This is a genomic window from Kitasatospora sp. NPDC048722, from assembly GCF_040650235.1.
Classification (GTDB): Bacteria; Actinomycetota; Actinomycetes; order Streptomycetales; family Streptomycetaceae; genus Kitasatospora.
Genome location: NZ_JBEZGX010000039.1, coordinates 1 through 57671, shown reverse-complemented (window position 1 = coordinate 57671; position 57671 = coordinate 1). Strand labels below are relative to the sequence as shown.

The following is a 57671-nucleotide window of genomic DNA, read 5'->3' as shown; positions in this document are numbered from 1 at the left end:
AGGTGAGGTGCCGGACCGCGGCGACCCGCTCGGGGTTCTCGTCGGTGGTCTCGGCGACGTCGTATCCCGAGATGCCGCCGAGGCCGTGTTCCGCGTCGAACAGGGTGAGCAGCGACTTGGGGCCGGGGGAGAGGGTGTACGGGTCGGTGTGCCACTCGGGGCCGCGGACGGTCAGGTGGGTGGAGGCGTCCTTGTCACCGGCGACGACGAGCGCGGGTGTCGCCATCGTGGAGAAGTCGGTGGTCAGGAAGAACGGGGCGGTCCGGGCGAAGGACTCGGTGATCGCGTCGCCGCCGCGGCCGGGCGCGGCGAGCAGGACGCCCGCCGTGATCCGGGGGTCGGCGAGGTTCACCTCCTCCCCGGTGTCCGGATCGCTGAGCCGGGCGCCCAGCAGCAGGCTCGCGGTGTGCCCGCCCATGGAGTGACCGGCGACGGCGACCTTGGTGTGGTCCAGGCGCCCGGCGAGTTGCGGGACGACGGCCTCGATCGCGTCGAGTCGGTCGAGGATGTGCGACATGTCCTCGGCCCGGGACCGCCAGTGGAGCGGTGCTCCGGGGGTGTCGGGGCCGAGGGTGCCGCTGAGGGTTCGGGAGCTGAGGTGCGTCGGCTGGATGACGGCGAAGCCGTGGGCCGCCCAGTAGTCGGCGAGCGGGGCGTAGCCGTGCAGGGAGGAGAGGTGGTTCGAGGGGCCGTGGCCGTGCGAGATGAGGATGATCGGGAGGTCGGTGCCGGTCGTGGGTGCGGAGACGCGGATCTCCAGGTCGACGGCCCGGCCGGGAACCGGCAGCGTGACGGGGCTGACCGAGAGAACGGGAGTGGACGGTGAGCTCATGATGAGGTCCCTTCGATGGCCTCCCGCAGCCGGTCTCGTCGGGACGGCACGGCGCGAGGAAGCGGTCGGGAGCGTTCGGCTCCGCCCGGTGCCATGGCACTAGACTGAAAGCGGAACGCTGCTCCGATTAGAATGCGGAGCGCTGTTCCGTTTTGTCAACGGCCGCCGGGAGGAAGACGTGGAACCCATCGCAAGCCCGTCCGGGGAGCCGCCCGCCCGCGGCAGGCGCGCCGACGCGCTGCGCAACCGGCAGACGCTGCTCGACGCCGCCGCCGAGGTGTTCGTCGCATCCGGCGTCGACGCGCCGATCCGCGAGATCGCGGCCAGGGCGGGCGTCGGGATGGGGACGGTGTACCGCCACTTCCCGACCCGGGCGGACCTCGTCGTCGCCGTCTACCGCCACCAGGTGGAGGCCTGCGCCGAGGCCGGCCCGAGCCTGCTGGCCTCGGCCGGCTCGCCCTTCGCGGCGCTGCGCCGGTGGATCGACCTCTTCGTCGACTTCCTGGTCACGAAGCACGGGCTCGCGGGCGCGTTGCAGTCGGACAGCAGCGGTTTCGCGGCGCTGCACGAGTACTTCCTCGATCGCCTGCTGCCCGTCTGCACGCAGTTGCTCGAAGCCGCGGCCGACGCGGGGGAGATCCGGCCCGGCACGGAGGCCTACGAGCTGATGCGCGGTGTCGGGAACCTCTGCATCGGCCACGACGGCGACCCGCGCTACGACCCCCGCCGCCTGGTCGACCTGCTCCTCCGGGGATTGGCGCACCCGGCCTGATCCGGCGTCAGCTCGGACCGTCGTGCTGCGGGTGACCACCAGCGGGGCATCGACGGCACCGCCGCCTACACGCTGCCGGGCGCCGGTCAGGGCGGATTCACCTATCGCAGACCGGAGTTCAGCGCGAGCAACTACGCGGTCGGCACCGGTCGGCACCGGTCGGCACCGGTCAGGGCGTCAGGGCGTCAGGGCGTCAGGGTCACCGTGAACGACCAGGACCGGAACACCCGCACCAGCCCGCCCGGCACTGCTCTCGACGGCTACACCGGCACCGTCCCGGGCGGGGGCGACGACCCCACCGTCGGGGTCACGTACGAACGGGCGTGTGACCGGCGTCCGTGGGGCCGTCCCGAGGAGCGGTGTCGGTCCCCGCTGGTAGCGTGCCGTTCGGCAGTGAAGATCAACAGGAGGGGCGGCAGCGGTGCGGGAGATCACGCGTCACGCGGTCGACGGGCAGCGGGTTGCCGAAGCTCTGGACCGCATCGTCCAGCGGACCAACAACCGGCAGTACGAGATGTGGCGGGAGGGCCCGTCCCCGGAGCGGATGCTGGCGCTGCGGGACGAGCTCCTCGACCACGTCGCCGCCCGTACGGTCGCGCACCCGGTCCAGGAGGAGGCCCCTTCCGGCCTCGTGCTGCGGACGGCGGCGGAGATGGCCCTGGGGGCGCTGAGCGTCGGCTGCTTCCCGGACGGCGACCAGGAGATCCTCTTCCCGCTCATCGGCGAGAAGTTCACCAACGACGACGTTCCCTTCGGCGCCGTCGCCGAGCAGGCCCCCACGGCCCGGACGTGGCTCGACGCGTTCGAGATATGTCTGGTCAGCGGGCTGCTGTCTGAGCGGGAGCGAGCCATCGGACTGCTGCTGCGGTCCGACTACGCACCGGCGATCCGGGACGGCGTGCCGTACTCGCGACTGACGTCGGTGTCGGACCCGGCGGACCTCGCCGCCATGGACGCGCTGTGCCCCTACCTGGCCGAGGCGAGCGGGCACCTGCCCGCCGACTGGCCCGCGGTGACCCTGCGCAAGCCGGAGCCCGACGAGCTCGCCGAGGCGGCCGGGCGGCTCGACGCTGCCGCCTCCCTGACGGCGGACCAGCGCCTGCTGCGCGTCCTCCTCGACGACGACCGGCCCTCGTTCGAGCAGGCCCTGGCGGCGCGGCTCGTCGAGTACCGGGAGGGTCTGGACGCCGATCCGGCGCCGAGGACCCTGCTGCCGCTCGGCGTCCTGGCCCTGGCCGCTCTCGCGGTCCAGGTGCACGGGTGGGCGCTGGACGTGCGCTCCGACTACCTGTCGGCCGCTCTGCGGGGCTCGCCGCAGGCGCCCCGGCGCGAGTCCGACGGCAGGTCCGAGGACCCACTGGGCAGTGTGTACCTGCGGCTGGTCGCCGAGGAGTCGATCCCCGCCGAGGCACGGGAGCAGTTCGGCTACCTGCGCCCGCTGGCCGCGGACCTCCTGGCGGGCATCGCCCTGGACACCCCGGAGAGCATCCGCGTCCTCGACGACCGCGAGGTGGCCCTCGTCGACCGGCACGTCCTGGAGGCCGCCGCGCGCACCAATCTGCTCAACGCTCCGGTCGACTACAACACATACGACCTGCCCGACGGCGGGGTCCTCCACATCCTCGGCCACCCCGAGTCGGTGTTCGCCGCCAGCAAGCTGCTCGTCCTGGAGGAGGCGGTACGCGCCGCCGACGGCCCGGCGATCCCGGCCGAGGGCGTGCTGGTCGTCGTTCCGAACCGGCACAACCTGGTCTTCTACCCGCTCGCCGACGAGCACGTCGGCGAGGCCGTCAACTCCCTGGCCCAGTTCGCGCTGGGCGCCTACGAGGACGGCCCCGGGAGCCTCTCGCCCCGGGTGTTCTGGTGGCGGGCCGGGACCCTGACGTCCATCACCGTCTTCGACCCCGAGAGCCGGACGATGAGCATCTCCCCGCCCGACGAGCTCATGACCATCATGCGCCGCCTGGCCCGGGTGGCCGGCTGAGGACGGGAGGCCGCTGCGCCGCCGGGTCCGTCAGCACTGCTCGCACGCCGGGCAGGCCCTCCGCAGGCCCGCCCGGGTGAGCGGCCCGGCGTGGCGGCCGGGCCGCTCGTGGCCGCGCTGCGAGCCTGGTCGGCGGCCTGGCGTCGGACGAGCCGTACGCCGGCTCGCCGATCCCACCCGGTGAGCCCGAGGAACCCGAGGAGCCCCGCTGTGCCGCACCGGTTGTCCGTTCCCCGGCTGACGGCCCTCGTCGTGGCCCTGCTCCTCGGGCTCTGCGCCTGTTCCAGCTCCGGACCGGGCTCGCGTCCGGCCGATGCGCACGCGAGCTCCCCGCCCGCCGACGTCGTGGCCGCGGGCGGTCCGCTGGTCGGCCACCCCGCCCTCGTCCCCGGCGAGCAGTCCTGCGCGGCCGCGGAGGGCAACGCCCCGTGGTACCCGACCATCGCCGCTTTCGAGGTCCACGACTCCAACCGGACACACCTGTACGCGTGCGCGCACTTCGCGGGCGCCCCGTCGGACAACCAGGTCTACGCCTACGCTTCGCAGCAGGTCTACGCCACGCCGTACAACATCGTGGACCGCGGGCCCGACGAGCTCTACGTCTACGGCGGCGGCTACGGCGACAACCCGGCCGCGTCCGGCTCGTTCGTCTCGCGGGTCGAGCCGGGGACCTTCAACGAGGTCTGGCGGCGCGTGCTCATCAACACCAACGCCACCGACGAGTGGGACTACCCGGGCGTCCTGAACGTCCTGGCGGACGGCAGCCTGGTGGTGGTCTACGGCTACCACATCGCCCGGATCGACCCGGCGACCGGCGCGGTCCTCGCCCGCACGACGCTCCCCACCGGGGACTCCGCTCCGCGCGACACCGCGTACAACGGCTACGACGCGCTGCCCGACGGGACGATCGTCGCGAAGACCGTCAACCGGCAGCCCGGATGCACCGAGCAGGGCTTCAGCGCCTTCCTCAACTGCCCCGACCCGACGGCCGTGCCGCCCTCGATCATGGTGGCGATCGACCCGAAGAGCCTCCAGGTGCTCTCCCAGGTCACGCTGCCGGAGATGATGGGCGGCCGCATCACCACGTCGACGCTCAACGGCACGCAGGAGATCTACCTGCCGGGAGCGACCAAGCTCTACCGCTACGCGTACCTGAACAACGCCTTCGCCCCCGACCCCACGTGGGGACCGGTGAGCTACCTCAAGGACGGGCAGACCGCCGCGTCCGCGATGGCCGTCATCAACGACTACGTCGTCGCGATGACCAACGGCGGGAAGCCGACCCCGACGCCGATGAGCGTCGTGGCCGTCTCCCAGAGCGACTCGACCAAGGTGGCGAACGTCCAGCCGTTCGCGAACAGCGGCAGCAAGAACAGCTTCATCCCCTCGATGGTCTCGGTCGACCCCGGGAACAACCGCGTGTACGCCATGGACGCGGGGGCGGGCAAGCTGGCCGGAATCGACCTGTCGAACGGCACGCTGTCGGTGGCGTGGACACAGGACCAGACGACCCTCAGCTTCACGACCCTGCTCGGGCCCGAGGACCAGCGCGTCCTGATCGGGACGGACATCCCGGTGAAGTTCTTCCAGGGGCTCAAGAAGTACGACACCGAGCAGGTGGTGTGGCGCAGGGCCCAGGACGGCGCCGAACTCGCTCGGTCGAGCCAACTCCCCAAGATGACCCAGGGGATCCTGGTCACGCCCGGCTACGCCGGACTCCAGTACTTCCTCACCGCCGACGGCCACGTCACCGGCCTCCAGGTGGCCCCGAAGCCCGCCTCGCCGTCACCGTCACCGTCACCGTCCGCGCCGGGGAGCCCGGCGACGAAGCCGGCGAGCTGATCGCCCGTAAGCCGTGTGCGGGATCACCGCACGCACGAATGGAAAGGGGGGACGGAGGGATCGGGCCCGAACGGGCAACCGCGCCTCCAACTGCCGATGGACGAGGACACTTGGTGGGCCCTGATCGAGGAGGCCCGCGCCGCGGTGGGCTCCCGGGCGGACGACCGGGACCCGCCGGACGATCCGCTGCCCGGAGCGCTGACGGACGTGCTCGTCGGGTTGAGTAGGGGCTCGACAGCGCCCTCAACGACATCACCCACCCTGACGACCCCGTGGGCGAGCGACGGAAGTTCGATGACGACCAGGAGAAGCGGCGCCGACTGCCACGACTCGCGACGCTCTTTCTCGGCTGAGCCCGTCCATCGCTCCTGAAGGGCGTGAGCCCACGTTCGGCGGAAGGCCGGTGGCGCCGTCCTGTGTGGGACGGCGCCACCGGTGGTGGTGCGGGTTCAGTTGTTCACCACCGGGTCAGCTGTGCCTGCCCGGTCGGCGGTAGGCGATCAGGCACAGGGCGCCCCCGGCGAGGACGGCGAGGGCGCTGAGGCCCACGATGAGCGCGTTGGACGACGATCCGCCGGTGGGCGGAAGCGGGCCGGCGCTGGACGACGACCAGGTGGGGGTGCGGGTCGGGCTCTTCGTCGGCGTCGTGCCGGCGGACGTGGACGTGGACGTGGTGGGCGTCGGGCTCGGCGAGACAGTCGGCGTCGGCGAGGGCGTCGGCGTCGGGCTCGGCGAGACGGTGGGGGAAGGCGACGGAGACGGAGACGGGGAGGGCGAGGGCGAGGGCGAGGGCGACGGGGAGGGCGAGGGCGACGGGGAAGGCGACGGAGACGGGGAGGGCGAGGGCGACGGGGACGGAGATGGGGAGGGCGACGGGGAAGGCGACGGGTTGGGCAGGATCACGCCCATGTCGAGGTCGAGGTCGCGCTGGCCGCCCCGGAGGGTGACCGTCTGGGTGAGGCCGGTGGTGCGGTCGGCGTCCGAGTCCTTGGCCGGGTCCGTCCCGGCGCCGCGCCTGGTGACGGTGGCGCCCTTCGGAAGGGTGGTCAGGTCGAACTGGACGGCGTAGCTGCCGTCGGGCAGCTTGTCGAACAGGTAGTGGCCGGTGGCGTCGGTCACCGTGGTGACCGGCTTGCCGTCCTTGTCGCGCACGGGCTGGCCGTTGCCGTCCAGCAGGCGCACCGTGACGCCGGGGATGCCGGGTTCACCGGGCTTCTGGACGCCGGAGCCGTCCAGGTCCTGCCAGACGAAGTCGCCCAGCGCGTTGTCGGAGGGGGCCACTCGCGTGACGGCGACGCCGACCTTGGCGGGTTCGGCGGGCAGCAACTGTCGGCCGGCCGCGTCGGTGGCGGTGAAGGCGAAGCTGTTCCACGCGTAGTCGCCCGCGGCGGCGTCGTAGGACGCGACCATCGGCCAGGTCAGCATGAAGGACGCGCCGGAGGCGAGGGTTCCGGCGCGGTGGACGCGGAACCAGGTGGCCGTCCCGGGGGCGGGGAAGGTGGTGCTCCACACCGCCGCGCTGTTGCAGTCGTTCCGGGTGACGAGCGCGGTCTCGATACAGGGGTTGGGGTCGGTGGTGTACTCGATGACCACGGTCGGGTCGCTGCTGGTGATCGGCTGGCTGAGGGACGGGGTCCAGGCGCTGCCGCGGGCGGCGTCCTGGGTGAGGACGTAGTTGTCGCCGGGGGTGGGGAGGCGGTCGTAGGCGATGAAGTCGGTGACCGGGTCGGGGGAGTCGTTGCGGACGGTCATCCGGTAGGAGATCCGGCCGCCGGGGGTGGCGGTGCCGATGCTGACGTAGTCGGCGTCGAGGTCGCCCTTGACCTCCTTGTAGGAGCGCAGAACCGAGGGCGCGTCCACGCGGATCCTGGCGGAGGCGTGGCACATGAGCTCGGTGGTGTCGCCGTTGCCGTTGAGGTCCAGGACGTCCGGAGTGCTGCCGCTGTCGGAGCCGGAGAACATGCACGAGACGGGGGCGTCGGGCCGGTCGACGGTCACGTAGACGTCGTTGGTGAGCTCGCCGGCGCGGATGCTGCCGGCGACCTGGACGTCGAGGAGCATCCGGTAGGCCAGCGCGTCGTGGAGGTACGTCATGTCCGGTGCGCCGGCGGGCCACTGCATCCTGAGGATCTGGCGCCCGTCGGGGCCGGGAGTGACCGTGATCGACTCGGGGGCCTTGGCATCCGGGTAGTTCGGGTCGGGGCGGGCCGAGCCGTCGATGTAGACGACGCCGGCGGGCAGCACGTCGTAGAGCACGAGCGGGCGGCCGAGGTCGCGGGCGCTGCGGTTGTACGGGATGACCTGGAAGGTGGCCCTGCCGCCGGGGGCGGAGAGCTCGCCCGCGACGGTGGTCTTGGCCGCGCCGAGGTTGGTCGACTGGCTGATGGTGGTCGAGGCGCAGGCGTTGGCGGAGGCGTTGTCGGTGCCGTCGGTCGCGGTGGTGTCCACACAGTTGGTCAGGCTGTCGGGTGCGGGGCGCCCGTCGTGGCCGGGGGTGGCGACCTGGGTGACCAGCTGCACCGCGCTGCCGGGGCTCCAGCCGGTGGGGATGGGGCCGTTCCAGGTGAACCTGAGGCCGTCCAGCCACCGTCCGGCCGGGACGCCCAGCTCGTCGCGGGAGGGGTCGCCCGCGCCCTGGACGAAGGTGATCCGGCGGTTGGCGGAGCCGTCGAACGGGCTGGACGGTGAGAAGGTGAGCCAGGTGGGGTCGTCGTTGAGGCGGTACTGCAGGGTCAGCCTGATGCTGGTCGGGTTCCAGGGCTCCAGCTGGAGGGACTGCGGGAAGATCCAGTTGTAGAGGCCGCCGGTGGTGCCGGAGCCGGGGTCGGTGATGGTGAGGCTGGTGGCGGGACCCGAGGTGTTGGTGGCCGAGATGCTGAAGGAGTTGAGGTCACCGTTGGTCGTGGTGTCGCGCCAGACCTTGCTCGCCGTCACCACCACACCGGTGGCCGGCGGCCTGAACCGGCCCGTCGTGGTGGAAGCGGTGTCCAGCTTCCGTTCGCTCTCCGTCAGCGGGGCGCCGAGCAGGTCCACCGTGTTGTTCGAGGTGGTCCCGTTCGGGAAGTCGGCCTCGGGGTAGTGGACGACCAGCACGCCCGGCAGGCGGCAGCCGCCGCGTCCGTTGCCCGAGGTGAACGCCCCGATGTCGTAGCCCCACGTGTTCGGGCCCGGCGGCACCGAGGACCAGCCGGGCGAGCGGCCGGTGTCCACCACCGCGCCGGGCGGCAGGGTGTCCAGCAGGCGGCTGGTGTCCAGGTCGACGTTGGGCACGTTGTCGGTGGCGCAGGCGCTGAACTGGTAGGTGACGGTGCGTCCGTCGCTGCTGGAGGTCTGGATCCCCTTGGTCACCGTGTACTGCGGTTGCACGGCGGCCTTGGTGTCGGCCGTGGCGGTCTGCGAGGTCTCGCCGGTGGCGCTCATCGTGGCCGAGTTGGTGGAGGCGGCGCCGTTCGGGGTGGTGAAGTTGGGGTACTTCATCGTCACCGTGACGGTGGCGGTCGTGCCCGGACTCAGGTTCTTCAGCTTGATGTCCATCGTGCCGCCCATCGCGCCCGGGGCGGGCACGGTGGAGGCGGCCTCGTCCACGGAGGAGGGGTCGGGCGTCCAGCCGAGGAACTGCATGTTCGGCGGCAGGGTGTCGAGGATCCTCCCGCCCGTGCACTCGGTGATCGAACACGTGTAGCGGAGGGTGTAGGTGACGTTCTCCCCGGGGGAGGCGGTCGCCTTGTCCACGCTCTTGGTGAAGGAGATCGCGGCCTGGGCCGGTGGTGCCAGCACGCTGCTACTGAAAAGCGAGCCCGCCACCAGGGCCAGGACCGAGGCGATCCGCCCGGTCCGGAAAGGAATGTGCATACCGAGCAGTTCATCCGATCGTCCCATCGGTTGCTCCGGCGGCGCGAGGACGATCGGGCGCAATTCACCTGCTCAGCGGACGGGCAGGACCGGATCACGGCTCCGAGGGGGCCGAGCAGGGGCCTTTCGGCCGCGCCCTGGCGACGGTCCGTCCGAGCGGCGGCGCCCGCGCCCGTCACTCGATCGGCCGGTGGCCGTATCCGATGACCGGGCGGGCCTGTTGGTATGGCATCGATTGGTAGGCCGGTGCGCGACTGCTCTGGACACCACCCGGCGACGACAGCTGCAGAAGAAGGCGGAATGCTCCAAATCTCAGTCGAGGACTCCGAGATCGACCCGGGCGAGGCCCATCGGTGGCACCTGGTCTCCCTGACCGGTGACGGGGGGCCCGCCCCGCGCCGGATGACCGGCTACAACCAGGCGAAACATTTCACCGTGGCGCAGCACGCCCAGAGCATCGACGAACCGATCCGGTCCTACGTCGCGGCCAGCTTCGAGCTCCCCGGCCGGGTGGACCCGGACGCGCTGGAAGGAGCGTTTCTCCACCTGGTGCGGCGTCACGAGGTGCTCCGGGCGGTCTACCAGCCGCTGGGCGGGGATCTGGGCTGCGAGGTCCTCCCGCCCGACGAGGTGGCCCTCAAGCACGACTACGTCGGCCCGTTGGAGACTCCGGCGGAGGTCACCGGGCACCTCCAGGGCGCCTTCCAGGAGGTGGACACGCTCGCCTGGCCGCTGATCACGATGGGTGCGGTCGTCCGGCCGGAGTCGACCACCGTCTGGTTCTCGTGCGACCACCTGGTCACCGACGGGCTCTCCAGCGCGATCGCGGTCAACGACATCATCACGGCCTACCGGGACGCGGCCGCGGTCGAACCCGTTCCCCACGCGGTCCGACCGCCCGGCAGCTACCTGGAGTTCAGTCGCACCCAGCGCCGGGCCAACCGGGCGATGAACGCCGACGACGTGCGGCTGGACTACTGGCGGGCGTTCCGCGACCGCAACGGCGGCCTGTTCCCGCCCTTCCCGCTCGACCTCGGGGTCCGGCCCGGCCGTCTGTACGCGCCGGTGGCGAGCACCGAACGGCTGCTGACCGCCCGCCAGGTCGAGGAGTTCGGCGCCGCCTGCCGGGCCCGTGGCGGGCGGCTGTCGATGGGGCTGCTCGCGGGCGTCGCGATCGCCCTGCGGCAGCTGGGCGGGCCGGCGGAGTACTGCGGGCTGGTGCCGGTCAACGAACGCGGTCGGGGCGTCTACGCGGAGTCGATGGGGTGGTTCATCAACACCCTGCCGGTCGGGTTCCCGGTCGGGGAGCGGGCACAGTTCGGCGACGTGCTGGCAGCCGCCCAGGACGCCTACGGGCAGGCGCAGGCGCACGCCGGGGTGCACTTCGTGAAGGCGTGGCGGCTGCTCGCCCCGGCCGAGTACGCGCGACTGCACTACTGGCCGCACGCGGTGAACTTCTTCTCCTACATCGACTTCCGCCGACTGCCCGGCGCCGAACTGCACGCTGCCCGGCGGGCCCGGATGCACGTCTGGGTGTCCGGCTGCAACGGGCTCCTGCACTGGCTGCACCGCACCGACGAGGGCCTGTTCGTCAACACCATCCACGTCGACACCCCGCAGGCCCGGGCCACCAACCGGTCGCTGCTGGACGGGCTGACCGGCCTGCTGACCGACGTCGCCTGAGAATCGGGCCTAACGGTCCAGGACCGACAGCAGCACGTCCACCAGCCGCTCGGCCGCGTCCGGGCGGCCGTGCTCACGGGCCCGTCGCGCGATCTCGGCGCGGCGGGCCGGGTCGGTGAGCAGCGGGACGATCGCGTCCTGAAGGGCGTCGGAGGTGGCGTGGCCGATCAGCGCGACGGCCGCGCCGGCGTCGGCGAGGTGCCGGGCGTTGTGCTCCTGTTCGTTCCCGGCGCTGGTGGCCAGCGGGACGAACACGGCGGCCTTGCCGAGCGCGGTCAGCTCGGCGAGCGTCCCGGCACCGCTGCGGCAGACCACGACGTCGGCGAGCGCGAGGACGTCCGGCAGCTCCGGGCCGACGAAGCCGGTGACCAGGTACCGGCCGCGGATGTGCTCCGGCAGTGCGGCGACCCGCGCCCGCAGCCCGGCCTCGTGGGCGGGCCCGCACTGGTGGACGACGTTGGCGTGGCCGAGCAGCCACGGCAGGATGTCGCTGACCAACTGGTTGATCTGCTGCGAGCCTTGAGCGCCACCGGTGACGTACACGGTGGGCGCCTCGCGGTCGAAGCCCCACAGGCCGAGGGCCTGCACGGCCTTGTCGCCCCGGCCGGTCAGCACCTCGGGGCGCACGGGGTTGCCGGTGACCACGGCGTTGGGCCGGGCGGCGTCGGGGAGGAAGGGCAGCGTGGACCCGGAGGAGACCGCGACGCGGGTGGCCATGCGGGCCAGGGCCCGGTTGCCCAGGCCGAGCCGGACGGTCTGCTCGTGGACGACCAGCGGCCGGTGGCACATCCTGGCGGCCAGTCCGACCGGCACCGCGACGTAGCCGCCGGTGCCGAGCACCACGTCCGGGTCGAACTCGGCGACCGCGCTGCGGGCCTGGGCGACACCGAGGGGGACGCGGCCCATGTCCTTGACGTTGGCCGGCGAGACCAGCTTGAGGGGGTTGGTGCTGCGCCGGATCTTCCCGGTGGCGACGGTCCTGAACGGGATCCCCTCGGACCCGGCGACGCGGGCTTCGAGGCCGGCGGCGGTGCCGATCCACAGCACGTCCAGGGCACCGCCGGCCTCGGCGAGCCGCGAACGCAGGGTGCGGACTGCGGTGAGGGCGGGGTAGGTGTGCCCGCCGGTCCCGCCCCCCGTGACGATCAGCCGGAGGGGGCGGCCGAGGCGGGAGACGAGGGCAGCGGTGTCGGGGGTCACGGCTGGAACATACCAGCTCCCGCAGGGGCCTCCGTCGACGGAGGCCCCTGCGGCGACATCGCATCGGCCCGGCCCGACCTCATTCCTGACGATAAGTCAGTCCGGCTCCGGGGATGCGCCCCTGTCGCCACAGCGTGCACAGTGCCGCGTTCGCTGCCCGCTCCGCGTCGAGGTCGGGTGGCCGGGGCAGCCCGAGGCGCTCGTACAGGGCGAAGCGGTGCAGCTCGATGGCGGCTTCCAGGGCGGTCCCGTATGCGGCGGCGGACTCCACTGCTGCCAGGTAGGCGACCCTGGCCAGTCCGGCAGGGGCCAGCGCCAGCAGCAGCCACCAGCCGGCCCGGCCGAGCAGCGCAGCCGAGGCCAGTGCGGTGAGGGCGGCCGTGACGGCCAGTCGGGCGGCGCCGTCCAGGGCGTCCCGGTTGGTGTCCACGACGTCCTTGGTCGCGGTGTCCAGCAACGGGTACAACCGGGGCCACACCACCACCGCGTCGAGCTCGTACGTGGCTCCGGCGCGGTGCTCGACGGCGGCCAGGACGTTGCCGAGCCGGGTCGGGGCGGCCGGCAGGCCGTCGGGCGGGAACCGTGTGCTCAGCAGGGTGCCGGCGATGCCCGCGCGGTTCGCCGTCGCCTGGTCCGGAGGGTCGGCCGAGACGATGGTCCGCTGTCGCGCCAAGGTGGTGCGGCGGGCCTCCTGCCGTGCGACGGCACGGCGGCGCAGCCGGTCCGGCAGGCCGGGCCACTCGCCTTCCAGCAGCCGTACGAGCCGGAGTTGGAGGGGGTGCAGCGCCAGCGCGAGCAGGGTGACGGCGAGCCACAGGAGCAGGAGCTCGCCGACCCCGAGGCCGGCGGCCGTCGTCCACGCGCGGTGGAAGTCCGGCCGGCCGCCCGGTGCCCCGGCCCACGTCAGGACCAGCAGGAACGCCGAGCAGCCGACCGTGGGCAGGTACGACACCGTGAGGAACCGACTGCCGGCGATCCCGCCGACCGGGCCGAGGAGCGCGGAGAGGTTCACGGCTCCTCCGTGGTCGCCGCGTCGCACACCGGGCACCGCGGGGGTTCGGGCGCCGGGCTGTAGAGCGGTCGCGGGCAGGCGGCGCAGTGGTAGCGGAACAGCACGTACCGGGACGAGTGCCCCGGGAGGAGGGCGCGGTCGCCGTCCCGGTGCAGGACGGGTCCCTCCGGCGGCGGCCCGTCGGCCGGCTCCGGCCGGTACCACGTGGCGGTCGCCACCCCGATCGCCGTGCCCGCCACCCACACCGTCACGGCCTGCAGGTCCGGCTCGGCGGCGAACAGGGCCTCCAGCCTCCGGGCCACCTCACCGACCCTCGCCGCGTGCGACGCCGCGTCCGGTTCGGCGATCGTGAATCCGGGGTAGCGCTCGTCCGGGGGAGTCCCGGGGTCGACCAGCATCCGGTAGGCGTGCTGACGGTCGTTCGGCTCCGGCACGGTACGTACTCCATTCGGGAGGACGATGTCCGACGAGATGCTAGCCGCGCTCGAGCGCCGCGTCAGCGGCTTCGAGGAGACCGGGGACCGCGAGCTGCTGCGCGGTCCCGAGGTGCTGCGGGAGGCGGCCGAGGTGCTCCACGGCCTGCCCGCGCAGGAGCACGAGGAGCGCCTCGACCGGCTCGAAGTCCTGGGTCGGGTCTTCCGCGACCGCCAGGACCGCTCCGAGTTCTCGCTCTCCGACGTGGAACGCCCGGTGGCGGACCTGATCGCGGCCTTGCTGTGCGAGTACCGCGAACCCGAGGAGGACGCCCCGCCGCGCCTCGGGCCGCCCGTCGTGCCGCCGATCCACTGGTGCGCCGTCCTCTCCGGGCTGACCGCCCACCTGGCGCGTCGGCCGCTGCACTGGGACGTCGTCGTGCACACCGTCCAGACCGTCGCGGCCTGCACGGGATCCGCCGAACTGCGGCGCCGGGCCTTGGCGTTGACCGCTGCTCTGGCCTACGACCGGCATCGGGCGGCGAAGGACTCCCCGGCGTTGCTCCTGCACGCCGTGGCGGCCCTGCGCACCGCCACCGACCCGGAGCGGCACGGGCCCGACGACCCCGGCCCGGCCGCCGGGGACCTGGACTTCCGGGGCACCGTGGCGTACTTCTGCTACACGGTCACCGACGATCTGTCCTACCTGGAGGAGTCGGTGCGCTGCCACGCCGTGGCGTTCGTCGTCCTTCCGCGCGACAAGCTCGCCCTCGGCGCCGACAACCTGGCTGCGTCGCAGTGCGAACTGGCGCGGGTGCGGCGTGACGCGGACCTGCTCTGGGAGGCCTTCGGGAACTTCCTGCTCTCGGCCGAACTGTCCGGGGAGGGCCCGAACGGCCCGGCCGTGCACAAGGCGTGGAAGGTGCTCGAAACCGGGCCCGAGGTGTTCACCACGACGGCCGAGCTGGATCGCGCCGTCCGTGCCGGATACCGCCTGCTCGCCCGGAGCCGGCGGGCCGGTCCGGACCCCGAGGAGCACGAGCACCTGTCGGTGCTGGGCCAACTCGTCTTCGACCAGTGGTACGTCATGCGGCTGGGGCGGGACAGCGGGGTGCGGGTGGAGCGGGCCCGCCGCCGCGCGGTGCGACTGCTCCGGCGCGTCCGGGCCGGTACCGCGCCGGGGGACGAGCAGCAGCAGGCCGTGGACGGAGGGCTCGCCGAGCTGACGACCGGTCCGCGGCGGGTCATCCCCCGCGGACTCGGCCGGACCGAGCGGGAGTTCCGCGCGATCGGCGCACTCGCGGAGACCTTCCAGAGGCACGGGAACGCGCTTTTCCTGGAGCTCGCCCTCCGAAGGGGGACGGACCTGTTGCCGGAGCTCCCCGCCGGTGACCCGCGGCGCGCGCACCTGCTGCAGAACCTGGCGGAGATCCTCATCCACCGGGCCAACCGGACCGGTTCGACCGAACCCGTCGACCGGGCGCTCGGCCACCTGGCGGAAGCCCGGAGCATCCACGCGGACCGGCCCGGGGACCTGACGGCCGTCACGGTCGCGGAGCTGAACCTGTACCGGCTGCGACACGAGCTGAGCGGAGCCCCGGACGACCTGCACCGGGCGCTGGCCCTCGCCGCGCAGGTCGAGCTGCCGGGCCTGTCCGCCCAGGCCCGCAACCGCGTCGGCCTGGCACTGCGGCGCCTCTACGAGCTCGGCCACGACCTGTCGGTGCTGCGGTCGTCCGAGCGGTTCCTTCTGTCGGCGCTGGCGGACACCGAGGACGCCGACCTGGCCGACTCCATCCGCACCAACCTCGCCTCCACCCAGCTCCTCTTCCACTACCGGGGGTCCGACCCCGACCGGCTCCGGTCGGCGATCGGACACCTGCGCACGGCCGTGGACGGCATCGACGATCGGCACCCGTACCTCGGCGTCCGGCTGGAGGCGCTCGCCTCCGCGCTCTGCGAACTCCACGAGTTCCACGAGGAACCGGAGGTACTGGAGGAGGCCATCGGGTTCGCCCGGTGGGCCGTCTCGGCGGACCGTCCCGGGCACGCGGAACGGGCCCGGCGGCGCAATCAGCTCGCGATGCTCCTACTCGCCCGGTACGACACGGACCGGAGCCGGTCCGCCGACCTCGACCAGGCGCTCGCCGAGGCAACCGCCGCCGTCCACACCTGCCCGCCGAACCACGCCAACCGGGCGAGCCTCCTCGGTGGCCTCGCCCGGATCCACCTGCGCCGTGCGCAGCACCGGAACCGGGCCGACGACGTCCACGCCGCGCTGGCGGCCCTCGACCGGGGCCGCCGGCTCGTATCCTCGCTGCCGTCCGACCGCGCCGCCTGCGCCCGGCTCTGGGCCGCGGCGACGCTCCAGTGCGTCGGCGACCCGGCAGCCGCGGCGGCCGGGGCCGAGTACGCCTTCGACCTGCTGGAGTCCTACGACTGGCACGGGCTGGAGCTCACCGACCGGCTGCACCAGCTGCGCGGCTGGTCCTCCTTCACCCCGTTCGCGGCGGCCTGCGCCCTCGAACTCGACGACCCGGCCCGGGCCCTGACCCTCCTGGAACGTGGACGTGGACTCGTCCTATGGCAACTGACCGGCGGAGCCGCCGACTTGCTGCGCCTGGCGGAGGACTCCCCGGAGCTCGCGGCGAGGTTCCGCACGCTGCGGGAGGCGGCCCTGCGGCTCGCTCTGGAGAGCCGTCCGGAGAGCGACGCCGAAGGCGTGTCCCGGGGATCCGCCTTGGCCCGCCTCAACGCCGAGCACCGCCGGCTGGAGGCCGAGATCCGCACGCTGGACGGCTTCGACTCCTTCCTCCTGCCACCGGCCCCCGAGAGCTGGGCCGCCCGGCCCGCCGGGCGCGACGCGGTCGCGGTCCTGAACGTCGCGCCGCAGCGCACCGACGCGATCCTGGTCACCGGCGGTTCGACGGTCGTCGTGCGGCTTCCGGTCACGGCGGACGAGGTGGAAGCCCAGGTCCGCCGGTGGACGGGGGCCGTGGAAGCGGCCGCCGCGGCGCGCGCCGAACTCCCGGCGGGCCGGCGCGCCTCCCGGGCGGCGTGGATACAGCTGCGCACCGCGGAGGACGAACAGGAGGAGATCCTCGCCTGGGGCTGGGACGTCCTGACCGGACCGGTCCTGGAAACCCTGCGGATGATGGGCCGGTCGACCGGCGAGCCCCGGGTGCGTTGGTGCCCGACCGGTCCGCTGGCCGCGTTCCCCGTTGCGGCGACCGGCCATCACGACGGCTCCGGCCGGTCCGTACTGGACCGGGTGTGTTCCTCGGAGGCCCCCACGCTCCGCAGCCTGCGCGACCACGTCGCCGAACTCCCCGCCCCGGGCGCGCCGATGCTGCTGGCCGGGGTCGCCGCACCGTACGACGGGGAGAGCGAACTTCCGGGCGTGGCCGAGGAGGTGTCCGCCGTGCGGGAGGCGGTCAGCGGATCCGTGACCGTACTCACCGGTCCGGGGGCGACCCGCGAGCGGCTCCTGCACCTGCTCGCCCGGCATCCCCGCTTCCACTTCGCGGGCCACGGCACCGACCCCGCGCTCGGCTGCCCGGAAGCCTCGCTCAGCGCGGCGGACCGGCCGGTGACCCTGGCCGACCTGGTCAGGGCCACCGGCGGGGGCGAACTGGCGTACCTGTCCACCTGTCACGGCGCCAGCACCGACGCCGGCCACCCCGACGAGGCCCTCCACCTCGCCGCCGCCCTTCGCAGCACGGGGTTCCGGCACGTCGTGGCGGTCCGCCGGCAACTCGACGACCACGTGGCCGCGGAGGCCGCCGGGCACTTCTACCGACACCTCGACGACACCGGGGACCCGGCCCGCGCCCTGCACCTGACCCTCCGCCGCCTGCGCACCGACCTCGCCGCCCGATCGGAATCCGGCCTCCCGGTCAACCGGTGGGACTGGACCGGCTTCACCCACCTCGGTTAGGGAGCGTGCGGGCGGGGGCGGAGGCCCCGAGCCGGCCTGTGGAGAGGGCCGCCGGGGCCGGAAGGGCCCCTGTTAGCCTGATCGACATGATCATGAGGAGGTCCGGGCAGCGGGCGCAGGGCGTGTCGGGCTCCGGTCCGGAGAGGGCGCTGATCGCCGCCAGTTTCGTCAACAGGGTGGGCAACGGTCTCTTCAACACCGCCGCGGTCCTCTACTTCACGTTCGTGGTGCACCTGCCCGCCGCACAGGTGGGGGCCGGCCTGACGATCGCCGGCCTCTGCGGTCTGGTGGCCGGCGTACCGGCGGGGAACCTCGCCGACCGGTACGGGCCGCGCGCGATCTGGCTGGCGAGCCTCGCGCTGCAGGCCGCCACGATGGCGATGTTCGTCCTCATCGACAGTTGGCTCGCGTTCACGCTCGTCGCGACCCTGGACCGGCTGGCCGCCACGGCGGGCGGCGCCGCGGGCGGCGCGCTCGTCGCACGGGTCGGCGGTGAACGCCCGGCCGCCTTCCGGGCCAGACTCCGGACCTTCGTCAACCTGGGCGTCGTCGTCGGCACCCTGGGCGCGGCCGTCGCCATCCAGATCGACACGCGCCCCGCCTACACCGGTCTCATCCTCGCCAACGCCGCCAGCTTCGCCTGCGCCGGACTGATCGCCTTCCTGGGCGTCCCCAACTACCGGCCCCTGCCGCGGCCCGAGGAGCACCGCCAGTGGTCCGTCCTGACCGACCGGCCGTACGTGTCCTTCGTGGCGATCTACAGCGCCATGGGTCTTCAGTACCAGACCGTCTCCCTGCTCCTGCCGATCTGGCTCACCGCCCGCACCGACGCGCCGCGCTGGACCGTGGCCGCGGTCTACGCGATCAACAGCGGCGTCTGCGCGCTGTTCCAGAGCCGACTCGGCTCGACGGTGGAGACCCCGCGGCAGGGCGGCCGCGCCTTCCGGCTCGCCGGGCTCCTGTTCCTCGCGAGCTGTCCGCTGATGGCGCTGACGGCCGACGTCCCCGCCTGGGTGGCTCCGGTGCTCGCCGGGCTGGCCGTGTGCATCCACAGCATCGGAGAGGTGTGGGAGTCGTCCGGCGGCTACGCGCTCGGCTACGGCCTCGCGCCCGACCACGCCCAGGGGCAGTACCAGGGCCTCCTCGGCATCGGCTTCGACGCGGGCCAGGCGCTCGCCCCCGTGGTCCTGACCGGAGCCGTCCTCGCGCTCGGGCACACGGGATGGCTGCTCCTCGGCGTGTTCTTCGCGGCCCTGGGCGCGGCGGGACCGCCGGTGGCCGCGCGGGCGGAGCGAACCCGGCCCGGCGAGCCGGGCAAGGATGTTCCCGCGTGGCATCGGCAGGACGAATCCGCACGGGCAGAGGCGGACCGCTAGCGGTTCCCGCCCGATCGACCAGGAACCGAGAAGGTCTGAGCTCGTCGGACAGAGTCTGCTCGTACCCGTGCTGACCTTTTGCTGACCGCATCTGATGGACCATCAGCCGGTCGCTGCGGCCGAGACGGTCGGCGGGTCGAGGGCCCGCCCCCGTGACGGGGCGTGGACGGGGCCTGCTGAAGTGCTGCTCCAGGCAGTGCACCAGCTCGGCGAGAGGGGCGGCTTCCGGCTCGGAAGCACCGGGACCGGCAAGCAGGTTGACGGTGGGCGTGGAACGGAGGCGGTCACCCGTCGCACGACCCGCAGGGTGAAGACGTGCGGCCCGGCCCTCGGTGCCTGCGCAGCGAGGGCCGGGGCCAGGTCTTCGGGGCCGGAGGAAGCTACAGCAGGGCTTCCGAGCCGTGGAGTTCCACGAAGCCGACGACCTGTCGGAGACGGAGGAAACTCGTGACGTTGTTCCCGATCAGCCGCACGGAAGCCGGCTGACCCTGTTGCCAACTGTGCGCGGCCCGGGAGAGGGCCCCCCACTGGTTCTCCATCTCGGCGTAGTCCCGGCTCAGCTGGTAGTTGGTGAAGCCGTTGATGTTTCCGTAGACACGGTTGAGGATCGGGCCGAACCGGGCGGCTTCCGAGAGGATGGTGATGGCCATCAGCATGCCCCGGTCGATGCGCGTTTCGTCCCACTCTCCGACGTTGTGCAGATCCCACAGCGCGTTGAAGATGTTGGTGGAACCGAGGTACAGGTTCTCCCGGGTGCTTCCACCGTTGAGGCTGCCGTAGCTGCCGTTTCGCGGCATGAGGCGCACCGGCACGCCCAGGTCGTTCTGGAACTGCTGCTGGCGGCCGTCCTGGAAGGCCCAATGCCGGTTGGCTCCGGGGGAGTAGAACCCTGCGACGTACAGGTTGTCGGCCCACAGGTAGATGGAGACGAGGTCGCTCCCCTCGTTCCTCACTCGCACTTGGATCAGCCGGTTGGTGTTCTGGGTGGTCTGTTCGACGAGTCCGCCGCTCCCGGTGTTGGTGGCATTTCCGTAGCTGTTCTGGTGGATCGCGTTGATCAGCTCCCAGTAGCGATTGGCGTGCTCACCCTGCCCTGCGGTGATGTTCGTGATGTCCCAATCGATGATCGGCCAGTTCTGCAGCGTCGCCGTGCTGCTCGCTGGTGAGAGCTGAGCCCGGCTGGTTGCTGCCGGCCTTCCGTCGGAGGTGACTGCCGCGGAGGCCGTGCCGGCCAGGGGCACCAGGATCGCGGTGGCAGCTGCGATCGAAAGCAGCGGGGAGTAAGTCCTCTTGAACACGATTTCCTCTCAGGGGACCGGGCCAGGACGGGGTTCGATCGACCACGGTGCCTGGACGCGGAGCGCATGTGAGCAGTGCCCGAACGATGCGACGGTGACCGCCGGAAACGTCGAGGCGGGCGATCCTGACGTTTCGACCCAGCATGTAGGTGTTTCCAGTGCCGCCGTAGCCTGACAGTGCATGCCGTTTGACCTGTGTGCGCATGACGTCACGTGCGAGCCCGAGGCCGAGACGGACACTCCGGACCGCCTGAGGGTCCGGGCCGGCGGCCGGTGGGGCCGCCGGCCAACCCACGCGGCCGACGGCTCCGCAGGGCCTTCGCTGCGCACCGCCGCTCGCCCAGCCGCGCACGGCGAATGCGGCTGCCATCCGGCTGTGCCGTCGGTGCAGTGTCGGAACAGTCACGGGCGCGCACGGAACAGCCGCGTCCGGCCGACACGCACTAGCGTCGTCGCGTGTGGTGACCAACGACCGATCATTCGCGGAGACTCGATGAAGCGCAGTGCCACCACCCCATCCGGCGGGTCTGCCTGGAGCCCACTGCGGGAGAAGGTCTTCCGGACCCTCTGGCTGGCCCAGTTCGTCTCGAACGTGGGCGGCTGGATGCAGACCGTCGGGGCACAGTGGCTGCTGGTCGGCCACGGAGCGGCCATGGTCTCGCTGGTCCAGGTCGCAGCCGGGCTGCCGGTGCTGCTCCTCGCCCTGCCGGCCGGCGTCCTCGCGGATCTGGTCGACCGCCGCCGGCTGCTGATCGGGATGCAGGTGGCCATGGCGGCGGTCACCGTCGTGCTCGCCGTGCTCGCGCTGACGGGCGTCCTCGGACCGTGGTCGCTGCTGCTCCTCACCTTCCTGCTCGGCTGTCTGACCGCGCTGAACGGTCCGGCCTGGCAGGCGCTCCAGCCCGGCCTGGTGCCGCGCGAGCAACTGCGGCAGGCCTCGGCGCTCGGGGCGGTGAACATGAACGTGGCCCGTGCGCTCGGGCCCGCACTGGGCGGTGCCCTGGTCGCTGCCGCCGGTGTCGGTTGGACGTTCGCCGTCAACGCCGCGTCGTTCCTCGGCATCCTGCTGGTGCTGCTGCTCTGGCGCCCCGTCAGTCAGGCTCCGAGCCGGGGACAGGAGCGCGAGCAGGCGCTCGCGGCGCTGCGCGCCGGTGGGCGCTATGTGCGCAGTGCGCCGGGGGTGCGGCGGATCCTGCTGCGCAGCGCTCTGTTCGTCCCGGGGGCCGCCGCCTTGTGGGCGCTGCTCCCGGTAGCCGCTGCGCAGCGGCTGGGGCTGGGCTCGGCCGGGTACGGCGTGCTGCTCGGCGCGGTGGGGCTCGGCGCGGTCCTCGGCGCGGGCGCGCTGCCCCGGCTGGGTGCTCGCCTGGGGGCGACAGGCATGCTGGCGCTGGCCGGCACGCTGACGGCGGGCGCGCTCGTCGTCGTCGCCGTCACCTCGGAAGCCGTCCTGGCCGGTGCGGTCCTGGCGCTGGCGGGCGCGGCGTGGATCTGGGGCCTCTCCACCCTGAGCGCCGCCTTGCAGCTCGAACTCCCCAACTGGGTCAGGGCACGGGCGGTCGCCTTCTACCTGCTTGTCTTCCAGGGCGGCAACGCCCTCGGTGCGCTGGTGTGGGGGCAGTTGGCCCAGCACGCCGGACTCACCGCCGCCCTGACCGTGTCGGCCGGGCTGCTCGTGTCGGGTGTGTTCTCGCTCCGCCGGCTTCCGCTGCTGGACGGCCGGGTCGATCCGTCATTGTCCGACGCCTGGCCGGAACCGCGGCTGACCGTCGAGCCGGCCCCGCAGGACGGCCCGGTCCTGGTCACCGTCGACTACCGGGTGGCCGGCGCGGACGCCTCGGCCTTCGTTCGTGCGATGGCCGACGTCGAAGCCTCCCGGCGTCGGACCGGAGCCGTCAGTTGGGGCCTGTACCGGGACGCGGCGGAATCGGACCGGTTCATCGAGGTCCTCACGGTGGCCTCGTGGGCGGAGCACTGTGCTCAGCACCATGAGCGCTACACCGGGATCGACCGTGAATTCGAGCGTACGGCCCGGGAGTTCGTGTTGAGCGAGCCGGTCGTGACGCACGCCGTGACGGCCCGGGAGCGAGCCGTCGAACAGTCAGTGCACGTCGCGTCGAGCGGGACTGCCGGCGCATGACCATCAGAACGGTGCGAGGGGACGGGCAAGAGATGAGCGGAACCGACGAGTTCGACCTTGTGGTGCTGGGGGCCGGTCCGACCGGGGAGAACCTCGCCGATCGTGCGAGAGCCGGCGGGCTGAGCGTGGCGATCGTCGAACGGGAACTCGTGGGCGGCGAGTGCTCGTACTGGGCCTGCATGCCGAGCAAGGCGATGCTCCGGCCGGCGGCCGCGCTCCAGGAAGCGCGACGGCTGCCCGGCGCCCGTGCGGCGATCACCGGCGGACCGGACGCCGAGGCGGTGCTGCGGCGGCGCGACGTCTTCGCCTCGCAGTGGCAGGACGACGGCCAGGTGGCCTGGCTGGACTCCGCCGGGATCGTGCTGGTCCGCGGGCACGGCCGGCTGGACGGCGCGCGGCGGGTGGTGGTGGACTGCCCAGGTGCGACCCCACGCGTCCTGACGGCTCGTCACGCCGTGGCCGTCTGCACCGGCACCCGGGCCGCCCTGCCCGACCTGCCGGGGATCGAGCACGCGGGCGTGTGGACCAGCCGCGAGGCGACCAGCGCGGCGCACGTTCCCGACCGGCTGGCCGTCGTCGGCGGCGGAGCGGTCGCCGTGGAGATGGCCACGGCCTGGCAGGCGCTCGGCAGCCGCGTGACCCTGCTGGCCCGGGGACGGGGACTGCTGCCCCGGCTGGAGCCCTTCGCGGGCGACCTGGTCGCCGCCGCGTTGCGGGAGTCCGGGGTCGATCTGCGGTTCGAGGTGTCGGTGACCGGCCTGAGCCGGGACGGCGAGGCCGTGCTGGACCTCGGCGGGCACGGTGAACTGCGGGCCGACGAGGTGCTGTTCGCCACCGGCCGGCGGCCCGCGACCGGCGACCTGGGGCTGGAGACGGTCGGGCTCGAGCCCGGCGGCTGGATCGAGGTGGACGACACCGGGCTGGCGCTCGGCGCGGTCGGCGGCTGGCTCTACGCGGCCGGCGACGTCAACCACCGTGCGCTGCTGACCCATCAGGGCAAGTACCAGGGACGGGTGTTCGGTGCGGTGATCGCCGACCGGGCGGCCGGCCGCGAGCTCGACCTCGCTCCCTGGGGGCGCAGCGTCGCGACCGCCGACCGGGTCGCCGTGCCCCAGGCGGTCTTCACCGATCCGGAGGTCGCTTCGGTCGGGCTCACCTTCGCCGAGGCGGCCGCGGCAGGCCGGCGGGTGCGGGCCGTCGACTACCGGATCGGCGACGTGGCGGGGGCCGCGCTCCACGCCGACGGGTACCGCGGGCAGGCCAGGGCCGTCATCGACCTGGACCGGGAGACCGTGCTGGGTGTGACCTTCGTCGGATCCGGGGTCGCGGAACTGCTCCACTCGGCGACCGTAGCCGTCGTCGGGGAGGTACCGCTCAGCCGGCTCTGGCACGCCGTACCCGCCTACCCCACCATCAGCGAGGTCTGGCTGCGCCTGCTGGAGGCGTACCGCGGCTGAGGGCGGCAGCGAGGAGACGCCGGACTCCCTCGGCTGATCCGCTCGGTCCGTCGTGCGGTGCTCGGGTGGCCGGAAGGGGTCTTTCCGGCCACTCGAGCACGTTCCCGCAGCGGCGACGGGTGCGGGACGCGCTTGCTGTGCCGCAGCAGCGGTCACTGACTGCGGTTGAGCCGCCGGCGCGGGCCGGTGGCCCCGGCGGGGTGCTGCTCGGACATGATGATCACCTCTCGGAGTGGTTCGTCCTGCGGTGGTCATCAGGCTAGGAACGTGCGGGCGGATGGCTGTCCCGACGGCGCACGTCCTCCAGCCGCTCCGCGCACTCGTCACCCGCGCGGGCCATCCCTCGCCAGCGCCGCGTCGCGGGTTCCCGGCCTCACCAGGAACGGCGGTGCAGAGCCACGTGCACGGTGTCGACGGCCTGGATCAGGGCGGCTCGTGCGGTGCCGGTGGGAAAGAGCGCGTCCAGCAGGAGGAAGCCGTGCACGGCACCCTGGTAGCGAGTCGCCACCACCGGGACGCCCGCCGCGCGGAGCCCGGCCGCGTAGGCCTCGCCCTCGTCGCGCACCACGTCGGCCTCGGCGGTGACCACCAGCGCCGGGGGCAGCCCGGCGAGTTGGTCGGGGGTGGCTCGCAGCGGTGCGGCGGTCGCCTCCCGCCGCTGCCGGACGTCGGGCAGGTAGGCGTCCCAGAACCGGCGCATGTGGTCGCGGTGCAGGAAGTACCCGGTGGCGTAGCGCCGGTACGACGGGGTGTCGAAGTCCGCGTCGGTCACCGGGCACAGCAGCACCTGGTGCACCAGCCGCAGGTCCCCGCGCTGCCGGGCCATCAGTGTCAGGGCCGCCACGAGGTTGGCGCCCGCGGAGTCGCCCACAGCGGCCATCCGTCCGCCCTCCAGACCGATCCCCCGACCGTGCGCCTGGATCCAGCGGGCTGCCGCGTAGCACTGCTCGACGGCCAGCGGATAGCGGGCCGCGGGTGCCCGGGTGTAGTCCACGTACACCACGGCGGCGTCGGTGCCCAGGGCGAACTCCCGGATCAGCCGGCCGTAGGAGGCGGCGTCGCCCAGCGACCAGCCGAGGCCGGAGAGGAACAGCACCACGGGGCTCGGCCGGGCGGCGCCCACGGGCCTGGTCACCTGGACGTGCACCCGACCGGTCGGCCCGCAGGGCAGGGCGAGCCACTCCACCGCAGTGCCGTACGGGTCGTCAGGCTCCCGGTCGGCCGGCGCGGCGCCGTCCCACCCGTCGGCCGCGGCGGCGTCGCAGGCGTCGGCCGCGGTGAGGAGGGAGAGTTCCGGGAAGTCCGTCACCGCTTCGCCGGCCCGAGCGTCCAGGAACTCCTGGAGCGTCTGGTCCAGCACCGGTCGTCGGCCGTGCGAGGGGGTGGTGTCGGACAACTCTTGGCTCCTGGCGTGATCGGACGGGTACGACGACGCGCGGCGCGCACCGTGGCGGGCACCCGGTACCGCGCCACGCGCAGTGCCGGGTCGGAATGCCGGCGCGCCTCTCCGCCCCGTGCACACGCCGTCCGACCGTACTGCCCGGATGGAGGCCGTGGGTGGCCTGTCCGTGCACGGGTTCCGTCCACCCGGTGGGCGGCCGTCAGCCGGCGTCGGCGGTCCGGAGCGCACGCCACTCGCGCGGCGAGACGCCGTAGGCGGCCCGGAAGGCCCGGCTGAAATGGGCCGGGTTGACGAACCCCCACCGCTGGGCGACCGCCGAGACCGTCGGCGCGGTCCGGCCGCGGCGGCCCAACTCCCGGGCGCATGCGTCCAGTCGGCGCCGCTGGATGAGCCGGCTCACCGTCACCCCCTCGCTCTCGAAGAGTCGGTGCAGGTACCGCACGGAGATGTGGTGGGCCTGGGCGATCGTCTCGGGCGACAGTTCCGGATCGCCCAGGTGGTGGTCGATGTGCTCCCGCACCCGGCGGACCAGGTGGTCGTTCCGGGTGCACGCCCCGCCGGTCGTCCGCGCGGCGGTCAGCTGGGAGACGAACACGCTCAGCAGGTCGGCGACGCTGGCGGCCAGTCGGTCGCCGACCGGCGCGGAGTACGAGTGAGCGGACGCGGCGAGGCCGCTGAGAAAGGGGAGCAGCACGGATCCGCAGCCCTCGGCCGGGACGACGGCTGTTCCCGCGACCTGCCGCAGCTCGCGCTCCGGCACACCCAGCAACCGGCGCGGCAGGTGGAAGAGATGGGTGCGGAAGCGCTCCGGGTAGTCGACGGAGTACGGCCGCGCCGTGTCGTACAGGACCAGCCCGCCGGCCGGCACTTCCGCCCGGCGCCCGTTCTGCTCCAGCACGGCTCGACCCGACACCTGCACCCCGACCCCGACCTGGGGCTCGATCTCCGGGGTCCGCGCGATCAGCGCCGCCGTGCGGGACACGCGTGCCGCGTCCGCCTCCAGCGTCGAGATGCTGACGTACCCGAGCCGGTGCGACGCCAGGAGCCCCTCGAACGGCCGCCCGGCGAGCGGGTCCACCTCCACCCGCACCGGCGTCCGCGACATCGCGCCATCCCAGAACGCCGCCTTCGCGTCGTCCGTGACCGACGCGGTCGTCACCCGCAAGCCCACCTGACCGCCCTTTCGCCGAAACCTGCCACGTCAGCCTGGTCCGCAGGTCAGCGGGCCTGTTAGGTCATCTGACTGTCAGGCCACAACGGTTCGCCGGGGACAGCGGGACGGGCGGGCGCCCCGACTGGTCAGCCGGTGCCGAGGGCGCGGGCGGGCGCGGCCCGCAGACGAGCAGGATCCGCCCGGCGGGCCTGGGGGACTCGCGCAGGAAGGCGCCGGCCTGGACAGCCCGACCGCCTCCAACCGGTTCCGGCGGCGGACGTCGCCGGCAGTGCTCCTGTCGGCCGACGCGGTACTCCTGAGCCCGGGCAGGCCGGGCCACCATGGGCCGATGCCGCTGCCGCGGCCGGAGCGGAAGCCCCTGACGGGCGGTATTCTTGGGCGGCCCGGAGTGCGGACCGGCTGATCCAGAGGCGGCAGTGGTGGAAGACGGGCGGATCCTGGCCCACGTGCTGGTCGGGCGGAAGCGGGAGACGGAGCTGTTGACCGCGGCCCTGGTGCAGGCCGAGGACCGGGCGAGCGGTTCCACGGTGCTGCTGCGCGGTGACGCCGGCGTCGGCAAGAGCACCCTGCTGGGCTGGGTGGAGCGAACCGCGCGGGAGCGCGGATTCAGCGTCCTGCGGGCGGTAGGCGCCGAGGCGGAGACGGACTTCGCCTTCGGAGCCCTCCATCAGGCCCTCTGGTCGCCGCTCCAGCTCTCCAGAGCGCTGTCGCCGCATCAGCGGGACTCCCTGGACAGCGCGTTCGGCGTCCGCTCCGGTGCCCCGAGCGGATTCGCCGTCGGTGCCGCGGCCCTGGCGCTGCTGGCCGAGGCGGCGCGGACCGCCCCCGTGCTGCTGCTCCTGGACGACATGCACTGGATCGATTCGTCGAGCGCGACCGTCTTCGCGTTCCTCCAGCGGCGCTGTGCGGAGCTGCCGCTGGTGATCGTCGGGGCCAGCCGCACGGACGGTCCGGCCGCACAGACCTGGTCGGCCGAGGCCGTCGAGGTCCGTGCCCTCTCCCGGGCCGACGCGGCCCTCCTGCTGGCACGCTGCTACCCCGAGCTGGCCGCGACCACCAGGGACCGGGTCCTGGCGGAGGCGACCGGCAACCCGCTGGCGCTGGTCGAGCTGCCGCGGCAGCTGGCATCCGCCCAGCGGCGCGGGACCGCGCCGTTGCCGGAGCGGTTGCCCCTCGGCGACAAGCTGGAGCAGATATTCGCCGAGCGGCTCGATGCGATGACGCCGGAGGTCAGCCGCCTGCTCCTGCTCGGAGCCCTGGCCACCGGCTCGGACTTCAGCAGCGGGGTGTGGTTGCGGGCCGTGGCGCACGAGGGAGTCCAGAGGACCTCGGACCGGATCGAGGCGGACGGCCTGGCCCGGATCGACGAGACCGGACACCTGGTCTTCCGGCATCCGCTGGTCCGCACCGCGGTGGTCTCCGCGGCCTCCGACAGCGCACGCCGCGAGGCCCACCGGGCCCTGGCCCGAGCCCTCGCACCGGAGGACCCCCGGCGGCTGCTCCACGAGGCGGCGGCGGCACTGCTGCCGGACGAGGACCTGGCGCACCGCCTGCACGAGGTCGGCCGCGACCTCGCCCGCCGCGGCGGCGATGCGGAGGGCGCGCTGCTGCTCGAACGCGCGGCCGCTCTCAGCACCAGCTCCTGCGACCGGGTCCGCCGGCTCACCTGGGCCGCGGTGATGGCGGCCCGAGGCGGGCAGCTGCGCCACACCGCGGCCCTGGTGGAAGAGCTGAAGGCCGGCACGGTTCCGGAGGACGTCGCCCCGCTCTTCGCCTACGCGGTGGTCTACGCGGACCAGAGCCACCACGTCGACTTCCAGTCCTCCGCCGCGCTGCTGCCCGCCGTCCTGGACAGGTTGACGGCGCCGGGTGCCGACACCCTCGGCGGGCTGGTGGAGCAGGTCTACTTCAAGCTGCTGCTGGCCGCCGGCTACACGGACGACCCCTGGGCGTGGCGGGCGCTCGAGCGGCACCGGGGAAACGTGTCCGAGGCGGGCCGGCTCTGCCTGCGCGCGTGGACCGACCCGGGAGCACAGGCGGCCGACGCACTTCGGGCGCTGGCCGACGGCATGACGGAGGAGCAGGGAGCCGGTGCGGCCTGGCTGCTGCTGTGGACCGCCTCCGCGCTCGACTGCCCCGAGAGCGATCTGTGGCAGCGCTTCAGCGGACTGTACGGCTATGCCACCCAGGGCTCGGTGGCCAAGGCCAAGTGCTACCAGGACTTCCTGCTCGGCCACTGGGACCAGGCGGCCGTCTGCCTGCGCGAGGCCGAGATCGCGGACGAGCTCGGCTACCACTGCAACGCCCTGATGTTCCGCCTCTACTACGCCCACCACCTGGCCGGTCGGGGTGACGAGGCGGGCCTGCGCGAGATCGACCAGGCCGTCAGGCCGACCGCCACGCGGGCCCGGATGCGGTACGTCCTCGACCGCCTGACCCAGCTGCACGGCCTGGTCGCGCTCGCCCACCAGCGCTACGAGGAGGCGTACGCGCACTTCTGCGAGATCACCCCGCCCGGGCAACTACCCAGCGGTCCGCCCTGGCACCACGCGCTGGTCTTCGACCTGGTGACGGCCGCCGTGCACACCGGCCGACAGGCTCAGGCACGGTCGCACATCGAGGCGACGCGCGCGGCAGGCTCCGCGGAGGTCTCCGGCCGACACGCCTTCCTGCTCGCGGCGGCCGTCGCCGTGGCCGCCGGGGACGACGGTGCCGAGGCCGCCTACCAGGCCGCCTACGCCGTGCCGGGGGCCGAGCGGTGGGTGTTCGACCTGGCCCGGCTGCGGCTCGCCCACGGTTCCTGGCTGCGGCGGCGCCACCGGCCCGGGGCTCGGGAGGTGCTGCGCGTGGCGCACCACGTGTTCCGTCGGCTCCAGGCGGCCGTCTGGGCGCAGCGCTGCGAGGAGGAGCTGCGGGCCGCCGGCGACCCGGTGGCCCCGCCGCCGGCCGATCCGCAGTCCGCCTTGACCGGCCAGGAACTGCGCATCGCCCGGCTGGCCGCGACCGGCCTGACCAACAAGGAGATCGGCCGGCGGCTCCAGCTGTCGCCCCGCACCGTCGCCGCCCACCTCTACAAGGTCTTCCCCAAGCTCGGCATCACCTCGCGGGCCGCGCTCGCCCGCGCCCTCGACGCTCGCTGACCTGCCGGAACGCATGGACCGCCTGGTATCCCGGGCACCGGTCCGGTGCCCTGGCGCACCGCCGCCGCCTCCGGTGAGGCCGGACGGGCGGCACCGGCGGGCGAAGTTCCTCCTGTTGTTCTTCCTGGTTCCCGGCGGCGGCTGACGGTGTGATGGAGCGGGCGGCAGGCGCGGGGTTCGCGCCGGCCCGACAAGCCGCGACGCCGGACCGTGAGTCCGGCGCGCCCGCAACCGTCCGAGGAGCGCTGATGTCCGTCGTTCTCGACACCGCCGCGATACCGCCCGCCGACCGCGCCGAGTACTGGCACGAGGCGGTCTCCCGCACCTTCATCCCGCTGGACGTTTCGCTGCTCGAAGGCTCGCCGACCCCGGCGCGCATCAGCAGTCACCGGCTGGGCGACCTCCAGGTCTCCCGGGTGCGGTCGGGACCGCAGCGGGTCGTGCGCAGCGCGGGTCTGATCGCGCGCGGCGGCGAGGACCACCTCACGTTGGCGCTCCAGCACCGCGGTACCGCCCGGCTGGTCCAGGACGACTGCCAGGTGCTTCTGCGACCGGGTGCTTTCGCGATCTCCGACGCCGGGCGGCCGTTCGCCAAGGAGTTGCAGGAGTCGTTCGACTTCACGGCGTTCCACTGGCCGCGGTCGGCGGTGGGGATCTCGGAGGAGGACCTGCGGGTGCTCACCGCGAGGCCGTTCGACGCCGGCGAAGGCACCGCGCGGTTGGTGACGACCTATCTGGGGCGCCTGTCGCGGGCGGCCGACGCGCTGGAGCCGGACGTCGCCGGCCGGCTCGCCACCACGGCGCTGGACCTGCTGGCCGCGCTGGCCTGCGAGCTCCGCGGGCGGTCGGTGCCGGAGCCGCCCGAGCCGTCCCTGGTCACCCTGGCGCGGGTGAAGGACCACATCCTGCGCCACCTGGGCGACCCGGGCCTGTCACCGGAGCGGATCGCGGCGGCCCACCACGTGTCGGTGCGGTACCTGCACAAGCTCTTCCGGTACGAGGACGCGACGGTCGCCCGCTGGATCCAGCGCCAGCGCCTGGACATGTGCCGGCGGGAGCTGGCCCGCCCGGCGGGCCGCGCGACCGTGGCGGCGGTCGCGGGCCGCTGGGGGTTCGTGAGCGCCAGTCACTTCAGCCGGGCGTTCCGTGCCGCCTACGGGGTCTCGCCGCGCGAGTGGCAGGCGGGTACCGGGAGCGGCTTGCCCGCGTCGCGGGCCGTGCGTCCTTCAGCTGGCGGCAGTGCGGCAGGGCACGCCTCGCGCCGTCCGGTGGTGCCGGACGCCGTGGAATGACGGAACGTCACTCCGCCGGGGTGTCGGTCCAGCTGTCCAACAGGCCGACGGCCTTCGCCTTCCGGGCGGTGTCGCCGGCGGTTTCGGCGAGCTCGATCGCCTCGCGGACGGCCGCGAGCGCCCGCTCCCGGTCCCCCAGGGCGTCCAGGGCTCGTGCCTGGCCGAGCGCGGCGTTGGCCTGCAGCATGGGCACCCCGAGCCGCGCGGCCAGCCCGCGCGCGTCGGAGTACGCGCGCTCGGCATCGCTCGGACGATCCAGGACGAGCAGTGACTTGCCCTTCTGGGAAAGGGCGTTGGCCATGGTGAAGTCGAGGATGTGGGCCGCGGCGGGTGCCGTGGCAGGGTCGCTGAGCAACCCGACGACGGTGTCCAGAGTGGCGACCGCAGCCGCAGCGTCGTCCTGGGAGTACTCGGCGCTGGCCAGCGCCAGCAGCGCCTGCGGGTGCCCCTCCCGGTCGCCGGCCGCGGCGAACAGCTCCGCCGAGCGCCGCGCCTGGGCGACCGCCACGCCGAGCTCCTGGAGCGGGATGGCGGCCCCCGCCGCGTAGAAGGCCGCCCAGGCCTCCTGGATGACGTCGCCGCCCAGGCGGGCCAACTCGATGGCCTGCTCGGCGATCGCGAGTGCCTCCTGGGGGCGGTTCAGACAGTAGAGGTGGGCCCAGGCGAGGTAGCTCGCGTGGGTCGCCTCCAGCGCGTGGTCGCCGAGCGCGTGCGCGGCTGCCCGGGACAGGCCGAACACCTCGTGCCAGTGGCCCCAGTACGTCCAGCGGTCGGAGAACCAGTGCATGGACTCGGCGATGCGCACCACCTCGGCGTGGCGACCGTCCTCGGCCGCCGTCCGCAGGGCGGCGAGCCAGTTGGCGCTCTCGGCCTTCAGCCACGCCTGGGCGGCCCGGGGCGTGTCGAACACGGGGTCGCTGCACGGGCCTTCCGGTTGGAAGCAGCAGCCGGCGGCCTCGGCGGTGTGGAGCAGCCAGGCGTGCATGGCGGTCTCGGCGGCTCGGCGGTCCTGCGGGGACTCCTCCTCGTCCAGGCGCTCCCGGGCGTAGAGGCGGATGAGGTCGTGGAACAGCATCCGGTCGGTGGCGGTGGTGCTGAGCAGGCCCAGTTCGAGGAGTTCGTCGAGCATCTCCTCGACGGGTCCGAGTGCGAGGCCGGTGAGGGCCGAGCCCAGCCCGGCGTCGAAGTCGGGGCCTGGGACGAGCGCGAGTCGGCGGAACAACCGCTGTGTGGGGAGAGCGAGTTGATCGTAGGAGAGCTGGAAGGCCGACCGGATGCGCAGGTCTCCGGCCGCGAGGCGCCCCAGGCGCAGTTCCTCGTCGCCGAGGCGGTCGGCGAGACTGCGCGCACTCCAGGCGGGACGGCTCAGCAGTCGGTTGCCCGCGATGCGCAGCGCCAGCGGCAGGTTCCCGCACAGGTCGGCGATCCGCGCCAGTGCCGACGGGTCGGCCGCGGCCGACCCGTCCTGCGGTTCGTCGTCGCGCAGCGTGAGGATCGCCCCGAGTAGGGTGGTGGCGGCCACGGCGGGCAGGGGCTTCAGGACCAGGCGCCGGGCGTGTTCGATCCCGGTGAGGGTGCGGCGGCTGGTGACCCAGACGGTGCCGTGCCCGGGGCCCGGCAGCAGTGTGCGCAACTGACCCTCGTGGGCCGCGTTGTCGAGGACGACGAGGACGTCCTGCTCCCTCAGCAGGCGGCGGTAGAGCGCCTGCCGTTCGTCGGTCTCGGTGGGGAGATCGCGTTCGCGCACGCCCAGGGCCCGGAGCAGGCGCCCGAGGGCGTCGTGGGGTGTGAGTGGTTCGGGATCCAGGCCGCGCAGGTCCAGGAACAGGCAGCCGTCGGCGAACCGTCCGGTCAGGCGGTCGCCGGCGTGCAGGACCAGTGCGGTCTTGCCCAGGCCGGGTGTTCCGGAGACGATCGACACCCGGGGCAGCCGTGGGTCGGTGGTGGCCCGGCCGAGCCAGTCGACCTCTGCCTCGCGCCCGGTGAAATCCGGCACAGGAGAGGGAAGTTCGCACGGGCGAGTGGCGATCGGACGCTGTCGGCGACGGCCCGAGCGGGCGGCGGCGAGCAGCGCCGCGGTGTCGTCGGCGGACAGGTCGAGGGCCGCGGCGAGGGCGGCGACCGTGCGGGGCTGCGGGCCCCGGCTGTGGCCGCGCTCCATGTCGCCGATCGCGCGCTCGCTGACGTCCGAGCGCTCCGACAGCTCCTCCAGGGTCAGATCGGCCGCGTGCCGGTGTGCGCGGAGCAACGGTCCGAGGGCTTGGGGTTCCTGCCGGTCCATCGTCCCCCCCTGGTAGTTGAAACATCATCGTACAAGGGGGGACGGGAGGTCAGCGGGCGGCTGTCACCGGTCGGCGTGGAGCTCCGCGATGTAGCCGCCCGGGAACTGCACCATCGCGCTGTCCCGGCCGCCCGCTGTGACCGGCCCCCACAGCACCGAGGCACCGGCGGCCTTGGCCTTGGTCAGGGTGGCGCGGAGGTCCGGCACGCCGTAGCCGGTCAGCTCCCGGCCGAACGGGTACGGCAGGTGGCCGTCCGTCACCGTGATCGTGGTGGTGCCGAAGCCCGAGGTGAGGCGCAGCAGCCGGTACGTGGTGCCGGGCAGGCCGATGGAGGCGCCGTCGGCCTTGCGGTCGTCGGAGACGATCCGGCCGCCGGTGAAGCGCAGGTAGCTGTGCAGGAAGTCGCCGACCGCGTCCGGCGACAGGTAGAGCCGGTTCTCCGGCACGCTGGTCAGGTCGGGGTAGGACGGCGCGGTGGTGTGCACGTAGAGCTGCGCGCTGATCCCGCCGGGGAACTGGACGACGGCGTCCCGGCCGATCGGGTCGGCGAACGGTGACACCGTCACGGCCGCGCCGTCGGCCTTGGCGGTCCGCACGGCCCGGTCGAGGTCGGTCACCAGCCAGCCGGTGCGCTCGGTGCCGAACGGATAGGGGACGGGCGTGGTGTAGTCGAAGAGCGACAGCGTGCCCACCGGGGACAGCACCAGCTCGGACATCGTCCGGCTGGGCGTCGGGGTCACCTGGGTGGCGACCGGCCCGATCGTGCGGCCGCCGAAGGTGGCCACCCAACTGGCCGCGAACGCCTGCTCGGTGCCCGGCGCGACGTACACATGGGTGGTGTCGTACTGGGGCCCGACGGCGAGCTGCCGGCGCGAGTCCGGCGTCGTGCCGCCCTGGGCCATGGAGGCGGTGGGGATTGCCGTCAGTGCCGCGATCGCCGCCACCAACGGGATCGCCCGTCGAGTGAAGCCTTGCATCATGGGGGACCTCCCGGTCGTCGTTCACGCCCGGTGTCCGTGGTAACCGGGCGGCGGGCGCGGGTCTGTTGCTGGTCGGAGGAGTCGATCGGCGGCGCGGGCGCCGGTGCGGAGCCGACGGGAGCCGCACTCGACCACCTGGCAGGACGTTAGGCGGCTCGGCGCTCCGCACTTGGCCGGCAGCGCACCGCCTCCGTTCCGCCGGCGCACCACGATCGGTGCGCCGTCAAGCGATGCGCTGCGGGGCCGGGCGCGGTGCATTGACGGACAACACACCCCGGCGGAAGCGCCCTACGGTCGGCGCATTCGATCCGCAGCGCGCTCCGCGAGCGCATGAGAAAGGACTCCCCGTGACGTCGAAGAGCCCTCCCACGGTCGTTCTGGTCCACGGCGCCTTCGCCGACGCCTCCAGTTGGGCCGGTGTCATCGCCGAACTGCAGAGCCAGGGTGTGCCCGTGGTGGCGCCGCCCAACCCGTTGCGCGGTCTGGCGAGCGATGCCGCGTACACCGCCTCCGTGGTCGCCGGGATCGAGGGGCCCGTCGTGCTGGTCGGCCACTCCTACGGCGGCGCGGTCATCACCGTCGCCGGCACGGCCGAGAACGTCGTCGGGCTGGTCTACATCGCCGCCTACGCACTGGAGGAGGGCGAGAGCCTCGGCGAGCTGCAGGGGCGCTTCCCCGACTCCCCGCTCGCGTCCAGCCTCCGGACCGCGACGTACCCGGTGGACGGGGGCGGCTCGGCGGTCGAGGTCTCGGTCGTGCCCGAGGCGTTCCCCTCGGTGTTCGCCGCCGACGTCCCCGAGGAGGTGACCAGGGTGCTGGCGGTGGCGCAGCGTCCGCTCGCCGCCGCGGCCTTCACCGAGCCGGCGGCGGTGGCCGCCTGGCGGAGCAGGCGTTCCTGGGCGCTGGTGGCCGGTGCCGACCGTGCCATCAATCCCGACGTGGAGCGGTTCGGCGCGCGGCGGGCGGGCGCGACCGTGGTCGAGGCCGACGGGGCCTCGCACGCCGTGGCGGTGTCCCGGCCCAAGGACGTCGCGGACCTGATCATCGAGGCCGTTCGCGCGGCCGGCTGACCCAGCCCAGCACATTCCCAGGAAAGGAGGAGGAACATGAGCACACGATCCACCGTGGGCGGCGGCCAGCCCTGGCTGCACCAGAAGGGCGAGCTCATCCAGGAGTTCGGGACGGTGAAGCTCTTCCCGCTCGGCTTGACTCATGACGCCCGCAGGTACTCCTGCCAGCGGCTCAACCGGGTGCTGGCGGACACCCAGATCCTGTACGGGCTCTACAAGAAGCACCATTGGCTGGTCCGCGGCGCGACCTTCTATCAGCTGCACCTGGTGCTGGACAAGCACGCCGGGGAGCAGCTGGCGCTCGTCGACGCCCTGGCGGAGCGGGTCCAGAGCCTGGGCGGAGTGGCGGTGGGCGACCCCCGCCACGTCGCCGAACTCACCTCCGTGAAGCGGCCGCCGGACGGTGTCGAGGAGGTCCCGGCGATGCTGTCGCGGCTGCTGGAGGCCCACGAGACGATCCTCGTCGAGGCCCACGACGCGGCCGCCCGGGTCGCCGAGCTGGGGGACGACGGGACCAACGACCTACTGGTCTCCCAGGTGATCCGCACGGGGGAGCAGCAGGCCTGGTTCCTGGCCGAGCACCTGGTGGACACGCCGCTGGTCCGCGCCTGACCGCCGCCGGACGGCGTGCAGCCCCCGGCCCTCGCATCCGACGGGATGCGAGGGCCGGGGGCTTTGTGCAGTACGGAGCCGTGCGTGGCCGCGGCGACGGTCGGTCGCCGCAGCCGGGCCGGGTCACTTCGCGAGGAAGGCCAGCAGCGCGGTGTTCACCTCCTCGGCGTGGGTCCACAGCAGGCCGTGCGGCGCGCCCTCGATCTCCACGTACTCGGCGGACGGCAGAGCGCGGTGGAACACCCGTCCGGTGTTCTCGACGGGCAGGATGCGGTCGCCCGTCCCGTGCAGGATCAGCGCCGGCACGTCGATGCGTGCGACATCGGCCCGGAAGTCGGTGTACCAGGTCGAGGGCGCGGCCGCGGCGGCGTGGAAGCCGCCGCCGGCCGCGACGTTCCAGCTGTTGCGGACGGCTTCCTCGCTGATCCGGCTGCCGAGGTTCTCGTCGAGGTTGTAGAAGTCCTGGAAGAAGCCGCGGTAGTAGGCGTAGCGGTCGGCCTTCACCGCCGCGACGATGCCGTCGAAGAACTCCTTGGGGGCGGCGCCGTCCGGGTTGTCGTCGGTCTTGAGCAGGCAGGGCTCCAGGGAGGCCAGGAAGGCGACCTTTTCGACCCGGGCGGAGCCGTGGGCGGACACGTAACGGGCGACCTCGCCGGTGCCCATGGAGAAGCCGACCAGCACGGCGTCCCGGACGTCGAGGGTCTCCAGCACGGTGTTGAGGTCGGCGGCGAAGGTGTCGTAGTCGTACCCGGTGGTCGGCTGCGAGGACTGGCCGAAGCCGCGGCGGTCGTAGGTGATCACCCGGTAGCCGGCGTCGAGCAGCGCGGCGCTCTGCCGCTCCCAGGAGTGCCCGTCGAGCGGGAACCCGTGGATGAGGACGACCGGCTGCCCGGAGCCGTGGTCCTCGTAGTAGAGGTCGATCGAGGTGGAGTTCTCCTGGCCGACGGTGATGAAGGGCATGGCTCTTCGCTTTCTTGAGGGGGTGTGCGGGGTGGTTGAGGCACACGCTGGGGCCGGCCACTCGCGGCGGGTTGCCGCTGGGAGCACCGCGTGTCATCCGGGGGTGCCGCCGGTCGGCGAACCCCGCGGAGCTCGGCGTGCGCCGAGGGCACTGACGAACGGTGAACCCGGCCGCTGGGCGGCAGGTGCCCAGGGCCCGGGCCCACCGGGGGTGCGGCGGGTCAGACCGCAGTGCGGGCAGTGCGGCTTGCCGATCAGGTCCGGTGCAGGGCGAGCCGCGTGGCCAGGCCGCCGCCCACACCGGCGACCACGGCCACCGGCAGCCACCACAGCGGCCAGTGCGCCAGGCCGAGGGCGCCGTCCAGCGACCACTGGCCGGGGCCGGTGGCGGCCAGCGCCGCGCCGACGACGATCAGGACGAGTGGGTACTCGTAGCCGTCGTGCTGCACCCACAGGCCGTGCGGCCACTTGACGGTGAGGGCGACGGTCATCACGCCCATCGCCCCCGCGCCGGCCAGCGGAGTGAGCAGGCCGAGCGCCAGCATCAGTCCGGCCCCGAGCTGGGTGCCGCCCGCGGCGAGCGCGGTGAGCGTGCCGCCGCGGAAGCCGTCGCCGCGGAACTCGGCGGTGCCGCCGGCCAGTCCGCTGCCGCCGAGGCGGAAGCTGACCTTCTGGACGCCGTGGCCCGCGATCAGCAGGCCGGCGACCACCCGCAGCAGGAGTAGACCCGTGTTCATGATGGACTCCGGTCGGGTTCGGTTCCGGCCCGTCAGCCGGCGGCGTGCGGGTTGATCATGGACTGGGCGTAGACGACGCCCATGCCGTAGGCGCCGCCGTGCTCCTTGACCAGGTCGGTCACCGGGACGTAGGTCGCGGTGCGGGCCCAGTCGCGCTGGAGCTCCAGCAGCACCTGGAGCCAGGTGACCGGCACGGCGCCGGCGGCGGTCATCCGCTGCAGGGCGTGCTCGTGCGCCCGCGGGCTGACGCCGCCGGAGGCGTCGGCGACCACGTACACCTCGTAGCCCTGCTGGAGAGCTGACAGCGCGGGCAGGACCAGGCAGACCTCGGTCCACAGGCCCGACAGGATGATCTTGCTGCGGCCGGTGGCCTTGACCGCCTCGACCAGCGCCTCGTCCTCCCAGGCGTTCATGCTGGTCCGGTCGACGATCTCGTGGTCGGGGAAGACCGCACGCAGCTGCGGCAGGATCGGTCCGGAGAAGGACTCCGCCGCCACGGTGGACAGCACCACCGGAACGTCGAAGATCTTCGCGGCCTTCGCCAGACCGACGGTCGAGTTGATGACGGAGGTGCGGTCACCGCTTCCGGTGCCGAAGAACATCTGCGGCTGGTGGTCGACGAACAGCATCATCGAGTTGTCCGGGGTCAGCAGGTCGGGGCTGGGGGCGGCCTGGACGGCGGCGAAGTCGACCATGGTTCTCCTCTTTCCTGAGGGAGTCGGCGAGTTGGTGGGAGTCGGGCGCTCGGCCGGGTCATCGGGGCGCCACGCCTTGACGACGCTAGTGCGCGGCCGCCCGGTGAAGCTGCTCGCAGCGTGCCCGGGACTGTTCCGACACTGCACAGGTGGCGCAGCTCCCGGCCGGCCGCAACCGCCGTGCACTGCGAGGCAAGTGGTGATGCACTGCGGCGGCATTCCGCATTCGTCCCGCGCCTAGCCTTGCCAGGGCAGCCCCCGATGGCCGGCGCACACCCCGTCCGCGCACGCGGATCCCTCAGCATCCACCGCCCGAAAGGGAACTTCCTTGCCCAGCATGCCCGTTGCCGGCATCCGCCCCGGCACCCCGGACCAGTCCGCCGACCTGGTCATCCGCAACGCCAAGGTGTACACCAACGACCCCCGCCGCCCCCGGGCGACCGCCCTGGCCATCCGGGACGGACTGATCAGCGCGGTCGGCGACGACGCGGACATCGTCCCGGTGGTCGGCCCCGCCACCCGGGTCGTGGACGCGCTCGGCCGCCGGGCCGTCCCCGGACTCAACGACGCCCACCTGCACGTCATCCGAGGCGGCCTCAACTACGTGCTGGAGCTGCGCTGGGACGGTGTCCCGACGCTGCGCCAGGCCCTCGCCATGCTCCGTGTCCAGGCGGAGGCCACCCCGCCCGGCCAGTGGGTGCGCGTGGTGGGCGGCTGGTCGGCCGACCAGTTCGCCGAACGGCGGCTGCCCACCCTGGACGAACTCGATGCGGCGGCGCCCGACACCCCCGTCTTCGTGCTGCACCTCTACCAGTCGGCGCTGCTCAACCGGGCGGCCCTGCGCGCCGCCGGCTTCACCCGGGACACCCCGGACCCGGTCGGCGGCCAGATCGTGCGCGGCCACGACGGCGAGCCGACCGGCCTGCTGATCGCCGCCCCGGGAGCGCTGCTGCTCTACTCCACCCTGGCCAAGGCGCCGACGCTGGACGAGGCCGACCGGACCGGCTCCACCCGGCACTTCCTGCGCGAGCTGAACCGCTTCGGCCTCACCTCCGCGATCGACGCCGCAGGCGGCTTCCAGAGCTTCCCCGAGAACTACGGCACCGTCATGGACCTCGCTCGCCGGGGCGAGTTGACGCTGCGGATCGCCTACCACCTCTTCCCGCAGACCGCGGGACAGGAACTGGACGACCTCAACCGCTGGGTCACCACCGTGCGCCCCGGCGACGGCGACGCGTGGCTGCGCCTCAACGGCGCCGGCGAGAACCTCACCTGGGCCGCGGCGGACTTCGAGAACTTCACCGAGCCCCGTCCACACCTCGGAGCATACGAGAGCGAGTTCGAGAAGGCCGTCCGGCTGCTGATGGAGCACGGCTGGGGGTTCAGGCTGCACGCCAGCTATGACGAGACCATCCGCCGCGACCTCGCCGTCTTCGAGAAGCTCGCCGCCGAAGGCCTCTTCCCGCACGGCAACCGCTGGCTCTTCGACCACGCGGAGACGGTGAGTCCGGACAGCCTCGACCGGATCGCGGCCCTGGGCGGCGCCGTCTCCGTGCAGAACCGACTGTCCTTCCAGGGCGAGGCGTTCGTCGCCCGCTACGGCGCACCGGCGGCGGCCGAGGCGCCGCCGGTGCGCGCCATGCTGAACCGGGGCCTCACCGTCGCGGGGGGCACCGACGCCACCCGGGTCTCCTCCTACAATCCGTGGGTCGCCCTGCACTGGCTGGTCTCCGGCCGCGCGGTCAGCGGCCGGCGGCTGGCGGCCGAGCACAACCGGCTCAGCCGCGCGGAGGCACTGGAGCTGTACACCCTGGGCGGCGCCCGGCTCACCGGCGAGGAGGAGGTCAAGGGGCGTCTGACGGTGGGGAGTTACGCGGACGTCGCGGTGCTCGGCGCCGACTACTTCACCGTGCCCGAAGCGGACATCCCGCACATCGAGTCCGTCCTCACCGTAGTCGGCGGACGGATCGTCCATGGCGCCCAGGAGCACCAGGGGCTGGCCCCCGAGCTGCCCGCGGTGACGCCGTCCTGGAGCCCGGTCTCACGGTTCGGCGGCTACCAGGCCACCTCTGCACCCAGCCTGACCGGCGTCCACCAGGCCGAGCGGGTGGCGGAGGCGGTGGCGGCCTCCGACGAGCAGCGCGCTTGGCGCCAAGCCCGTGGCCTCGCCCTCCCGGGCCAGGGCGGGGCGCCGCTGGACCCGTGCTTCTCCTGATGTGGCATCAACTCGCTTATAAGGCAGAAACGGTGACCAAACCAGTAGAAGATCCCGCCGCCGCCCGACCGCGGCCGCCGCTCGCCGGTCCACAGGTCCACGACCGCCACCCCCTGGCTCTGGCCCTGTTCGCCCTCACCGCGGTCAGCGGCCTTCTCGACGCCGTGAGCTACCTGGGCCTCGGCCACGTCTTCACGGCGAACATGACCGGCAACGTCGTCGTCATCGCCTTCGCCCTGGCCGGCGCACCCGGGTTCTCCGTCATGGGCTCGCTGACGTCCCTCGCCGCCTTCCTCGCCGGCGCGGTCCTGGCCGGCCGCCTCGCGGCGCGCCACGGCACCGAGCGGCGCGGCCGATGGCTGCGCACCGCCCTGGTCCTGGAGGTCGCACTGCACGCCGCGGCGGCCGTCGCCGTCTTCGCCTGGAGCGCGAACGGGCCCACGCGGTACGCCGTGATCGCCGTCCTCGCCGTGGCGATGGGCGTCCGCAACGGCACCGTGCGCGGTCTCGGCGTGCCGGACCTCACCACCACCGTGCTCACCCTCACCCTGACCGGCCTGGCCGCCGACTCCCGCCTGGCCGGCGGCGCCGCGCCACGCCAGCAGCGCAGGATCCTCGCGGTCGCCACCATGCTGGCCGGCGCCCTGCCGGGCGCGGTCCTGGTGCTGCACGGACAGCTGGCCTGGGCCCTGGTGGCCAGCGCGGTGCTGGCGGGCGCCACCGTGCTGCTCTACCGGGAGTGAGGTGACGCACCCCTCGCCCACCCGCCCGAGGCCGAGCGGCACCTCTGCAGCCAGGGCTACCTGCAGGACCTGCTCGCCGTCCAACTCGGCGGCCGGACCGCCGAACCGCTCGTCTTCGGCGAGGGCTCCGGCGGCCTTGCTCGTGAACCGCTAGGTGTGCCACCAGGCGTCGGTGGCGTCCAAGGCCGCCCGGTGCGTGCTGGCGGCGGCGGGGCGGCCCGTGGTGGACTCCTCGCTGCGCCGCGCCCACGGGGTACAGGTCGGCGAACAGGCCGCCCGCCTGGGCGCCATGGCTATTGGTGGTGGGCAGCCGTGGGCTCGGAGGCTTCGCGGAGGCCTTGCCGGGCTCCGTCGGACAGCACTGCGTTCAGCACGCTCCGTGCCCGGTCGTGAGCGTGCGCGTCCGCTGACGCCGAGCCGCCGCGCCAGGCCGGCACGGTCACTGCTCGGCGTCCCCTGCCGCCCCGTACGTCTTCGTCCAGGTCGCACCGCAGCGGCAGTGGTACTGCTCCACGAGTTCGCCGTCGGTGGTCGCACCGAGACCGCCGGACAGCCGCACATGGACGTGATCACTCATGGCCAACCAGCCTTTGCTTCGTACCTCAACGGAGTTTCCCCATCATCCATGAGCCGCAGGAGCCCCGGAAGGGCAGTGAGACGGACCCCACACGCGACGACCAGCCGCCCGCGCACGGGATGGAGCGTCCTCGTGAAGGTGACGTGCCCCTCCCGGGCTGGACCGTCTGCGTGCTGCGCCGGTGCCCGATCGCGGCCCGGCGGCGGACGCCGCACGATGAGAGGAGGGGTGTTCGAACGAGTGAGGAGGATCGGACATGGCCGGCGAGATGCTCCACAGGCGTGCGCACTGGTTGCCCCCGTTCGCGGAGTGGTTCGAGGACTTCCCGATGGAACTGCGCATGCCGATGGGCGAGCACATGATCCGGGTCGAGGAGTCCGAGGAGGACGGGGCCTACGTGGTCAGGGCCGAGTTGCCGGGCATCGACCCCGCCAAGGACGTGGAGATCACCGTCGCGGGTGGTGTGCTGACGGTTCACGCGGAACGCAGTGAGGAGAAGAAGGAGAAGCACCGCAGCGAGTTCCGCTACGGCTCCTTCACCCGCAGCATCCGGCTGCCCGAGGGCGTGAACGAGGAGGACATCAGCGCGACCTACGACAAGGGCGTGTTGACGGTGAAGGCGCCGATCGGCGCTGTCGAGAAGGCGGCCCGGAAGATCGAGATCACCGGCGGCTCCTAACCGGCGGGCAGTGAGGAGGGCAGCGTCGAGGTGCGGCTGCCCGCCGGTGCCCCTCGACCAGCCGGCCAGTGCTCCTCGGCCTGGCCGCAGCAGGCTTCGACCGTCCGCTCTGCGCCTCAGCCGCTGCTACCTGCCGCGGCCAGGCGGCGGCGGGCGGTCCGCTCGATGTCGTCCATGGTGACGATCCCGACCAGCCGGCCGGCGTCGAGAACGAGGATCGGCGGCGGGGTGGCGATCCGGTCGAGGACCTCGACGAGATCGTCGCCGGGGGCGGCGAGAGCACACCGGGCAAGGGGGGTGGCCACGTCCCGGACGCGGAGTTGCGGTCTGTCGGGCGGCGGGATCAGGGTGAGGCGGCGCAGGTCGACCAGCCCACTCGGGCGGCCCTCGAAATCCACCAGCGGAATCGCGGTGTGGTAGGTCCGCGCCGTGACGTCGGCGAAGAAGCGCGCCACGGTGGTCCAGTCGGGCCCGGTGACCACGGGTTCCGACATCACGTGGGACACCCGCAGACCCCGCAGCGCGCCCACCAGCGCGGCACGGCCGATCTCCGCCGCAGCCGCGGACCACATGAACAGGCCGATGAGGACGAGCCAGAACCCGGCAGCCGCCCCGTTCAGCAGCAGCTCCGCCGCTCCGACGGCCGACAGCAGCACGCCCACCACCTGGCCGCTGCGGCCCGCGATCCGCTCCGCGCTCTCGCGGTCCCTGCCCCGCCACCACACGATGGCTTGCAGGACGCGTCCGCCGTCCAGCGGCGCCGCGGGCAGCAGATTGAAGATACCCAGCACGAGGTTCGCCCAGCCGGTCCACAGCAGCACGGCCGCCGTCAGCGTCCAGTGCAGGGCATGGTGGGTGCCGAGACCGGCGGCGACGGCGAGTGCCGCCAGCGCCAGGCTGGTCAGCGGTCCGGCCAGGGTCACGGCGAGCTGACGCCTGGGGGTTGCCGGGCGTCCCATCCGTGTCACGCCACCGAGTGCGAACACCGTCACGTCGTCGACGCGCGTGCCCAAGCGGCGGGCAGTGACGGCGTGCGCCGCCTCGTGCAGCAGCAGGCTCACCATCAGCAGCAGCGCCCCGGCCGCACCGGCGAGGCCGTAGACGGCCGCGGACCGGCCCGGCACCCAGGCCGGAAGCGTCTGCTCGGCAAGGCCGAAGCCGAGGAACACGACCAGGAGCGGCGCACTCCAGTGGATCCGCAGCTGAATGCCGAAGATCCTGCCCACCGGTACGGATCCGTTCATCGCTGCCCGCCCGAATCCCTCAAGAGGTGCCTACCGCTCCTCGCCCACTCCAATCTCCGCTCGCCACCGCGGTTCGGCACAGGGCCGTTCGGTCCGCACCACGGGGTTGGTCGGGGGGTGCGCGGGAGGTTTGTCGGGAGCGAGTTCGCACGCGATGGTGACGCGCAGGCGTCCGGCGGGCGCGGGCCGCAGCGTCAGGGAGACGTCCCCGATGTCCTCACCGAGCCCGTCGAGGGCTTCCAACAGGGGCGTGACGTCCCAGCGGTCGTGGCGGCTGCGAAGGTACCGACCGAGGGCGCGGTCGAACTCCGCGCGCCGAGCAGCATCGCCGTGGCGGTATCGGGCGAAGAGGTGGTTGCCGCGTTCGTCGGCTGTCCCGGTCATGCGGTGCGGTCTCCCTCCTGGTCGGCAGACGGTCCGGGTGGAGCCTCGGTCAGGCGCGCATCAGGAGGGTGTCCAGCGGCTCCCCGCCGTGCAGCAGGGCGATGGCCTCGGCGAGGAGCGGCGCCACGGACCGCACGCGGTGGGGCAGCGTCCGGACGCGGCCCGGGGGGACGGTGTTGGTGACCAGCAGCAGGTTGATCGGCAGCCGCGCGAGCCGGTCGGGTGCCTGCTGCACGAGCAGGGGGTGGGTGGCGGCGACGGTGATGTCCTGCGTCGCGCCCTGGGCCAGCAGGACCTGGACGGCCGCCTCGATCGTGCCGCCGGTGCTGATCATGTCGTCGACGATCACTGCGGGCCGGTCGGCGACGTCGCCGATCAGTTCCTCGGCCTGCACGTCGCTCCCGGAGAGGCGGGTCTTGTGGACGACGGCGACCGGCCGTCCGAGCAACGCGCCGTAGCGCTCGGCGAGTTTGACGGCGCCGAGGTCGGGTGAGACCAGCACGGCGGCTTCGGGCGCGTGCTCGGCCAGCGTGTGGGCGAGTAGCGGGACGGCGGTCAGCGTCTCGACCGGGATGGTGCTCATCGCCTCCAGGGCCGGGTTGTGCGGGTCGACGACGACCAGCCGGTTGGCGCCGGCGGCCGTCAGCGCGTCGAGCGCGACCCTCGCGCCGACGGACTGCCCGGCCCGGGTGCGGCGGTCCTGCCGGGCGTAGCCGAAGTAGGGCACGACGGCGGTGATCCGGGCGGCGTCCGCGCGACGGCAGGCGTCCAGGAGCAGCAGGAGTTCGACCAGGTGCCCGTTGACCTTGGGGCCGGTGGGTTGGACCACGTAGACGTCCTCGCCCCGCACATGGCCGATGACGGGCTGCAACTCGCCGTCGGGGAAGCGTTCGACCTCGCATTCGACCGGCTCGGTGCCGAGTGCCTCCGAGACGGCGTCGCCGAGTGCGGGATGGGCGGTACCCGACAGGATCCGTGGGTTCGTCATCACTCACTCCCATGGCTCCGGACACGCGCCACGCCGATGGTGCCGATCTACGGATACGGCACGTGGAGCGGTCGGCGGGAGTCCTCGGCCTCGGCCAGCAGGGCAAGGGAGTCCTGATACTCGCGCTGTCCGATCAGGCCCGCGACGAGGGCGGCGGCGAGCAACTGTTCGGCTTCCTCCCAGGTGACCACGATCGGGCGGGCGGTGTTCTGTCGGCGGGCCTCGGCGGGCTCCTCAGCCTGGTGTGCGCGTCGCCGTCCGGTGGCCCTGGCCGCGCCTGCCGCGAACCGGCCCAGTCGCCTGATCAGTGATGCGATCACGACCGCCACCTCCCGGCGAGTCCTCTCCCCACCAGCCTGCCGGACTATGGGCACCGGCGCATCAGCTGAACGCCCCGGCCGCCGGGGCAGACCGGCCCGCATCAGGGTGGCTGAGAGCCGCCGGGCCCGGCCCATCCCTCCGTCCGAAGTGGAACAATGGAATTGAGGAGGACTCCGGGTTGAGACGCGGAGTAGCGGCAGGTTGGGGCCGCGCACCGCGCGATCGCGTTCCGCGAGATGCGGACAGAGTCCTTCCTCTGTTGCCGTATGAGCCCGGATGCCCGTTCGTCGGCCCTCTCGGTGTGCTGCGAAAGCGCCCGGGCGGGCCGCCTCCTGGTGGCCGACGCGGCTCGGGTGGACGATCGTTCGTCCTTCCGGGCTCCGCCCGGCGCGTTACCCGAGGCGGTTGAGAAGGCGGGCCCGGCACGCACGGGGGCGGGGGCGGGTGTGTCGGCGGCAGCCGGGGCGGGTTCGACGGTGCGGCGGGCGGGTTCGAGGTTGCGCAGGTGGTGCGCGATCACGCTCGTCCGCTGCCGGGGAGAACCGCTGGACCTGGGCGTGCCACGGTCCGGCTCGCGTGCAACCGCTGCTCGTCGGGTGGCGGACCGGGGTCGGATGCCGAGTCAGTCGTGGGGGATGACGGTGACGGGGCAGGCGGCGTGGTGGATGGCGGCGTGGGCGACGGGGCCGATCCGGGGGGCCAGGCCGGTGCGGTACCCGCCACGCCCGACCACGAGGAGCGTTGCCCCGACCGCGATGTCCACCACGGCGCGAGCTGCACTCTCATGGCTCACGTGCTCGACGACGTGGACGTCGGGGTAACTCTCGCGCCACGGCAGCAGTGCCGCGGCCAGGGCCTGTCGGTCCGCCTCCTGCGCGGTCTCCTCCGGCGGGTGCTCGCGCGTGATCACCGACGGGTGGCGGCCGGGGGCGTGGACGGCGAGCAGGGGTGTGGCCCGTCGGCTGGCGGCGTCGAAGGCGAACTCCAGGGCGCCGTCGTACCCCTCTCGGAGGCTGACACCGACGGCGATCGCGCCGGCCTGCGCGTCCGGGGTCTTCGTTCCGACCGGCTGCTCGTACGCGCGGACCAGGACCACGGGCCGCTCGGACTGGGCGACGGTGTGCAGGGCGAGCGAGCCGAGGAGGTAGCCGCGGACCGCGCCGAGCCCTTGCGAGCCGAGAACCAGTAGCTCCGCGTCGTGGGCTGCGGGGAGAAGGGCTGCGGGGGCGTCGGTGGGCAGGAGCTGGGTGCGGATGAGCACGTCGGGGTACTGGGCTCGCAGGTCGGTCTCCACGTCCTGCAGGAGGCGCTCGGCGGCGACGGCCTGCTCGTCCTCGCGGGGGATCCGCTGTGCGGTCATGGGAGGCAGGACCCACAGGTGCAGCAGTCGCAGCGGCAGGCCGCGCAGTTGTGCCTCGCGGGCGGCCCAGCGGGCGGCGGACAGGCTCTCGGGGGAACCGTCGAGGCCGACGGTGATTTCCTTGGGCATCGCGGTCGTCTTCCGTGTCGTCGGTTGCATGGGTCTGGTCGGTTCGGGAGCCGCTTGGACCAGCGGGGTTCGACCCGGTGCCGGTCCGCGTCCCACTGGGCGTTGCGGCGGCGGTCCACCACGGGGGCGGAGCCCTTCCACGCGGCCAGGTACGGGGCGGCCAGGTACAGGAGGAAGATGGAGCCGGCGGTCACGGCGGCGGCCGTCCAACCGACGGCGGTGGCCTGGCCGCGGGTGATGGGCGGGGAGGCGACGGCATCGTGGCTGTCCGCCCACACCTGGACGGGGGTGCCGGCTTTCTCCTCGGGCCCTGACCGTACCGTCGTGGCCCGGGTGGCGCCGTCCGACGCGGTCCGGACGGCGGTCACCGGGACCTTGCCCGTGCTCTGGTTCGAGGGCATCGCGTTCGAGGGCATCGCGGCGTCGGCGGTCAGCTGCGCGGTGACGGAGTGCCGGGTCGTGGACCGGACCTGGCCGGTGTGCAGCTGGGCGCGGTAGGACAGGACACCGGCGCTCGCCGGGGCCGCCGGCAGGCCCACGATCACGATGGCCGGCAGGACACGTCCGAGCCACCACCGGGCTCGATCGGAAGTCCGGCGAGGCGGAGTGTCCCGCCTGAACCTGTGGGCATGATGTCCGCCTCCTCGTCGTCGAGGCGTGGGGTGCGCTGCTTCCATCGTCGGGTTCAGGGACGTTTCCGGTCATGGTCCGATGGGCCTACTCCGGGTCGGCGATCGGCCCTGTGCGGACGCCGGTGGGCCCTGGCCGCCGACCGGGTCGGCGGGCGAACCTGGCTGTATGGCGACGACCGGAAGCAAGGACTACTACGCGGTTCTCGGGGTCCCGCGTGACGCCGACCAGAGGACGATCAAGCGGGTGTTCCGGGAACTGGCGCGCACGTACCATCCGGACCGCAGCACGGATCCCGACGCCCAGGAGCGCTTCAAGGAGATCGCCGAGGCGTACGCGGTGCTGTCGGATCCGGACAAGCGGTCCGACTACGACCGCCACGGCACCACTGACCTCGCGGGCGTGTCCGTCGAGGATCTGCTGGCCGGACTCGATCTCGGCGACCTGTTCGGCGGCACGGGAATGCCCGGTTTCGGCGCGGGCGGCGGCCTGTTCGGTGGTCTCTTCGGGGAACGGCGGAAACCGGGCCCCGTCCGCGGGGCGGACGTCGAGATCGGCCTGACCGTACCGCTGGCCACCGTCCTGACCGGAGGAACCGGGACCGTGGCCATCCGCAGACCCGGCCCCTGCACCGCCTGTGCCGGGTCCGGCGCCGCACCCGGCACCTGGCCGCACGACTGCGATCGGTGCCACGGGACCGGAGGCGTGGTGACCGAGCGGCGCCAGGGCAACGTCGTCATGCGGCAGGTCGCCACCTGCACCGCCTGCGGCGGAAACGGCATCGTCATCGAGCAGCCGTGCCGCACCTGCGCGGGACGCGGCGAGATCGAGCAGAGCGAGGCCGTCACCCTGAAGATCCCGCGCGGCATCGCCGAGGGAGCCGCGCTGCGCCTGCTCGGGAAGGGCATGCCCGCACCGGCTCCCGGCGGCGCCGACGGTGACGTGTTCGTCGTCGTCCGCACCGCTGCCGACCCTCGTTTCGTGCGGCGCGGCGCCGACCTGTGGCACGGCGAGGAGATCACCGTGCCGGACGCCGTCCTCGGCACCACGCTGACCGTGCCGGCACTCGACGGCGACGTGCCGCTGACCGTACCGCCCGGCAGCCAGTCCGGCACCGTGCTCCGCATCCCCGGCCGGGGACTGCCCCGCCGGGGCGTCACCGGGCGCGGCGACCTGCACGTGTCCGTGACCGTCCGAGTCCCCGACCACCCCGGGCATGGGGAACAGCGGCTGTACCGACAACTGCGGGAGCTGGCCGGGTCTGCCGCGCAACCGGTGGACGGGGACCCGCAGCAGCGGGAGCAGGAGGCCCGGGCGTCGGTCGGTCGCCGTGTGGGATGGTGGCGAAAGTGGCGCAGGCCACGTGCCTGACCCGGTCGGACCCGGTCCAGGAACGGCACGGAGAGCACGGCGGAGAACGCAGGGAGGTGAGACCGTGGCCGCGGTCCGACAGCCCGAGTGGCGGCGGCTGGCCGCCGAGGGCGCGGGGACGTTCTTCCTGGTGCTGGTCGCGGCTGGAGCCGGGGTGGTCGATGCCGTGACCGGAGGGGGGACCGGAGCGTCCGCTGCGGCCGTCGCACCAGGTGTGATGGTCCTCGCGCTGATCTACACGCTCGGCGAGACCTCGGGCGCCCACTTCAACCCGGCGGTCACGCTGGCCTTCGCGGCGCGCGGGAACTTCCCGTGGCGGCGCGTCCCCGCCTACCTGGCCGCACAGCTGGCGGGAGCCCTGGCGGCAGCGGGGCTGCTACGCGCACTGTTCGGTACCGCGGGAGGACTGGGGGTCACCCGGCCGGGGCCCGGGGTCGGCGTCGGCGCCGCCCTGGCGCTGGAGATCGTGCTCACCCTGGGCCTGGTGACGGTGATCCTCGCTACCGCGTCCGGTGCCCGCAACGTCGGCCACAACGCGGCGATCGCCGTCGGCGGCTACATCGCGCTCGCGGGCCTGTGGGCGGGCGCGGCGAGCGGTGCCTCGATGAACCCGGCCCGCAGTCTGGCCCCGGCTCTGGTGGGCGGCCAAGGCGGGCCGCTGTGGATCTATCTGGTCGGCCCGCTCGCGGGTGCCGCGCTCGCCGTACCGCTGGCCTGGGCCCTGCGCGGCCCGCCCAGCCCCAGGGCGAGCCTGACAGCACAGGGCACGGACGCCCGGAACGGCCGGGACGACCTGGACGGCGACCCCACGCCCGGCGCCGAGGGTGCTGACCGGTCCGCCGTAGCGCCGGGCCGGGACGGCGGATCAGGCGAACGGGCTGAACGGGCTGAACGGGATGAGGGTCCGGGCACGGAGGGACCGCAGCGAGGGACACGCGAGCCGCCCGCCGCACCGTGAGTCCCGACGCGGTGGTGAGGGCCCGCAGCGAACGGCCGGTCGCCGGGGGATGGGCACCGTGCTGTACGCCGTCACCGAGGACGAAGGCGTCCTGGTGGGGTGGGAGCACCTGGCACGGTGGCTGCCGCCACCTGCCGGTCGTACGCGCGGACGGCCGCTGCGCGGGACTGCTGGGCGGGCCGACCTGGCGGTCGCCTGCGCCGCACCCGCCAGGGCGTTGCCGGGCACGACGGTCAACGATCTGCCGCGGGCCGACGCCCCCCCGAAGGTGTCCGCCGCGGTGGAGCCGAGCACCCACGCCCGGCACACTCGGGCGAACTGCTGCTCCATGATGGACGACTCGATCTGCTCATACCTAGCACTAGCCAGGAGCCCCGGGCCAGCGGGTCGTCGAAGGGCACCTGGTCGAACCCCGGGGCCGCCTTGCCCGGAGCCGGGAGGGCTGGCACCTGATCGACTGGGACCGTCGATGCGCCAGGCGGCATACTGGCGGGATGAGCTTCGGGGTGGGGTCCGGCGAGAGTAACCGGGGTGGCGGGGTGCTCCAGGAGACGCTGGGGCATGTGGCGGAGGGCCTCGGGGTCGTCTTGCGTGAGCCTGACGGGCAGTGGAGCGGCATAGCGGTGTACGTCGACGCGGGGCTCGGCCGGCGGGTGTCGGTGCGTCCGGCCGACGAGCAGCGGCGTGGCTTCTGGGTGTATCTCCAGAGCAACGGCCGGCGCCTGGCCTGCGGGTGGACCGTCGATCCGGCCGAGGTGGTCAGGGCGGCGGTGGCCTGGACCGGCGGAGCGGGGCTCGAGGAGACCAAGGAGCAGGCTCCGTGCATCGAGTTCCGCCCTTGGGCCCTCGCGCACGAGCGGGAGCCGCTCGGTGTTGTCGAGTTGGCGTGGTGCCTCAAGCTCGACGGCATCCACATGCCGCCGATGAACCGGTTTCCGCGCGTGCATGCGCTGTTGGCGGCCGCGTACACCCAGCCGGTGCTCCGCCAACTGATGCCGGTGACCAGTCACTTCAACCTCTGGTTCTCCACCAGTACCACGGCGCGATGGAATACGACTCGGGTCGGGTACATGATCTGGCCGCACGACGAGGGGTTCTACGGGGTACGGAACCGTAGCGAGTTGCTCGCGCGCTTCGAGACGCCGGAGGAGGCCGTCGCCTTCGTGGTCGCCGTCCTGCCGGAGGGGATCGGGCCGGCGCGTTAAAGCGTTGTTCGAGCGGTAGCGGCAGCGATCGTGTTCGTCGCCACGTCCCGTACTCCATCGGATGGTCCTCGGTCGGCATCGCGAGGCGCTTGTCATGCGGGTCGTCGGAGGGCCCCTGGGCACCGCCCAGGACTTCAGCCCGACCGACACCATGCCGCTCACCACTCGCGCAAAGATCCTGATGAGCATCGCCGCGCTGATCACCTCACTCCTTGTGATCGCCCGAGCCGTCAGTGCTCTGCATTGAATCAGCGGCCCGCATCGACGGGTCGCCGGTGGCGACGGGTGTCTCGTCGACCGAGAGCACCCCGTCGGCGCCGGTGACCGCGAGCAGGCGGGAAAGCTGTGGTGGGAGGGCTGCCAGGCGCAGGTCGACGCCGGTCTCGACGGCGATCAGCCGCGCACGCAGAATGGCGTTGAGCCCGGAGGAGTCGCAGAAACGGACCTTGCTGCAATCGATCACGACGGTGTCGACCCCGTCCTGCTCGATCGTGTGGAGTAGCTGGAGACGCAGCGCAGGTGCGGTGTCGCGGTCGAGGTCACCGGCCGGGCGGACGATCCGCAGCCCTGGCGGGGGCGCTTCGATTCCGGTGTGCGGGTCCGAGTACGGCCGTGCGGGTTCTGGAGCGGAGTCTTGTGCGGGATCCATGATCGGATTCTGGGGCAGTGCCCCGCACTCCCGCGTTGGCACTTGCGCCGTCTGGTGTGACAACACGCCCTGTGTTCCCGGCCGGCGCGGTACTCGCGGCTACCGAGGAAGTCGAGGAAGTCGAGGACAGCCAGTTCGACGGCCCCACCGGTGCCCGGCAGGCCGCCGGGGTCGGCCGGGCACCGGTGAGGCCGGGCAGGGCGGCTGTGATGCTGTCGCCCTGGCAAACGGTCGGGGCCGTCGCCGTGGGCCACGGTCCGCCGCGCACACCGGTCACCGGGATCGGGCTGAGGAAGTCTCCTGTCTCTGTGCCGCCGATGGCCACGCGTGTGACATGCTCGGTGCATGACGGACCTCGAGGAACCCGCTGCGCCAGCCCCAGGCCCGGATCCGACAGGAAACGCCGCCCTCGCCACGGTGGCCCGGCAGGTCCTGGCGAGCCTTCCCGGCTCGGTGGCGCTCTTGCGTCCCGAGTACGGGCGAGGAGGCGAGGTGACGGACTTCCGCTTCACCGCAGCCTCGCCCGAGGCCGTCGACATCGTCGGCCACCGGGGACCTGAGCTCGTGGGGCTGAGCGTCCGTGAAACCTATCCGGGCGTCGTCGGCAGCCCCTTGTGGAAGGGATACCTTCAGGCACTGAAGACCGGCGCAGGGTGGGAGGGGGAGTTGAAGTACGAGGAAGGTGCCGCCGGTGTCCCGCGCCTGTCCCGCTACAGCGTGCGCGCCGTACCCTGCCAAGGCGGACTGGCCGTCTCCTGGAAGCGTCTGGACAGAGGTGAGCGCGAGCAGCGACGAGTGGCGCTCATGCAGCACCTCGGCCGGATGGGCTGGGTGGACCGGGACCTGGTCAGCGGCGAGATCACCTGGTCCGAGGAGGTGTACTCGATCTTCGGCCGAGACCACGCGCTGGGGCCGATGCCCCTGGAGGAACTGGCCGCTCACGCCGTGCCCGAGGACCGTTTCTGCCTGAACGACGCGGTCCGGCTCCTGCTGAAATCGGGCGAGCCGATCGACCGTGTCTTCCGTCTCCGGCTACCCCGCAGGCCGGTGCAGCACGTGCGGATAGTCGCAGAGACGGAGACGGACGCCAACGGCCACCCTGTCCGGGTCCACGGCTTCTTCCAAGACGTCACCGCTGCCGAGCACGCCGAACAGCAACTGCTGGCGCATGAGCAGAATGCGCGCGCGCAGCAGAGTCAGCTGGCCGCCGAACGCGAGCTCGCGCGCCGTCTCCAGGAGACCCTTCTTCCGGTGCCCGAGCAGGTGCTGCACCTGGACGATCTCACCGTCGACGTCGCCTACCAGCCCGTCCAGGAAGGACTCGATCTCGGCGGCGACTGGTACAGCGCCATCGAACTGCCCGACGGCAGCGCCCTGCTCGTTGTGGGCGATGTCGCCGGCCACGGACTGGACGCGGTGGCCACCATGGCGCTGCTGCGCTTCACAGCCAAAGGCATGGCCATCACTGGTATGCCCCTGGTCGCGGTGCTGCATCGGCTCAACGTGCTGCTTCTGCACGCAGCGGAGCGCAAGGGCAGCACCGCCACCATGATCATGGCCGTCTACCAGCCCGCCACCTCCGGCCTGACCTGGGTCCAGGCCGGACACCCGCCGCCCCTTCTGGTGCGTGACGGCGAGGCCCGGTTCCTGGCCGCCCCCGCAGGTGTGCTGCTGGGCGCCACCACTACGCCTGTCTACGAGCAGGCCGAGCTTCGATTGCTTCCGGGCGACCACCTGTATCTGTATACGGACGGCCTGGTCGAGAACCCCGCTGAGACCATTGACGACGGACTTGCCCGACTGGCCCGGGCCGCCGCGGCCCACGCCGCCACCGGTTCCCGCCTCGACCGGCTCGTTCAGGCGCTTACCGAGCCCAGAACACGCCGCGACGACATCTGCGTTCTGCACATCAGCCGCTGATCGCTGCTGTGGGCTCCTCCTGCGCCCGAATCCTCGCCGTCCCCGTCTGCTGTGTGCCCCGACCTGCGTCCCGGGCGGGGCCGTGGCGCGCGCGTCGGACTGCCTGCACGCCGCTCCGCTGGCCTGACCGCAAGAAGCGCCATGCGCGACGCCGGGACCTGCCGGGCTGGGGCAGCCAGGGGCATTGGTGACCAGCCCCGGCACACGCCAAGCACGTGAAGATCACCCGAACGAGGGGCCCCACCTCGATGCCAATCACGCGGGGCTGATCGGCGCGCGGCTGAGGCTTGTCCGCTTTCGGGTCGAAGTCCGTCCCATCCGTCGGAAAGCACCCTCCGAACAAGCGGGCGGTGGGAGCACGGCGAAGGCACTTCACCCGATCGGTGGCCGCCGCCGTCGCCTTTCACGGCGACGGGGACGACCGACCTCTGGGGCGTCAGGACCCCGTATGCCCCAGGCACACCTTGGCCCGCCCGCGTCGACGTCCAGCTGGCGGACGGCCTGAGCGAGGCGGACGTGCAGCGGTGGATGCCCTCCGCCTCGCTGCTGCACTCCAACGGCGACGCCATGGACATCGCGGTCCGCGACGGCCGGATCGTCGGGGTCCGAGGTTGGGCCGGCGACCGCGTTAACCACGGCCGCCTCGACATCAAGGACCTGTTCGGCTGGCAGGCCAACGCTTCGCCCGACCGGCTCACCACGCCGCAGATCCGCCAGGACGGGAGGCTGTCCGCGCCCGCATCGACGAGCTGGAAGGCGCCCTTGGCATCGGCGCTCACGCCGACGACAACGGTCACTGCCTCAGCTGAGGCGGCATCGGCGGCCCAGGTTCGTCGTGCCGTGTGTGGCGGGGCGGGTGGACTGCCCGCCACACACGGCGGACGCGATCTGGACGCATAGTCGGTGCGGGTGCGGTTACACGACCAGAGGTCTGGCGATCGTCGACATCGGAAAGGGGTCTGCCATGGCGGACATCTCGCGCCTGCCCGGAGCCTTCGCGCACCAGTGGGACTGGCAGCTTCGCGGCCTGTGCCGTGAAACCGACAATGCCCTGTTCTTCCACCCCTCGGGTGAGCGCGGCGCCGCTCACCAGGCCCGCGAGGCGGCGGCCAAGGCCGTCTGCGCCGGGTGCCCTGTCCGCATCGAGTGCCGCCGCTACGCGCTGCAGACGCGCGAACCCTACGGCGTGTGGGGTGGGCTTACCGAGGACGAGCGGCAGCGGCTCCTGGCTCGCCGCCGCCAGCGCGCCGCCTCGGCCGTCGCATGACGGGCCGACGGCACAGACGCCGGACCGGCCTCCACCGCGCGCGGGGCCGGGTCGCCGGCCTCAGGGCACCTGGGTGAGCTTGCGGCGGGCGGCACGACGGCGCAGCCACTGGGTGTCGGTGGTGCGCAGCGGGGCACCTCCAGCTGGACGGATTCCTGCACCATGCTCAGGGTCCACGCCTCCCCTGCGTTCGTCGGACTGCCGTGTCCATCGCCTGCCCCGGCGCCCGGCGGAGCTATCCCCCTTGTGGCAGTGGCGGGGCTCGTTCGGGCCGCCGCCGGCTCCGGGCGGCGCGACAGCACCGACCGGCCTGGAGTCCGATCTGATGTATTTCGCCCGGTTTGGCGGCTGTGCTGGTCGGGCAGCCGACCGGCGGCGGATCCTGCACAGCCTCCGCCTCCGTGACCGCCGCTGGAAGGAGCACACGGCATGACCGTCAATCCTGGACCGCCGGAAGAACGCACCCACGCGCCTCTGGTCACCGAGACCCCAGACCCGGGCACTCCCTCCCAGGGCGAGCGTGACGCCGAAGACGGGGCGCTGGACGCCGCCCGCGCCCCGAAGCCGGACGGGCCGCTCACCACCGACCAGGGCGTGCGCGTCGACGACACCGACAACTCCCTGACGGTGGGCGGGCGCGGCCCCACCCTGCTGGAGGACTTCCAGCTGAGGGAGAAGCTCACCCACTTCGACCACGAGCGGATCCCCGAGCGGGTGGTGCACGCCCGCGGGGCCGGCGCCTACGGCTTCTTCGAGCCGTACGAGTCGCTTGCCGAGTTCACCTGCGCCGACTTCCTGCAGGAGCCGGGGCGCCGCACCCCGGTGTTCGTGCGGTTCTCAACCGTCCAGGGCCCACGCGGCTCCGCCGACACGGTGCGTGACGTTCGGGGCTTCGCCACGAAGTTCTACACCCGACACGGAAACTATGACCTGGTCGGGAACAACATGCCGGTGTTCTTCATCCAGGACGCGATCAAGTTCCCCGACTTCGTGCACGCGGTGAAGATGGAGCCGCACAACGAGATCCCCACCGGGGGCTCCGCGCACGATACGTTCTGGGACTTCTGCTCGCTGCAGCCCGAATCCACCCACATGCTGATGTGGGCGATGTCGGACCGGGCGATCCCCCGCAGCTTCCGGATGATGCAGGGCTTCGGCGTGCACACCTTCCGCCTCGTGACCGCCGACGGGCGCGCCACCTTCGTCAAGTTCCACTGGAAGCCGAAGCTCGGCACCTACTCCCAGGTCTGGGACGAGGCGCAGATCACCGCCGGACGCGACCCCGACTTCCACCGCCGCGACCTGTGGGAGGCCATCGAGGCCGGCCACTTCCCGGAGTGGGAACTCGGCGTCCAGCTGATCCCCGAGGAGGACGAGTTCTCGTATCCGTTCGACCTGCTGGACCCGACGAAGCTGGTACCCGAGGAGCTGGTCCCGGTGCGGCCGGTCGGCCGGATGGTGCTCAACCGCAACCCCGAGAACTTCTTCGCTGAAACCGAGCAGGTCGCCTTCCACACTGCCAACATCGTGCCCGGCATCGACTTCACCAACGACCCACTGCTGCAGGGCCGCAACTTCTCCTACCTGGACACCCAGTTGATCCGCCTGGGCGGCCCCAACTTCTCCCAGCTGCCGGTCAACCGCCCGCTCGCCGAGGTGCGCACCAACCACCGCGACGGCTACGGTCAGCAGGCGATCCACTCCGGCACGAGCTACGAGCCGAACTCCGTCGGCGGCGGTTGCCCGATGTCCATGGGCGGGGGCCGGCTGGCCGAGGGGGTGTTCGAGCACTACCAGGAGCGCGTCGACGGGCAGGCGATCCGGCGGCGCAGCCCCAGTTTCGCCGACCACTTCAGCCAGGCCGGGCTGTTCTGGCGCAGCATGGCCGACTGGGAACGCGAGCACATCACCGCCGCGTTCTCCTTCGAGCTCGGCAAGGTCCAGGACCAGGCGGTGCGGCGCCGGATGGTCGCCAACCTGGTCCACGTCGATCCGGAGCTGGCTGTCGAGGTCGCCCGCCGCGTCGGCGAACCCGCACCCGAACCGGCGCCCGCAGACGGCGGCGGCGAGGCCGGGGTGCGGGTCTCGCCCGCACTGAGCCTGGACAACCAGCGCGGCACCGGCATCGGTACCCGCAAGGTCGCCGTCCTGGTCACGGACGGCGTGGACACCGACCAGGTACGGGCCGCACAGACCCGCCTGCGCATCGAGGGCGCCACGGTGCAAACCCTCGCCCCGCACGGCGGGAGCGTGCCGGGCCGAGACGCGCAGGGCGTGGCGGTCGACCGGGCGCTGGCGACCACCGCCTCCGTGCTGTACGACGCGGTCGTGGTGCCCGATGGCACCGACGCGCTCGCCACCGATCCCGATGCCGTGCGGTTCGTCGCCGAGGCCCTGCGGCACGGCAAGCCGTTGGCCGTCCTGGGGTCCGGCACGACCCTGTTCGAGGCCGGAGCCGGTGGCAGGCCGGAAGGGGTGGCCGGGGTCGCGGTGCGCGGCAGCGGCCACGACGCCGACGCCGCGTTCTGGGACGAATTCGTCGCCCTGGCCGAGCGGCACCGCTTCCCGGAACGCTGACGAACCACGAACCACGAACCACGAACCACGCACGCGGCCGCAGGGGTGCATTCTGCGGGCCGGGTATGAACGAGGGCACCGACATGCCGCGTGCCGGCACATCGGGTTCAGGCCCCCCGACCGCGGGTGGGTCGCCCAGCGCGCTGAGGGGGCATCCGATCTGGGGTGCAGGTGGGTTGTCCCGGGCGAGTGACCGAAGCGTCGGGGGGTCCTTGCAGGGCTCGTGACGAGGGTGCCGACCGCAGCGCAGGGCGGCTGGCAGCAACAGGCCCAGCAGCAGGCCCCGCAGCAGCCGTACGCGCAGCAGCAGCCCGG

At 72.9% G+C, this 57671-nt stretch carries 42 protein-coding genes and 4 pseudogenes (1 of these 46 running past the window's edge); 25 read left to right on the top strand and 21 right to left on the bottom strand.

Annotation, left to right across the window (positions count from 1 at the left end; all coding sequences use genetic code 11):
* A protein-coding gene (locus AB0C76_RS26440) for a chlorophyllase (RefSeq protein ID WP_359970251.1) crosses the window boundary here: on the bottom strand, positions 1–832 show its 5' portion. Its footprint begins 107 nt before the window's first position; only the first 832 of its 939 coding nucleotides appear in the window; the start codon lies at positions 830–832; its stop codon lies off the left edge, out of view.
* A 187-nt stretch (positions 833–1019) separates the two neighbouring features.
* On the opposite strand from AB0C76_RS26440, the gene AB0C76_RS26435 reads away from it, so the two are divergent.
* From AB0C76_RS26435 to AB0C76_RS26425, 3 genes are all read left to right on the top strand, one after another.
* Positions 1020–1604 carry a TetR/AcrR family transcriptional regulator gene (locus tag AB0C76_RS26435; protein WP_359970336.1) on the top strand — a complete coding sequence of 195 codons (585 nt, stop codon included), beginning with the start codon at positions 1020–1022 and terminating at the stop codon, positions 1602–1604.
* A gap of 421 nt (positions 1605–2025) precedes the next feature.
* Positions 2026–3588, top strand: coding sequence for an immunity 49 family protein (locus AB0C76_RS26430; RefSeq protein ID WP_359970249.1), 1563 nt, complete (start codon positions 2026–2028; stop codon positions 3586–3588).
* Between the two features lie 210 nt (positions 3589–3798).
* Positions 3799–5430, top strand: coding sequence for a hypothetical protein (locus tag AB0C76_RS26425; protein ID WP_359970246.1), 1632 nt, complete (start codon positions 3799–3801; stop codon positions 5428–5430).
* A gap of 468 nt (positions 5431–5898) precedes the next feature.
* Here the strand turns inward: AB0C76_RS26425 and AB0C76_RS26420 are convergent, their stop codons facing one another.
* Positions 5899–9282, bottom strand: coding sequence for an SdrD B-like domain-containing protein (locus AB0C76_RS26420; RefSeq protein WP_359970243.1), 3384 nt, complete (start codon positions 9280–9282; stop codon positions 5899–5901).
* 300 nt (positions 9283–9582) lie between these two features.
* Here AB0C76_RS26420 and AB0C76_RS26415 point away from each other — a divergent pair, with 300 nt between their 5' ends.
* Positions 9583–10965 (top strand): condensation domain-containing protein, encoded by a 1383-nt coding sequence (locus tag AB0C76_RS26415; RefSeq protein ID WP_359970240.1) that lies wholly within the window; start codon positions 9583–9585, stop codon positions 10963–10965.
* A gap of 9 nt (positions 10966–10974) precedes the next feature.
* On the opposite strand, the gene AB0C76_RS26410 is transcribed toward AB0C76_RS26415, so the two are convergent.
* The 3 genes from AB0C76_RS26410 to AB0C76_RS26400 form a co-directional block, all read right to left on the bottom strand.
* Positions 10975–12165 carry a UDP-N-acetylglucosamine--N-acetylmuramyl-(pentapeptide) pyrophosphoryl-undecaprenol N-acetylglucosamine transferase gene (locus AB0C76_RS26410; RefSeq protein WP_359970237.1) on the bottom strand — a complete coding sequence of 397 codons (1191 nt, stop codon included), beginning with the start codon at positions 12163–12165 and terminating at the stop codon, positions 10975–10977.
* Between the two features lie 79 nt (positions 12166–12244).
* A complete protein-coding gene (locus tag AB0C76_RS26405; protein ID WP_359970234.1) occupies positions 12245–13177 on the bottom strand; it encodes a hypothetical protein in 933 nt (310 codons plus the stop codon).
* The gene (locus AB0C76_RS26400; protein WP_359970231.1) at positions 13174–13611 is read right to left on the bottom strand and encodes a hypothetical protein; all 438 of its coding nucleotides are present in this window, start codon (positions 13609–13611) and stop codon (positions 13174–13176) included. The genes AB0C76_RS26405 and AB0C76_RS26400 overlap by 4 nt, the downstream gene beginning before the upstream one ends.
* 25 nt (positions 13612–13636) lie before the next feature.
* Here AB0C76_RS26400 and AB0C76_RS26395 point away from each other — a divergent pair, with 25 nt between their 5' ends.
* Positions 13637–17527: a CHAT domain-containing protein gene (locus AB0C76_RS26395; protein ID WP_359970229.1), complete on the top strand. Its 3891-nt coding sequence runs from the start codon at positions 13637–13639 to the stop codon at positions 17525–17527.
* A gap of 86 nt (positions 17528–17613) precedes the next feature.
* Positions 17614–18903 (top strand): MFS transporter, encoded by a 1290-nt coding sequence (locus tag AB0C76_RS26390; RefSeq protein ID WP_359970226.1) that lies wholly within the window; start codon positions 17614–17616, stop codon positions 18901–18903.
* A 380-nt stretch (positions 18904–19283) separates the two neighbouring features.
* Here AB0C76_RS26390 and AB0C76_RS26385 read toward each other — a convergent pair whose 3' ends face one another.
* Complete coding sequence (locus AB0C76_RS26385) at positions 19284–20201, bottom strand: ribosome-inactivating family protein (protein WP_359970224.1); 918 nt, start codon at positions 20199–20201, stop codon at positions 19284–19286.
* A 493-nt stretch (positions 20202–20694) separates the two neighbouring features.
* Here AB0C76_RS26385 and AB0C76_RS26380 point away from each other — a divergent pair, with 493 nt between their 5' ends.
* On the top strand, positions 20695–22338 hold the full coding sequence (locus AB0C76_RS26380; RefSeq protein ID WP_359970221.1) for an MFS transporter: 1644 nt from the start codon (positions 20695–20697) through the stop codon (positions 22336–22338).
* A gap of 32 nt (positions 22339–22370) precedes the next feature.
* Complete coding sequence (locus AB0C76_RS26375) at positions 22371–23795, top strand: NAD(P)/FAD-dependent oxidoreductase (protein ID WP_359970218.1); 1425 nt, start codon at positions 22371–22373, stop codon at positions 23793–23795.
* 373 nt (positions 23796–24168) lie between these two features.
* On the opposite strand, the gene AB0C76_RS26370 is transcribed toward AB0C76_RS26375, so the two are convergent.
* On the bottom strand, positions 24169–25191 hold the full coding sequence (locus AB0C76_RS26370; protein WP_359970215.1) for an alpha/beta hydrolase: 1023 nt from the start codon (positions 25189–25191) through the stop codon (positions 24169–24171).
* 205 nt (positions 25192–25396) lie between these two features.
* Positions 25397–26356 (bottom strand): helix-turn-helix domain-containing protein, encoded by a 960-nt coding sequence (locus tag AB0C76_RS26365; protein WP_359970212.1) that lies wholly within the window; start codon positions 26354–26356, stop codon positions 25397–25399.
* A gap of 434 nt (positions 26357–26790) precedes the next feature.
* Between AB0C76_RS26365 and AB0C76_RS26360 the strand changes: the two genes are divergently transcribed.
* Both AB0C76_RS26360 and AB0C76_RS26355 read left to right on the top strand, forming a co-directional pair.
* On the top strand, positions 26791–29511 hold the full coding sequence (locus AB0C76_RS26360; protein ID WP_359970209.1) for a LuxR family transcriptional regulator: 2721 nt from the start codon (positions 26791–26793) through the stop codon (positions 29509–29511).
* A 248-nt stretch (positions 29512–29759) separates the two neighbouring features.
* Positions 29760–30803, top strand: coding sequence for a helix-turn-helix domain-containing protein (locus tag AB0C76_RS26355; protein ID WP_359970206.1), 1044 nt, complete (start codon positions 29760–29762; stop codon positions 30801–30803).
* Positions 30804–30810: 7 nt separating this feature from the next.
* On the opposite strand, the gene AB0C76_RS26350 is transcribed toward AB0C76_RS26355, so the two are convergent.
* Complete coding sequence (locus tag AB0C76_RS26350; protein ID WP_359970203.1) at positions 30811–33084, bottom strand: helix-turn-helix domain-containing protein; 2274 nt, start codon at positions 33082–33084, stop codon at positions 30811–30813.
* 63 nt (positions 33085–33147) lie between these two features.
* Positions 33148–34065, bottom strand: a complete 918-nt coding sequence (locus tag AB0C76_RS26345; protein ID WP_359970200.1) for a glyoxalase — start codon at positions 34063–34065, stop codon at positions 33148–33150.
* Between the two features lie 347 nt (positions 34066–34412).
* Here AB0C76_RS26345 and AB0C76_RS26340 point away from each other — a divergent pair, with 347 nt between their 5' ends.
* Positions 34413–35135: an alpha/beta hydrolase gene (locus AB0C76_RS26340; RefSeq protein ID WP_359970197.1), complete on the top strand. Its 723-nt coding sequence runs from the start codon at positions 34413–34415 to the stop codon at positions 35133–35135.
* Positions 35136–35171: 36 nt separating this feature from the next.
* A complete protein-coding gene (locus AB0C76_RS26335; protein ID WP_359970194.1) occupies positions 35172–35747 on the top strand; it encodes a DNA starvation/stationary phase protection protein in 576 nt (191 codons plus the stop codon).
* Positions 35748–35870: 123 nt separating this feature from the next.
* On the opposite strand, the gene AB0C76_RS26330 is transcribed toward AB0C76_RS26335, so the two are convergent.
* The 3 genes from AB0C76_RS26330 to AB0C76_RS26320 all read right to left on the bottom strand — a co-directional run bounded on the left by AB0C76_RS26330 (position 35871) and on the right by AB0C76_RS26320 (position 38139).
* Positions 35871–36707 (bottom strand): alpha/beta hydrolase, encoded by an 837-nt coding sequence (locus AB0C76_RS26330; RefSeq protein WP_359970192.1) that lies wholly within the window; start codon positions 36705–36707, stop codon positions 35871–35873.
* Between the two features lie 254 nt (positions 36708–36961).
* The gene (locus AB0C76_RS26325) at positions 36962–37444 is read right to left on the bottom strand and encodes a DoxX family protein (protein ID WP_359970189.1); all 483 of its coding nucleotides are present in this window, start codon (positions 37442–37444) and stop codon (positions 36962–36964) included.
* Between the two features lie 32 nt (positions 37445–37476).
* Positions 37477–38139, bottom strand: coding sequence for a hydrolase (locus AB0C76_RS26320; protein WP_359970186.1), 663 nt, complete (start codon positions 38137–38139; stop codon positions 37477–37479).
* A gap of 337 nt (positions 38140–38476) precedes the next feature.
* On the opposite strand from AB0C76_RS26320, the gene AB0C76_RS26315 reads away from it, so the two are divergent.
* The 4 genes and pseudogenes from AB0C76_RS26315 to AB0C76_RS26300 form a co-directional block, all read left to right on the top strand.
* Positions 38477–40354: an amidohydrolase gene (locus tag AB0C76_RS26315; protein ID WP_359970183.1), complete on the top strand. Its 1878-nt coding sequence runs from the start codon at positions 38477–38479 to the stop codon at positions 40352–40354.
* Between the two features lie 32 nt (positions 40355–40386).
* Complete coding sequence (locus AB0C76_RS26310) at positions 40387–41097, top strand: YoaK family protein (protein WP_359970180.1); 711 nt, start codon at positions 40387–40389, stop codon at positions 41095–41097.
* 154 nt (positions 41098–41251) lie between these two features.
* Positions 41252–41389, top strand: a pseudogene (locus AB0C76_RS26305) (nicotinate phosphoribosyltransferase); the annotation flags it as partial.
* A 1-nt stretch (position 41390) separates the two neighbouring features.
* Positions 41391–41507 (top strand): annotated as a pseudogene (locus tag AB0C76_RS26300) (universal stress protein); the annotation flags it as partial.
* Between the two features lie 29 nt (positions 41508–41536).
* On the opposite strand, the gene AB0C76_RS26295 reads toward AB0C76_RS26300, so the two are convergent.
* Positions 41537–41674, bottom strand: a complete 138-nt coding sequence (locus AB0C76_RS26295) for a hypothetical protein (protein ID WP_359970179.1) — start codon at positions 41672–41674, stop codon at positions 41537–41539.
* Between the two features lie 256 nt (positions 41675–41930).
* Between AB0C76_RS26295 and AB0C76_RS26290 the strand changes: the two genes are divergently transcribed.
* Positions 41931–42353, top strand: a complete 423-nt coding sequence (locus AB0C76_RS26290) for an Hsp20/alpha crystallin family protein (protein ID WP_359970177.1) — start codon at positions 41931–41933, stop codon at positions 42351–42353.
* 116 nt (positions 42354–42469) lie between these two features.
* Here the strand turns inward: AB0C76_RS26290 and AB0C76_RS26285 are convergent, their stop codons facing one another.
* From AB0C76_RS26285 to AB0C76_RS26265, 5 genes are all read right to left on the bottom strand, one after another.
* Positions 42470–43579: a M50 family metallopeptidase gene (locus AB0C76_RS26285; RefSeq protein WP_359970174.1), complete on the bottom strand. Its 1110-nt coding sequence runs from the start codon at positions 43577–43579 to the stop codon at positions 42470–42472.
* Positions 43580–43627: 48 nt separating this feature from the next.
* The gene (locus AB0C76_RS26280) at positions 43628–43981 is read right to left on the bottom strand and encodes a hypothetical protein (RefSeq protein WP_359970171.1); all 354 of its coding nucleotides are present in this window, start codon (positions 43979–43981) and stop codon (positions 43628–43630) included.
* A 49-nt stretch (positions 43982–44030) separates the two neighbouring features.
* Positions 44031–44969, bottom strand: coding sequence for a ribose-phosphate pyrophosphokinase (locus tag AB0C76_RS26275; RefSeq protein ID WP_359970169.1), 939 nt, complete (start codon positions 44967–44969; stop codon positions 44031–44033).
* Between the two features lie 47 nt (positions 44970–45016).
* Positions 45017–45289 (bottom strand): hypothetical protein, encoded by a 273-nt coding sequence (locus AB0C76_RS26270; protein ID WP_359970166.1) that lies wholly within the window; start codon positions 45287–45289, stop codon positions 45017–45019.
* Between the two features lie 623 nt (positions 45290–45912).
* The gene (locus AB0C76_RS26265; protein ID WP_359970163.1) at positions 45913–46779 is read right to left on the bottom strand and encodes a universal stress protein; all 867 of its coding nucleotides are present in this window, start codon (positions 46777–46779) and stop codon (positions 45913–45915) included.
* A 177-nt stretch (positions 46780–46956) separates the two neighbouring features.
* Between AB0C76_RS26265 and AB0C76_RS26260 the strand changes: the two genes are divergently transcribed.
* From AB0C76_RS26260 to AB0C76_RS26245, 4 genes are all read left to right on the top strand, one after another.
* Positions 46957–47277, top strand: a complete 321-nt coding sequence (locus AB0C76_RS26260) for a hypothetical protein (protein ID WP_359970160.1) — start codon at positions 46957–46959, stop codon at positions 47275–47277.
* Between the two features lie 300 nt (positions 47278–47577).
* On the top strand, positions 47578–48780 hold the full coding sequence (locus AB0C76_RS26255) for a DnaJ C-terminal domain-containing protein (protein WP_359970157.1): 1203 nt from the start codon (positions 47578–47580) through the stop codon (positions 48778–48780).
* Positions 48781–48844: 64 nt separating this feature from the next.
* A complete protein-coding gene (locus AB0C76_RS26250) occupies positions 48845–49738 on the top strand; it encodes an aquaporin (protein ID WP_359970154.1) in 894 nt (297 codons plus the stop codon).
* Positions 49739–50232: 494 nt separating this feature from the next.
* Complete coding sequence (locus AB0C76_RS26245; protein ID WP_359970151.1) at positions 50233–50943, top strand: DUF6193 family natural product biosynthesis protein; 711 nt, start codon at positions 50233–50235, stop codon at positions 50941–50943.
* A gap of 49 nt (positions 50944–50992) precedes the next feature.
* On the opposite strand, the pseudogene AB0C76_RS26240 reads toward AB0C76_RS26245, so the two are convergent.
* Together AB0C76_RS26240 and AB0C76_RS26235 are read right to left on the bottom strand one after the other, a co-directional pair.
* Positions 50993–51081 (bottom strand): annotated as a pseudogene (locus tag AB0C76_RS26240) (DNA polymerase ligase N-terminal domain-containing protein); the annotation flags it as partial.
* A 67-nt stretch (positions 51082–51148) separates the two neighbouring features.
* Positions 51149–51592, bottom strand: coding sequence for an STAS domain-containing protein (locus AB0C76_RS26235; RefSeq protein WP_359970148.1), 444 nt, complete (start codon positions 51590–51592; stop codon positions 51149–51151).
* A 345-nt stretch (positions 51593–51937) separates the two neighbouring features.
* Here AB0C76_RS26235 and AB0C76_RS26230 point away from each other — a divergent pair, with 345 nt between their 5' ends.
* From AB0C76_RS26230 to AB0C76_RS26215, 4 genes and pseudogenes are all read left to right on the top strand, one after another.
* A complete protein-coding gene (locus AB0C76_RS26230; RefSeq protein WP_359970145.1) occupies positions 51938–53512 on the top strand; it encodes a SpoIIE family protein phosphatase in 1575 nt (524 codons plus the stop codon).
* 423 nt (positions 53513–53935) lie between these two features.
* Positions 53936–54241 (top strand): annotated as a pseudogene (locus tag AB0C76_RS26225) (nitrate reductase); the annotation flags it as partial.
* Positions 54242–54476: 235 nt separating this feature from the next.
* Complete coding sequence (locus tag AB0C76_RS26220; RefSeq protein WP_359970142.1) at positions 54477–54779, top strand: WhiB family transcriptional regulator; 303 nt, start codon at positions 54477–54479, stop codon at positions 54777–54779.
* Positions 54780–55208: 429 nt separating this feature from the next.
* Entirely contained in the window at positions 55209–57356 is a 2148-nt protein-coding gene (locus tag AB0C76_RS26215) for a catalase (RefSeq protein WP_359970140.1), read from the top strand.
* Positions 57357–57671: the final 315 nt, after the last annotated feature.

Bases quoted from the DNA above. Each gene is read 5' to 3' on its own strand.
- AB0C76_RS26290 (WP_359970177.1), top strand. From the start codon at position 41,931: ATGGCCGGCGAGATGCTCCACAGGCGTGCGCACTGGTTGCCCCCGTTC.
- AB0C76_RS26355 (WP_359970206.1), top strand. From the start codon at position 29,760: ATGTCCGTCGTTCTCGACACCGCCGCGATACCGCCCGCCGACCGCGCC.
- AB0C76_RS26350 (WP_359970203.1), bottom strand. From the start codon at position 33,084: ATGGACCGGCAGGAACCCCAAGCCCTCGGACCGTTGCTCCGCGCACAC.
- AB0C76_RS26375 (WP_359970218.1), top strand. From the start codon at position 22,371: ATGAGCGGAACCGACGAGTTCGACCTTGTGGTGCTGGGGGCCGGTCCG.
- AB0C76_RS26265 (WP_359970163.1), bottom strand. From the start codon at position 46,779: ATGCCCAAGGAAATCACCGTCGGCCTCGACGGTTCCCCCGAGAGCCTG.
- AB0C76_RS26255 (WP_359970157.1), top strand. From the start codon at position 47,578: ATGGCGACGACCGGAAGCAAGGACTACTACGCGGTTCTCGGGGTCCCG.
- AB0C76_RS26395 (WP_359970229.1), top strand. From the start codon at position 13,637: ATGTCCGACGAGATGCTAGCCGCGCTCGAGCGCCGCGTCAGCGGCTTC.
- AB0C76_RS26280 (WP_359970171.1), bottom strand. From the start codon at position 43,981: ATGACCGGGACAGCCGACGAACGCGGCAACCACCTCTTCGCCCGATAC.
- AB0C76_RS26245 (WP_359970151.1), top strand. From the start codon at position 50,233: ATGAGCTTCGGGGTGGGGTCCGGCGAGAGTAACCGGGGTGGCGGGGTG.
- AB0C76_RS26415 (WP_359970240.1), top strand. From the start codon at position 9,583: ATGCTCCAAATCTCAGTCGAGGACTCCGAGATCGACCCGGGCGAGGCC.
- AB0C76_RS26220 (WP_359970142.1), top strand. From the start codon at position 54,477: ATGGCGGACATCTCGCGCCTGCCCGGAGCCTTCGCGCACCAGTGGGAC.
- AB0C76_RS26380 (WP_359970221.1), top strand. From the start codon at position 20,695: ATGAAGCGCAGTGCCACCACCCCATCCGGCGGGTCTGCCTGGAGCCCA.
- AB0C76_RS26260 (WP_359970160.1), top strand. From the start codon at position 46,957: ATGGAGCCGGCGGTCACGGCGGCGGCCGTCCAACCGACGGCGGTGGCC.
- AB0C76_RS26320 (WP_359970186.1), bottom strand. From the start codon at position 38,139: ATGGTCGACTTCGCCGCCGTCCAGGCCGCCCCCAGCCCCGACCTGCTG.
- AB0C76_RS26335 (WP_359970194.1), top strand. From the start codon at position 35,172: ATGAGCACACGATCCACCGTGGGCGGCGGCCAGCCCTGGCTGCACCAG.
- AB0C76_RS26325 (WP_359970189.1), bottom strand. From the start codon at position 37,444: ATGAACACGGGTCTACTCCTGCTGCGGGTGGTCGCCGGCCTGCTGATC.
- AB0C76_RS26315 (WP_359970183.1), top strand. From the start codon at position 38,477: ATGCCCGTTGCCGGCATCCGCCCCGGCACCCCGGACCAGTCCGCCGAC.
- AB0C76_RS26330 (WP_359970192.1), bottom strand. From the start codon at position 36,707: ATGCCCTTCATCACCGTCGGCCAGGAGAACTCCACCTCGATCGACCTC.
- AB0C76_RS26275 (WP_359970169.1), bottom strand. From the start codon at position 44,969: ATGACGAACCCACGGATCCTGTCGGGTACCGCCCATCCCGCACTCGGC.
- AB0C76_RS26230 (WP_359970145.1), top strand. From the start codon at position 51,938: ATGACGGACCTCGAGGAACCCGCTGCGCCAGCCCCAGGCCCGGATCCG.
- AB0C76_RS26345 (WP_359970200.1), bottom strand. From the start codon at position 34,065: ATGATGCAAGGCTTCACTCGACGGGCGATCCCGTTGGTGGCGGCGATC.
- AB0C76_RS26215 (WP_359970140.1), top strand. From the start codon at position 55,209: ATGACCGTCAATCCTGGACCGCCGGAAGAACGCACCCACGCGCCTCTG.
- AB0C76_RS26235 (WP_359970148.1), bottom strand. From the start codon at position 51,592: ATGGATCCCGCACAAGACTCCGCTCCAGAACCCGCACGGCCGTACTCG.
- AB0C76_RS26420 (WP_359970243.1), bottom strand. From the start codon at position 9,282: ATGCACATTCCTTTCCGGACCGGGCGGATCGCCTCGGTCCTGGCCCTG.
- AB0C76_RS26390 (WP_359970226.1), top strand. From the start codon at position 17,614: ATGATCATGAGGAGGTCCGGGCAGCGGGCGCAGGGCGTGTCGGGCTCC.
- AB0C76_RS26295 (WP_359970179.1), bottom strand. From the start codon at position 41,674: ATGAGTGATCACGTCCATGTGCGGCTGTCCGGCGGTCTCGGTGCGACC.